Annotated in this window: 45 protein-coding genes (2 of these 45 only partly in view); 19 read left to right on the top strand and 26 right to left on the bottom strand. The window is 71.8% G+C overall.

The annotated features are described in order from the left end of the window. From AC5RVZ_RS11380 to AC5RVZ_RS11345, 8 genes are all read right to left on the bottom strand, one after another. A protein-coding gene (locus tag AC5RVZ_RS11380; RefSeq protein ID WP_494065865.1) for a hypothetical protein crosses the window boundary here: on the bottom strand, positions 1-1,563 show its 5' portion. 282 nt of this gene lie to the left of the window's left edge; only the first 1,563 of its 1,845 coding nucleotides appear in the window; its start codon is at positions 1,561-1,563; the stop codon falls past the left edge of the window. Then, positions 1,560-4,265: an alpha-mannosidase gene (locus AC5RVZ_RS11375; RefSeq protein WP_494065864.1), complete on the bottom strand. Its 2,706-nt coding sequence runs from the start codon at positions 4,263-4,265 to the stop codon at positions 1,560-1,562. Before AC5RVZ_RS11375 ends, AC5RVZ_RS11380 begins: the two co-directional genes overlap by 4 nt. Beyond that, on the bottom strand, positions 4,262-4,840 hold the full coding sequence (locus AC5RVZ_RS11370) for a D-sedoheptulose-7-phosphate isomerase (protein ID WP_494065863.1): 579 nt from the start codon (positions 4,838-4,840) through the stop codon (positions 4,262-4,264). The genes AC5RVZ_RS11375 and AC5RVZ_RS11370 overlap by 4 nt, the downstream gene beginning before the upstream one ends. Further along, positions 4,833-5,795, bottom strand: a complete 963-nt coding sequence (locus AC5RVZ_RS11365; protein ID WP_494065862.1) for an ROK family protein — start codon at positions 5,793-5,795, stop codon at positions 4,833-4,835. The genes AC5RVZ_RS11370 and AC5RVZ_RS11365 overlap by 8 nt, the downstream gene beginning before the upstream one ends. A gap of 119 nt (positions 5,796-5,914) precedes the next feature. Next, positions 5,915-6,796: an aminoglycoside phosphotransferase family protein gene (locus AC5RVZ_RS11360; protein ID WP_494065861.1), complete on the bottom strand. Its 882-nt coding sequence runs from the start codon at positions 6,794-6,796 to the stop codon at positions 5,915-5,917. 26 nt (positions 6,797-6,822) lie between these two features. Beyond that, on the bottom strand, positions 6,823-7,851 hold the full coding sequence (locus tag AC5RVZ_RS11355) for a LacI family DNA-binding transcriptional regulator (protein WP_494065860.1): 1,029 nt from the start codon (positions 7,849-7,851) through the stop codon (positions 6,823-6,825). Then, positions 7,848-9,695: an MBL fold metallo-hydrolase gene (locus AC5RVZ_RS11350; RefSeq protein ID WP_494065859.1), complete on the bottom strand. Its 1,848-nt coding sequence runs from the start codon at positions 9,693-9,695 to the stop codon at positions 7,848-7,850. Before AC5RVZ_RS11350 ends, AC5RVZ_RS11355 begins: the two co-directional genes overlap by 4 nt. Further along, positions 9,692-11,488 (bottom strand): alpha-galactosidase, encoded by a 1,797-nt coding sequence (locus AC5RVZ_RS11345; protein WP_494065858.1) that lies wholly within the window; start codon positions 11,486-11,488, stop codon positions 9,692-9,694. The genes AC5RVZ_RS11350 and AC5RVZ_RS11345 overlap by 4 nt, the downstream gene beginning before the upstream one ends. A gap of 30 nt (positions 11,489-11,518) precedes the next feature. Between AC5RVZ_RS11345 and AC5RVZ_RS11340 the strand changes: the two genes are divergently transcribed. Both AC5RVZ_RS11340 and AC5RVZ_RS11335 read left to right on the top strand, forming a co-directional pair. Beyond that, positions 11,519-13,141, top strand: a complete 1,623-nt coding sequence (locus AC5RVZ_RS11340) for a beta-N-acetylglucosaminidase domain-containing protein (RefSeq protein ID WP_494065857.1) — start codon at positions 11,519-11,521, stop codon at positions 13,139-13,141. Next, positions 13,138-14,496, top strand: coding sequence for a hypothetical protein (locus tag AC5RVZ_RS11335; RefSeq protein ID WP_494065856.1), 1,359 nt, complete (start codon positions 13,138-13,140; stop codon positions 14,494-14,496). The genes AC5RVZ_RS11340 and AC5RVZ_RS11335 overlap by 4 nt, the downstream gene beginning before the upstream one ends. Before the next feature lie 23 nt (positions 14,497-14,519). Here AC5RVZ_RS11335 and AC5RVZ_RS11330 read toward each other — a convergent pair whose 3' ends face one another. From AC5RVZ_RS11330 to AC5RVZ_RS11305, 6 genes are all read right to left on the bottom strand, one after another. After that, entirely contained in the window at positions 14,520-15,977 is a 1,458-nt protein-coding gene (locus AC5RVZ_RS11330) for an HNH endonuclease signature motif containing protein (RefSeq protein ID WP_494065855.1), read from the bottom strand. A 176-nt stretch (positions 15,978-16,153) separates the two neighbouring features. Continuing rightward, positions 16,154-16,621: a GNAT family N-acetyltransferase gene (locus AC5RVZ_RS11325; protein ID WP_494065854.1), complete on the bottom strand. Its 468-nt coding sequence runs from the start codon at positions 16,619-16,621 to the stop codon at positions 16,154-16,156. 145 nt (positions 16,622-16,766) lie between these two features. Next, positions 16,767-18,206, bottom strand: coding sequence for an alpha-amylase family protein (locus tag AC5RVZ_RS11320; RefSeq protein WP_494065853.1), 1,440 nt, complete (start codon positions 18,204-18,206; stop codon positions 16,767-16,769). A 22-nt stretch (positions 18,207-18,228) separates the two neighbouring features. After that, entirely contained in the window at positions 18,229-18,993 is a 765-nt protein-coding gene (locus AC5RVZ_RS11315; RefSeq protein ID WP_494065852.1) for a hypothetical protein, read from the bottom strand. Then, positions 18,990-19,853: a hypothetical protein gene (locus AC5RVZ_RS11310; protein WP_494065851.1), complete on the bottom strand. Its 864-nt coding sequence runs from the start codon at positions 19,851-19,853 to the stop codon at positions 18,990-18,992. The genes AC5RVZ_RS11315 and AC5RVZ_RS11310 overlap by 4 nt, the downstream gene beginning before the upstream one ends. A 9-nt stretch (positions 19,854-19,862) precedes the next feature. Next, the gene (locus tag AC5RVZ_RS11305) at positions 19,863-21,260 is read right to left on the bottom strand and encodes an FGGY family carbohydrate kinase (protein ID WP_494065850.1); all 1,398 of its coding nucleotides are present in this window, start codon (positions 21,258-21,260) and stop codon (positions 19,863-19,865) included. Between the two features lie 70 nt (positions 21,261-21,330). Here AC5RVZ_RS11305 and AC5RVZ_RS11300 point away from each other — a divergent pair, with 70 nt between their 5' ends. Genes AC5RVZ_RS11300 through AC5RVZ_RS11290 form a run of 3 tightly spaced genes read left to right on the top strand, consistent with a single transcriptional unit; the run spans position 21,331 to position 23,932 of the window. Beyond that, on the top strand, positions 21,331-22,083 hold the full coding sequence (locus AC5RVZ_RS11300; protein WP_494065849.1) for a DeoR/GlpR family DNA-binding transcription regulator: 753 nt from the start codon (positions 21,331-21,333) through the stop codon (positions 22,081-22,083). Beyond that, a complete protein-coding gene (gene otnK, locus AC5RVZ_RS11295) occupies positions 22,080-23,336 on the top strand; it encodes a 3-oxo-tetronate kinase (RefSeq protein WP_494065848.1) in 1,257 nt (418 codons plus the stop codon). The genes AC5RVZ_RS11300 and otnK overlap by 4 nt, the downstream gene beginning before the upstream one ends. Continuing rightward, positions 23,333-23,932, top strand: coding sequence for a class II aldolase/adducin family protein (locus AC5RVZ_RS11290; RefSeq protein ID WP_494065847.1), 600 nt, complete (start codon positions 23,333-23,335; stop codon positions 23,930-23,932). Before otnK ends, AC5RVZ_RS11290 begins: the two co-directional genes overlap by 4 nt. Before the next feature lie 81 nt (positions 23,933-24,013). Here AC5RVZ_RS11290 and AC5RVZ_RS11285 read toward each other — a convergent pair whose 3' ends face one another. Both AC5RVZ_RS11285 and AC5RVZ_RS11280 read right to left on the bottom strand, forming a co-directional pair. Next, the gene (locus tag AC5RVZ_RS11285; protein WP_494065846.1) at positions 24,014-24,190 is read right to left on the bottom strand and encodes a hypothetical protein; all 177 of its coding nucleotides are present in this window, start codon (positions 24,188-24,190) and stop codon (positions 24,014-24,016) included. A 107-nt stretch (positions 24,191-24,297) separates the two neighbouring features. Then, entirely contained in the window at positions 24,298-25,833 is a 1,536-nt protein-coding gene (locus tag AC5RVZ_RS11280) for an FAD-dependent oxidoreductase (protein WP_494065845.1), read from the bottom strand. 292 nt (positions 25,834-26,125) lie between these two features. Here AC5RVZ_RS11280 and AC5RVZ_RS11275 point away from each other — a divergent pair, with 292 nt between their 5' ends. The 6 genes from AC5RVZ_RS11275 to AC5RVZ_RS11250 all read left to right on the top strand — a co-directional run bounded on the left by AC5RVZ_RS11275 (position 26,126) and on the right by AC5RVZ_RS11250 (position 35,905). Beyond that, positions 26,126-27,130 carry a carbohydrate ABC transporter permease gene (locus AC5RVZ_RS11275; RefSeq protein WP_494065844.1) on the top strand — a complete coding sequence of 335 codons (1,005 nt, stop codon included), beginning with the start codon at positions 26,126-26,128 and terminating at the stop codon, positions 27,128-27,130. Then, on the top strand, positions 27,130-28,083 hold the full coding sequence (locus tag AC5RVZ_RS11270) for a carbohydrate ABC transporter permease (protein ID WP_494065843.1): 954 nt from the start codon (positions 27,130-27,132) through the stop codon (positions 28,081-28,083). Before AC5RVZ_RS11275 ends, AC5RVZ_RS11270 begins: the two co-directional genes overlap by 1 nt. Positions 28,084-28,257: 174 nt before the next feature. Next, positions 28,258-29,625, top strand: a complete 1,368-nt coding sequence (locus AC5RVZ_RS11265; RefSeq protein ID WP_494065842.1) for an ABC transporter substrate-binding protein — start codon at positions 28,258-28,260, stop codon at positions 29,623-29,625. A 135-nt stretch (positions 29,626-29,760) separates the two neighbouring features. Further along, positions 29,761-32,247 (top strand): glycoside hydrolase family 38 N-terminal domain-containing protein, encoded by a 2,487-nt coding sequence (locus AC5RVZ_RS11260; protein ID WP_494065841.1) that lies wholly within the window; start codon positions 29,761-29,763, stop codon positions 32,245-32,247. Between the two features lie 36 nt (positions 32,248-32,283). Then, positions 32,284-34,146: an ABC transporter ATP-binding protein gene (locus AC5RVZ_RS11255; RefSeq protein WP_494065840.1), complete on the top strand. Its 1,863-nt coding sequence runs from the start codon at positions 32,284-32,286 to the stop codon at positions 34,144-34,146. After that, positions 34,139-35,905, top strand: a complete 1,767-nt coding sequence (locus AC5RVZ_RS11250; protein ID WP_494065839.1) for an ABC transporter ATP-binding protein — start codon at positions 34,139-34,141, stop codon at positions 35,903-35,905. The genes AC5RVZ_RS11255 and AC5RVZ_RS11250 overlap by 8 nt, the downstream gene beginning before the upstream one ends. A 318-nt stretch (positions 35,906-36,223) precedes the next feature. Here the strand turns inward: AC5RVZ_RS11250 and AC5RVZ_RS11245 are convergent, their stop codons facing one another. Both AC5RVZ_RS11245 and AC5RVZ_RS11240 read right to left on the bottom strand, forming a co-directional pair. Further along, positions 36,224-37,495, bottom strand: coding sequence for a cytochrome P450 (locus AC5RVZ_RS11245; RefSeq protein ID WP_494065838.1), 1,272 nt, complete (start codon positions 37,493-37,495; stop codon positions 36,224-36,226). A gap of 3 nt (positions 37,496-37,498) precedes the next feature. Then, on the bottom strand, positions 37,499-38,380 hold the full coding sequence (locus AC5RVZ_RS11240; protein ID WP_494065837.1) for a manganese catalase: 882 nt from the start codon (positions 38,378-38,380) through the stop codon (positions 37,499-37,501). A gap of 406 nt (positions 38,381-38,786) precedes the next feature. Here AC5RVZ_RS11240 and AC5RVZ_RS11235 point away from each other — a divergent pair, with 406 nt between their 5' ends. Next, complete coding sequence (locus tag AC5RVZ_RS11235; protein ID WP_494065836.1) at positions 38,787-39,740, top strand: SDR family NAD(P)-dependent oxidoreductase; 954 nt, start codon at positions 38,787-38,789, stop codon at positions 39,738-39,740. Positions 39,741-39,810: 70 nt separating this feature from the next. Beyond that, positions 39,811-40,566: an MBL fold metallo-hydrolase gene (locus AC5RVZ_RS11230; RefSeq protein ID WP_494065835.1), complete on the top strand. Its 756-nt coding sequence runs from the start codon at positions 39,811-39,813 to the stop codon at positions 40,564-40,566. On the opposite strand, the gene helR is transcribed toward AC5RVZ_RS11230, so the two are convergent. From helR to AC5RVZ_RS11210, 4 genes are all read right to left on the bottom strand, one after another. Beyond that, a complete protein-coding gene (helR, locus tag AC5RVZ_RS11225; protein ID WP_494065834.1) occupies positions 40,567-42,702 on the bottom strand; it encodes an RNA polymerase recycling motor ATPase HelR in 2,136 nt (711 codons plus the stop codon). It abuts the gene before it with no gap. A 134-nt stretch (positions 42,703-42,836) separates the two neighbouring features. Then, positions 42,837-43,229, bottom strand: a complete 393-nt coding sequence (locus AC5RVZ_RS11220; RefSeq protein WP_494065833.1) for a pyridoxamine 5'-phosphate oxidase family protein — start codon at positions 43,227-43,229, stop codon at positions 42,837-42,839. 25 nt (positions 43,230-43,254) lie between these two features. Then, on the bottom strand, positions 43,255-44,004 hold the full coding sequence (locus AC5RVZ_RS11215) for a YidC/Oxa1 family membrane protein insertase (RefSeq protein ID WP_494065832.1): 750 nt from the start codon (positions 44,002-44,004) through the stop codon (positions 43,255-43,257). 84 nt (positions 44,005-44,088) lie between these two features. After that, a complete protein-coding gene (locus tag AC5RVZ_RS11210) occupies positions 44,089-44,373 on the bottom strand; it encodes a DUF6412 domain-containing protein (protein WP_494065831.1) in 285 nt (94 codons plus the stop codon). Positions 44,374-44,473: 100 nt separating this feature from the next. On the opposite strand from AC5RVZ_RS11210, the gene AC5RVZ_RS11205 reads away from it, so the two are divergent. The 5 genes from AC5RVZ_RS11205 (at position 44,474) to AC5RVZ_RS11185 (ending at position 50,361) form a co-directional block, all read left to right on the top strand. After that, entirely contained in the window at positions 44,474-46,609 is a 2,136-nt protein-coding gene (locus tag AC5RVZ_RS11205) for a RecQ family ATP-dependent DNA helicase (RefSeq protein ID WP_494065830.1), read from the top strand. Between the two features lie 133 nt (positions 46,610-46,742). Continuing rightward, entirely contained in the window at positions 46,743-47,687 is a 945-nt protein-coding gene (locus tag AC5RVZ_RS11200) for a sulfurtransferase (protein WP_494065829.1), read from the top strand. Between the two features lie 69 nt (positions 47,688-47,756). Beyond that, positions 47,757-48,758, top strand: coding sequence for a PLP-dependent cysteine synthase family protein (locus tag AC5RVZ_RS11195; RefSeq protein WP_494065828.1), 1,002 nt, complete (start codon positions 47,757-47,759; stop codon positions 48,756-48,758). Then, positions 48,755-49,912, top strand: coding sequence for a cystathionine gamma-synthase (locus tag AC5RVZ_RS11190; protein WP_494065827.1), 1,158 nt, complete (start codon positions 48,755-48,757; stop codon positions 49,910-49,912). The genes AC5RVZ_RS11195 and AC5RVZ_RS11190 overlap by 4 nt, the downstream gene beginning before the upstream one ends. Before the next feature lie 116 nt (positions 49,913-50,028). After that, entirely contained in the window at positions 50,029-50,361 is a 333-nt protein-coding gene (locus AC5RVZ_RS11185) for a DUF7882 family protein (RefSeq protein ID WP_494065826.1), read from the top strand. Between the two features lie 31 nt (positions 50,362-50,392). On the opposite strand, the gene AC5RVZ_RS11180 is transcribed toward AC5RVZ_RS11185, so the two are convergent. The 3 genes from AC5RVZ_RS11180 to AC5RVZ_RS11170 all read right to left on the bottom strand — a co-directional run bounded on the left by AC5RVZ_RS11180 (position 50,393) and on the right by AC5RVZ_RS11170 (position 53,497). Then, a complete protein-coding gene (locus tag AC5RVZ_RS11180) occupies positions 50,393-50,752 on the bottom strand; it encodes a DUF7882 family protein (protein ID WP_494065825.1) in 360 nt (119 codons plus the stop codon). A 33-nt stretch (positions 50,753-50,785) separates the two neighbouring features. After that, entirely contained in the window at positions 50,786-52,201 is a 1,416-nt protein-coding gene (locus tag AC5RVZ_RS11175; RefSeq protein WP_494065824.1) for an aspartate aminotransferase family protein, read from the bottom strand. Positions 52,202-52,309: 108 nt separating this feature from the next. Next, complete coding sequence (locus AC5RVZ_RS11170; protein WP_494065823.1) at positions 52,310-53,497, bottom strand: ROK family transcriptional regulator; 1,188 nt, start codon at positions 53,495-53,497, stop codon at positions 52,310-52,312. 220 nt (positions 53,498-53,717) lie between these two features. Between AC5RVZ_RS11170 and AC5RVZ_RS11165 the strand changes: the two genes are divergently transcribed. Next, positions 53,718-57,026, top strand: coding sequence for a rhamnogalacturonan lyase family protein (locus AC5RVZ_RS11165; protein WP_494065822.1), 3,309 nt, complete (start codon positions 53,718-53,720; stop codon positions 57,024-57,026). Between the two features lie 67 nt (positions 57,027-57,093). Here the strand turns inward: AC5RVZ_RS11165 and AC5RVZ_RS11160 are convergent, their stop codons facing one another. Continuing rightward, positions 57,094-57,671 carry the 3' portion of a LacI family DNA-binding transcriptional regulator gene (locus AC5RVZ_RS11160; RefSeq protein WP_494065821.1) on the bottom strand. 430 nt of this gene lie beyond the right edge of the window, so 578 of the gene's 1,008 nt are visible here — the last part of the coding sequence; its start codon lies off the right edge, out of view; it ends in the stop codon at positions 57,094-57,096.

Genomic DNA, 57,671 nt, shown 5'->3' with positions numbered 1-57,671 from the left:
CAGGTGCTGGTTGGATGCCGAAGCCTGGTCGGCGCCGCGGGTGCCGAAGTCGTAGACGCCGAGCATCGTGCCGGGCGCGAAGGTGACGTCGTAGGTGTAGCGGAACGTGAGCGCGAAGTCGGCGGCGCGCCGAGCGAGCTCGAGCCACTGGTCGTCTCCGGTCGCTCGGTGCAGCGCCATGTAGGCCATCACGGCGACGTAGCCGTCTTCACTCGTGACGGCGAGGTCGACGTCCTCGGGCGCGCCGTGCAGGTACTCGTCGAGGACGAAGGCGGCATAGTGGCGGCCGGCCCGGATCGCCGCATCCAGGTACCGCTCGTCCCACCCGGCGGCCTCGACGAGCGCGCCGACCCATGCCAGACCCGCCGACCCCTCCCACGACAGCACCTCGCCGGTGTCGGCATGATGGATGCTCCCGAGGCTGCCGTCCTCGCGCTGCCGGGCGACGACGACGTCGAGGCTCGACCGCGCGGCTCGGCGCCACGGCTCACGGTCCTCCAGTGCGAGGGCGCGCACCAGGAAGTGCGTCGCCTCGCCGAGGGTGCGGCTGTGCAGCCCCCGCCGGTGCGTCGTCCAGCTCTGCGTCCACCCGCTCCCGCGGTACCACACGCCCCACAGCGTGCCGCTGGGCGACAGCTCGGCGGTGCAGAAGTCGATGACATGGATCGCGGCATCGCGCAGCGCCGAGCCGCCCGTCCGCTCCGCGTGACGCAGCATCGCGTAGGCCCAGGGGATGCCCGAGACCCAGCCGACGTGCATCGCCTGGCGATCCACCGGGCGGCCGTCGCGGCCGGTGATCTCGCGGTCGAATCCGACCGTCTCGAGCAGGACGCCGGGATCGGGATCGTAGTGCCACCGCAACAGGCCGTCCGCCGCGAGCGCGGCGGCGGTGGGCACGTCGACCCAGGGGCGCAGCGCGGCCGACGCAGCGGATGCCGCGTGCAGCGCCCGCAGCACGCGCGCGTAGTCGTGCCGATCGGCGGAGAGCTCGTGCACCTGCACCACGAGCGCCGCGGAGTCGCCGGGCTCGAAGCGGTGACGCAGCACCTGCGCCGGGCGAGGCCGGGCATCGCCGTAGTAGGTGACCGGGAACTCGCGCGCCGGGAACGTCGCACTGAGCACGGCGGCGCCGTCGCGGTGGGCGAAGCCGAGCCCCGTGAGGCCCAGCTCGGTCTCGGCGGCAGCCGACAGCGCGACGCCCGCCGCGCCGGGTGCCGGCCACGCGAACACCACCGGGGTGGCGGCGCGGTCGGAGCGGAAGTGCCATTCATCGCTGACGAAGGCGTCGTGCTGGGCGGCCGTGCGCGCGCCGGCCTCGAAGCGCGGATACAGCCGCTCGTTGCCGGCGGGCCGATTCTCGCCGTAGAACAGCCCGGGGATCAGCCACCACGGGTCGCTCGCTCCCTCGATCCGCACCGTGACCCGCACGGCGGCTTCGGATGGCTCCGCCGCGCGACAGGCGATCGCGATGCGGTGCGTCCCACCCTGGGACACGACGTCGACGGCGAAGTCGTCGGGGTCGGCGTCGAGGACCGTCACCTCGAGTGACGCCGTCGCGCTCACGTCGGCTGTTCTCCGAGCGGCCATTCGAGCAGGTCGACCTCCACGACCTCGGCCTCCGGATCGAGCGGCACGCGGAAGGTGCGCACCTGGTGGGGGCGGAAGTCCCCCTCGATCGTGCGACCGACGAGCGGCAGGTCGATCCGGGCCGTCGCGGCCTCGCCCCGGGTCTCGACCGCGCGCACGATGAGGTCGGCCGGTGCGACGTCCGGGACATCCTCGCTGCCCTTCACCGCCGTGACCATGACAGCGCCCGCGCCGTCGTCGACGAAGCTGTCGCGCCGCGCCAGGTCGCCGGGATGGAACGACTCCAGCTGAGCGCGCACCGGGGCGCCGAGGACCGCTGCGCGGCGCGTCGGCTGCGCGGCGCGCCAGTCGCCGGCGTGCGGCACGAGTTCGAGGCCGAACCGCTGCACGCCCTGGTCCTGGAAGGCGTAGATGCCCTCGGGATCGAGCAGGCGCGGGTCGTGCCACGAGTACACGGGGCTGCGCACAGCCGTGACGCCGATGCTGGGAGCATCCAGGCCGGCGGAGCCGGCCGGGGAGACATCCCACCCGTGCTTGGCGGTGGCGATGACGGTGAGCCCGGCCGGGCGCCCGTCCACCGTACCCGTCAGGTCCACCCACGACTGCGCCGGCTCCTCGGCGCCGTCGACGGGACGGGCGATCGTGCCGTAGGGAATCTCGTACGTCGCGGAGGGGTCCGCGAGGCCGACGGGGAAGCGGAGCTTGAGCAGATGCGCCTTCTCCCGCCAGTCCACCGTGACCTCGACCCGCAGCGCGCCGGAGTCGTGGGCGAGGAGGTATTCCTCGACCAGCGTGCTGGCGCCCCAGGACCGCTCGACCCGGACGCGGGCGCGGAGCGGACCGGTCTCGCGGACGACGATGCGATCGAGCGTCATGGCGGCGCCCGGCCAGGCGTACGAGATGACGCGGTGGCCCCAGGTGTCGGTGGGGTCGTCGCACACGGCCGTCCGGGGCTGGCCGCGCGTGCCGGCGAGGGGATCCACGCCGCCGGCCTTGTCGAGCAGCGACACCAGGTCGCCCGTTGCCGGGTCGAGCTCGATCCGCAGATGGGGGTTGTCGATGACGGTGCCGTCCTCCGACACCGACAGACCGGTGTCGGCCGGCAGTGCAGGCCCGGGCAGCATCCGGTACAGCGCGTACCCGAGCGCCGGCACATCGGCGCGGAACGTGACGGCGCCGCGGCTCATGTCGCCGGTCGTGGCGGTGGACTGGGTGGCCTGCGAGAGGACGGGGGCTCCCTCGTGGTCGACGATCCGCACACCACGCGGCTGCGCGCCGTACTGCATGTCGACGTCGACCGACACCGGCCAGGGATGCGGGTTGAACACCACGACGGGCTGGGTGGCGGCATCCGTCGGGATGTCGATCCGGCGTGCGATGCGGTTGTGCGCGCGCGTGATGATGCGCTTGGCGATGGCGACGGCTTCACCGAGCTGGTCGCGGGCGTCGTCGTACGACGGCTCGATCGCCGACCCGGGGAGGATGTCGTGGAACTGGTTGAACAGGATCTGCTTCCATGCCCGCTCGAGGTCGTCGCGCGGATAGTCCGCACCGGTGAGGGCGACATCGACCGCTGCCCAGCGCTCCGCCGACAGCACGGCGTGCTGTGCACGCCGCTGCCAGGCCTTGATGCCCGAGTGGGACGAGTAGCAGCCGGGCGCGTGATGCTGCAGGTCGTCCCGGCGCACGGTGAGGCCGCCGAGGAAGCCCTCGCCGCGGGCGAGCATCTCGTCGAAGTACGCGCGCGGTGACGACATCGTCATCCTCCCGAAGCTGCCCATGCGGTCGTAGCGGTGGATCGACTCGATGTTGGCCTTCGTCGGCCCGCCGCCGTGGTTGCCGACGCCGTAGAACACCATCATCTCGCCCAGCGACCGGTCCAGCTGGGCGAGGGACTTCTCCGTCTGGCCCGACACATCTCCCGGGGGGCTGCAGTACTCGAAGGGAATGCGGTAGGCGAGTACCCGCGAGCCGTCCGGGGACTCCCAGTGGAACAGGGTGTCGTCGAGGTCGCCTTCGTGCGGCCCCGGGCGCAGGAAGCAGTACGAGTCCATGCGCTGGCCGCGCAGGATCTGCGGGAGGCCGGCGCTGTGGCCGAACGGGTCGACGTTCATGCCGACGGTGGCGATCCGGCCGAATCGGGCCTGCAGGTACCGCTGGCCGTACAGGCCCTGGCGTGCGAACGACTCGCCCATGGGCATGTTGCAGTCCGGCTCGACCCACCACCCGCCGACGTTGACCCACCGACCTTCGGCGACGCGATCCTGGATGCGAGAGAAGAGCTCCGGGTCCTGCTCCTCCACCCACGACAGCAGGACCACCTGGTCGCAGGTGAACACGAAGTCGGGGTACTCGTCCATGCGGTCCAGCGCGCTGGCGAAGGTGGCCCGTGCCTCCTGGTAGCCCTCCTGCCACGGCCACAGCCACACCGGGTCGAGGTGCGCGTTGCCGATCATGTGGAGGGTGCGGTCGGGCGTCGCCGCCGGCCGCGGCGTCGGCGCGAGATGACCGGGCTGCTCGCCGGACGGCGCGTTCGCGACCGGCGCACGGCGGTCCTGCTCCGTGACGGCCGGGTGATCGGGCGCGACGCCTCGCGGCTCCTCGACCAGATCGGCCATCGCGGCGTCGAGGTGCTCGGCGACGCCGGCGCGCTCGCTCGGGACGGTGGAATCGGTCATGCCGGCTCCTCTCCTGCGGCCCAGGCATCCAGGATCTCGGACAGCGCATGGAGCAGGAAGGTGTGCAGCTCCTGGATGCGAGGCGTCTGCGTCGACGGTGCGAGGAAGGCGTGGTCGGCGTGGGCGAGCGACGGCCCGCCGTCGCCGCCGGCGAAGAGCAGCGTCATGGCGCCCGCCGTTTTCGCTGCGACGAGACCCTTGACGACGTTGGCCGAGCGGCCGCTGGTGGTGAACGCCGCGACCACGTCGCCGGGCCGCGCGAGGGCCTCCACCTGCCGGGAGAACACGTCCTCGAACGCGTAGTCGTTCGCGATGCAGGTCGACACGGTGGCGTCGGTGGTGAGGGCGACGGCTGGCAGCGGCCGACGATCGCGCTTGTAGTGCCCGATCAGCTCGCCGGTGAAGTGCTGCGCGTCGGCCGCGCTGCCGCCGTTGCCGAACGTGTAGAGCGTCCCGCCGGCGGCGAACGCATCGACGAGCGCGCGGCCGACGGCGCGCACGTCGTCCAGCAGCGGCTGCGCGTCCTGCGCGGTGCGGATGTGGGCGTCGAGCTGGTCGTCGAGCCAGTCAGACACGGGCGGCCTCCACGAGGTCGAGGGCGAGGGCTCCGGCACCGACGACGCAGACCTCGTCGCCGAGCCCTGCCAGGGTGACGATCGCGCGCGCGGCCGGCGGCATCGCCGTCACGCGCACGATCTCGCGCACGGGATCGAGCAGCATGGCGCCGGAACGCGTGACGCCGCCGCCGAGGACGACGACGTGCGGCTCGAAGAGGTTCACGAGGTCCGTCACCGCCTGGCCGAGCAGCGCCGTGGTCTCGTCCCAGATCTCGGCGGCCAGGGCGTCGCCGGCAGCGGCGGCGGCGGAGACGTGCTCGGCGCGGACGGCGGGAAGCCCGCGCAGGGACGAGGGACGCGCGGTGGCGGCGAGGACCTCGTTCGCGCGGACGGCGATGTTCGTCCCCGATGCGTACGCCTCCAGGCATCCGCGCCGTCCGCATTCGCAGCGGCGGCCGCCGGGACGCACCATGAGGTGGCCGAACTCGCCGCCGTTGCCCGCGGCGCCGCGATGCAGCCGGCCGTCGATGATCGCGCCGCCGCCGACCCCCGTGGACAGCGTCAGGTAGAGCGCGATCGCGGCGCCTCGCGCCGCGCCGTACCGGTGCTCGCCGAGGACGGCCGCCGTGGCGTCGTTCTCGACGACGGCGGGCACGCCGAACGCCGCGGAGGCCATCGCGACGATCGGCACGTCGGTCCACCCCGGCAGGTGCAGGGGACCGGTGAGCACACCGGCGGTCGCATCCAGCGGGCCGCCGCAGCTGATCCCGACGGCACCAGCGTCGCCCAGGCCCGCCGCCGCGACGCTGCGGCGCCCCATGTCGAAGAGGTGGGCGATCACGGCGTCGGGGCCGCGATGCTTCTCGGTGGGCTCGATGAGACAGCCGTGGGTGCGTCCGTCAGGCGTGACCATCGCGACGGCGAGCTTCGTGCCGCCGATGTCCAGCGCGAGCACCGGGTGCTGCGTTGCCATACATTCCTCCGGCCCTGCGCGACGACCATCCGCGCCGATGTGACATCGTTCCCACATCGTAGCAAGGGGTCATCGGCGTCGCCACACCGCCGACGCGTGCGGAACGCCGGCCGCGCGCCTCAGCGGTCCGCGAAGAGCTGGTCCAGCACGTGGCGGGCGAACTCGGCCTGACCGGGCGGCTTGTTGGTGATCATGATGAGGCCCTTCCACAGCGCCCAGCCGCGGCCGCGCGCCCACGTCGCCTCGTCGACGGCGTAGTCCCGCCGATACTGCCGGCGCGCGGCCGCGGTCGGCGCCGTCCACCGGAAGACCGTGTCGCACGCGATGTCTCCCGCGCCGGAGCAGCCGAAGTCGATCACGCCCGTCAGCTCGCCGTCGCGCACGAGGAGGTTGTTGACCGACACGTCGCCGTGGAACCACCGCGGCGGGTGGTCGTCGACGGCGGCCAGCGCGTCGCGCCAGATGCCGGCGGCGAGGTCGCGCTCGCGCCCTTGGACGCGGTCGAGGATGTCGTGCACCTCGTCGTCCCAGTGGGCGACCGGGACACCGCGGAACGCGCTGTGCGGGCCCGGCTCCGGGGCGCCAGTCGCATCCACCTCGCCCAGCCGCATCAGAAAGTCCGCCAGGTCGGAGGCGAAGCGGGCCCAGTCCGCGATCTGCGTGACGGCGGCCGGTGTCCCCGGCATCCACTCGTACACCGACCACGGCGCGGGGAACCGGTCGGACGGCTCGCCGACGCCGGCCACGGTCGGGACCGGAAGCGGCAGCTGCGGCGCGAGGCGCGGCAGCCACGTCTGCTCCTTCCGCACCTGCGGCACGTAGTCCGGCGCGCTGGGAAGCCGCACGCTCAGCCCGTCTCCGAGCCGGAAGATGCGGTGGTCCTTGCCGCTGTGCGCGACGGGCCGGATGGGCAGGTGCCTCCAGTGCGGGAACTGCTCGGCGACGAGCTCGCCGACCAGCGTCTCGTCGATGCGGTCGGCGGAGATCGGCTCGGACGTCACCGACTCACCCTAGAGGTCGCGCCGGCTCAGCCCGGCGGGGCGGCGACGGAGCCGCGGTCGACGAACCGGGTGGGCAGGACGATCGTGCGCACCGGCGCCTCCGGCATGTCGATGCGTTCGAGCAGGGCCCGCATCGCGGTCGCGCCGAGAGCCCCGGCATCCTGTGATCTCGTGGACACCCCCGGCTGCACCATGCTCATCCACGGCGCGTCGTCGAAGCCGACGAGACTCACGTCGCCGGGGATGCGCAGGCCCAGGGCCGACGCGGCCCGCCAGGTGCCCTCGGTCAGGACGTTGTTCGCCGCGAAGACCGCCGTCGGGCGATCGGGTCGCGAAAGGATGCGGCGCGCCGCGGCCATCGCCTCGTCGGCATCCCAGCCCGCCTGCACGATGAGCGAGTCGTCGGCGCGGATCCTGCGTGCGGCGAGCGCGTCGAGGTAGCCGCGCTCGCGCTCCTCGCCCGTCGTCCACTCCGTCTCGTCGATGAGCAGCGCGATGCGCTCGTGACCGGCGGCGATCAGGCGCGCGGTCGTGTCGCGCGCCGCGGCGCGGTTGTCCACCACGACGGCGTCGGTGGCCTGCGTGTCGAAGCGCCGGTCGACCTCGATGAGGGGCACCCCGATGCGACGCAGGAACCCGTTCAGCTGGCCCGACACCGGCGTCGCGATGACCCCCGAGACGCGCGAGGCCACGAGCGCTTCGGCGGCCTCCAGTTCGTCGGAGTTGTCGCCCCGCAGGTCGACCAGGACGAGGGTGCGTCCGTGGGCGCGGGCCTCTTCGCCGATCCCCGACGCGAGCTCGGCGTAGAAGACGTTGCGAAGATCCGACACCAGGACGCCGACCGACCTGCTCGTGCGCTGCTTCAGGCTCCGCGCGGTCGCATCGACGACGTACCCGATCTCCTTCGCGGCCGCCCGCACCCGCTCGCGCACCTCGGGTGCGGCGTAGCCGTTCCCCGACAGGGCGCGGGATGCCGTCGACCGCGAGACGCCCGCCGCGTCGGCGACCTCGCGGATGGTGGGCCGGATCGGTGGCTGTGGGCGCTGCTCGGTCACGACCGCGACTCCGCGACGTCCAGCAGCGCCTCGGCGTGCTGACCGAGGCGCAGGTCGCCGATCGCCACGTCGATCGCAATCCGCTGTCTGCGCCCGGAGGACGCGGGTGTCACGGTCAGCTGCACAGAAGACTCCTCGCCGGGTCCGAGGTCGACCTCCAGCTCGGACTCGGACGAGCGCCAGCCTAGCGGCAGCACGGGGGTGACTCGGGCGCGCGCGGGCGAGGGAAGCGGGTTGCGGATCTCCACGGTGTAGTCCGCCGGTTCGCCGGCGACCGCGCTCCGCCGGTACGGCAGGAGCCGCGCCGCCTGACCGGCGGGCCCGATCGCGAGAGCCTCGCCCGGCAGCAGCCGCTCGTGCAGGTCGTCGACCGCGCGGCCGGCCTCGCCGAGATACGTCAGGTACTCCTCGTCCACCCATCGCGGATCCCAGTGACCGCTGGCCATCAGTCCCGGCCCGATCCTCCGGTACAGCTCCGCGCTCTTGACGTAGTCGCCGAGCCGGAAGAGGTTGCGGTACTGGTAGTTCAGGATGTCGCGCCGACCGTCGCGGCCGCCGAGTCCTTCCTGCTGGTCGCCGGTGAAGACGACCTTCACGCCGTCGACGGTGAGGCTGTACGCCACCGCGTACAGCGTGTGCCCCGGCTGCGCGTGCGCCGTGATCGTGTACTCGTTCCACGTGAACGGCTCTTCGAGGGGGATGATCCGGTCGGCGGGGATCGGGTCGTACCACTGGCAGGGAAGGTCCTCGCGCCACGGATCGGCGAGCGTGGGGGCGACGTTCTCGGGGATCCACAGCTGCGTCTTCTCGATCTCGCGCAGCAGCGGAAGCCCGGCCACGTGATCGTCGTGATAGTGGGTGGCCAGCGCGACCGAGATGCGGGTGACGCCGAAGAGCTCCCGCAGCGCCGGGAGGGATGCCAGCCACGGCCGGCGTGCGGCGCGCTCCTGGCCGAGGATCAGGCCGGTCGTCATGTCGTAGCCGTAGTCGATGATGAGCGCTTCGCGCGTCTCGGACAGCAGCACGTAGGAGCACGAGATCGACGTGCGGTTCAGCAGCAGGTGCGGCGTGACGGCGGTGAACGGGTCCTCGAGGCGGGCGCGCAGGTCCCACGGGTACGACCGTCGGGAGTCGACGTACTGCTGCATCGTCTGGGCGAGCAGCTCGAGCGCGTGATCGGGATCGCGCATCACGTCGCCGTGCGAGGGCGCGATGGCCGAGAGGTGGTAGCGGTGCAGCAGCAGGGCGCTGAGCACCGTCATCGCGGCGCCCTCGTTCTCGGTGTACGACCACTGCGTCGCCGCGAGCGACCACACCTTGCCCGGCGCGTACACCAGGTCGCCCGAGAAGGCGATGCGCTCGCCGTCGCGGTCGAGCAGGTAGGTGACCGAGCCCACGGTGTGGCCGGGAGTGGGCAGGACGAGCATGCGCACCCCGGCGCACTCGATGTGGCGATACTCCGGAACCGTCGCGTGCACCGGCACCGACGCCAGCAGCGAGAACCGGTCCTGCCGCAGGTTGTAGTCGTTGTCGAGCTGCCGGCTCTCCCACATCTCCTCGACGCGGGCGAACAGCTCGATCTCCACCGGCGGCACGTGGATCCGCGCACCGTGCTCGACGGCGAGCGGCAGGCCCTGCCCCTGGTCGCGGTGGTGATGCGTCATCAGCACATCCGTGATGCGCCGGATGCCGAGACCCGCCAGGTGCTCGAGGGCCAGTCCCGAGCCGAAGTCGATGGCGACGGCATCCCGCTCGCCTTCCCGAGCGTCGGGGTCGACGATGAGGTACACATGGCACGTGTCGGCGACGCGCCACACGCCGCGCGCGATCGCCGTGACCGTCATCCCAGGCTCTCCCGGTATCTCTCCCAGGTGCGGCCGATCGCGGCGAGGTGCTCGGCGTCGATCGGCTCGCCGTCCTTGACCTGCTCGATGTAGTACAGCGCCGGCACGCCGAGGCTGCCCTGCGTGTGGGCGTAGTCCAGCCACTCGTCGCGGTTGGGCATCGGCCACTGGTCGGTGTCGACCGGATGCCCTGGCAGCACCGCCGCGACGATCTCATGGCGGGCTCGCAGCTGGGCGGCGACCGACACCGGCCGCCCGGTCACGTCGTGCTCGAGCACGTCGTTGGTGCGGATCATGTCGGTGATGTCGCCGAACGACGGGTGCACGGTGTGGGTGATGACCAGCGCGTCGGGTTTGATGCGCTTGGCGGTGGCGTGGATCCGCGCGACGAGGCGGTGAAGCGCCGCGATGCCCCATACGCCGTCGCTGTCGGGAGCCGACCGCAGCATGGTTCCGCTGGGCGTGCGCTGCGTGAAGTCGACCTTGAAGCCGTCGGCGTCGAGTCCCTCCGGAGACAGCAGGCGTTCGATGATGCCGTCCAGGCGCGCGAGGTACGCGGGGCTGCCGGGGTCGGTGGCGATCGGCCGCCCCGAGGCATCCGTCACGCACTCCTCGGCGGGAAGGCCCGCCGGGTCCCAGGCCTTCCACCACAGCAGCACCCGGCGACCCTCGCGGTGTCGCTCGTCGATCCAGCCGCGGATGTCGGGCCACGCGTCGGTGTCGGGTTCGGCGGTGCCGTACGCGGCCTGCCATCGATCGTCGATGATCACGGTGCCGGGGTCGAGCGATGCCGCGGCGAGCGTCTCGAGGAACTCGTCGTAGATGGACTGGCGGCACAGGTCCGGAGCCCACAGCGTCCCCTTGCCGCCGGCGTCGGCGCGGGCCACCTGCGACCCCCAGCCGCAGAAGATCGGCTCGAGCCACCACGGCGTGATCCGAGGTGCGCCGTGGGGCGCGCAGCCCGTGCGCACCAGGTCCGCGCGGTAGTCGCGCAGCGCCTCGGCCGGCGACGCCACCGGGCGGATGACCACGGTCGGGGACCGCCAGAGGCCGTCGACCCTGACATGGCCTTCGTATCCGAGGCGGAGCAGGCCGCCGCCGTCGACCGGGTCGAAGCGCATGGTGGTGAAGCGGAGCTCATCGACCGGTGCGCGCAGCCAGGCGGCGAGCCACGGGCCGCCTCCGGGCGAGAAAGGATCTGTGGCCGGGTCCCGTCCGAAGGCGAGGGCGAGCGGCGGCGGCGAGAAGATGCCGTTGAGCCGGCCCGGGTCGGCGTCGCCGACGACCCCGAGGGACGCCGCCGACCACACCGGGCGGACGAACGCGACCGGCTCGGTGGGACTCGGGACGTACAGCGACTGCGCTTCGAAGCCCGACCGGAAGGTGCCGCTGGCACCGGTGGGGAGGATGCCGTCGCCGCCGAGGATCGTGACGTCGGTGAGATCGCCGGCGCCTCGCGCCTGCAGCGTGACCTCGAGCGCGTCGGCGGTGCAGCGCAGCTCCAGGACCCGTTCCTCCCACGCGCTCGAGTCGGTGCGGACGCTCACGACGATCGCGTCCGCCTCGACGCGGACCTCCGGCTCGGACAGGCGCATGCTCTCGTCGCGGGCGCCGCGGGTGTGGGCGCTGGACAGCGCGCAGACGCGCATCCATTCGGCGCCGTCACCGTCCGCGAGCTCGAAATACGGGGACTTCACCAGCCCGTTCTCGCCGGTCCGCCACGAGAGGGAGTAACCGGCTCCGCGGACCACACGCCGAGAAGAATCGCTCGTCATCGAGGGAGTGGAGCTCATGGCCGACAGTCTATGTGATAACGTTCCCATGTGCTCGAAGTGGAGACGAACGTCCGCGGTGCGCCCATCGTTCCGCTGCCTCGCCACGAGAGGACGTCGGCCGGCGGCGCGTGGTCGCTGGATCGACTCCCGATCGAGGAGGCGACCGTCGAGGACCTCGCGCCCGAGGGATACCGGCTGAACGTCGAGGACGGGCGCGCCCGCGTCGAGGCATCCGGTCCCCGCGGGTTCCGGCATGCTCGCGCCACCCTCGCGGAGCTGGCCGCGGCGAACGGCGGCGCGGTCGCGGCCGTGGCCGTCGACGACGCGCCGGTGCTCGGCCGTCGCGGCATCATCGAGGGGTTCTACGGAGAACCGTGGTCACACCAGGAGCGGCTCGCGGCACTCCGGCTGGCGGGGCGGGTGAAGCTGAACTCGTACGTGTACGCCCCGAAGGACGACCCCTGGCATCGCGAGCGGTGGCGGGAGCCGTATCCCGACGCCGACCTGGCGCGGCTCGTCGAGCTGGCGCACGTGGGCGCGGAGGAAGGCGTCGACGTGGTGGTGGCGATCCATCCCGCCGGGTCGATGGTCTTCTCCGACGAGGCCGAGCACGAGCTGCTTGCGGCGAAGGCGCGCCAGCTGCTGGATGCCGGGATCGCCGGCGTCGCCCTGCTGTTCGACGATGTCCCGATGGTGCTGAATCACGACGCGGACCGCGAGAGGTTCGGCGCCGACGCGGCGGCCCTCGGCGCCGCGCACGCTCTCACCGCGCGGCGATTCCTGGAGGACGTGCTCCAGCCTCGCCGGCCGGACGCCGAGCTGCTCGTCGTGCCCACCGACTATGCGGGCACCGAGGCCTCGGACTACCGCACGGCGTTCGCCGCCGGCCTGCCCGACGAGACGTATGTGTGGTGGACCGGCCGCGACATCGTGGTGGGGGAGATCTCGCGTGAAGACATCGACGCCGCGGCGGCCGTCTTCGGCGACCGGCTGCTGCTGTGGGACAACTTCCCGGTCAACGACTTCGACCGTGGGCGCGCCTTCCTCGGTCCCCTCGTCGGCCGGACCGGCGAGATCGAGGGGTCGGCGCTGCAGGGCGCGTGGTCGAACCCGATGGTCGAGTTCGCACCCGGGTGCTTCGGCATCGTGGCGTTCGCCGACTGGGCCTGGAATCCCGCCGGCTACGACCCCCGGCGTGCCGCGGCGGCAGCGCTGCGCCTCGTCGCCGGACCGGATGCCGCGGCACTCGCGCCGCTCGTCCGCACGCTGTCGTCGTGGCCGCCCGGGGCGCCCATGGATCCCGAACTGTCCGCGGCCGCCGACGCCGCGCTCGCCGGCGCGGGCACCGATGCGCTGCGGACCCTGCTGGAGCAGCTGCGGACGGTCGCGGACGTCTCGACGCAGCGCGAACCGGCCGGGTCCCTGCGGCCGTGGCTCGCGGCGGCAGGCGACATGGCCGCTGCGGGGCTCGCGGCGCTCGAGGGCCTCGTGGCGCTGGATGACCGGGCAGGCGATATCTCGCCCGCGGACATCGAGGCGGCGCTGGCTCGAGCCGAGGCGCACGACGCCAAGGTCGCCGTCGACGTGGTTCCCGACTTCGTACGAGCGGTGCTGCAGCGCATCAGCGAGCGGAGCAGCCGCGCGGACGCGCGGCGGCAGGGTGACCGGTGACCTTCACGGCGGGGACCGGCCGGGCGGTGATCACGCCGCCTCCCGGCATCCCGCTGTCGGGATTCGTCGGCCGGGGTCCGGCGACCGATGTGCACGACGATCTCTGGGTCACGGCCCTGGTCCTCGCCGACGATCCCCCGCCCGGCGGGGCGGGTGAGGAGCCCAGCACGCGCTTCGCCGTGGTGACGCTCGATCTGATCGGCCTGTACAGCGACGAACTGGTGGCGGGGCTGAAGGAGGCGATCGGCTCGGCCACCGGCATCCCTCCGGGCGCCGTGTTCCTCGCGTGCAGCCATACGCACTACGGTCCTGTCGCCGCCGAGCGCGGCGACATGCCCGGCGGCGACAGTCCGGAGGCCGCCGCCTACCGTCGTCAGCTCGCGAAGGCCGTGGGCGAGTGCGTCCGCGCCGCGGATGCCGCGCGTGTGCCGGTGACCGTCGCTGCGGGCTCCGAGACCGCGCGGGTCGGCGTGAATCGACGCCGCCCCCGATCCGACGGCTCGATCGATCTCGCGCCGAACCCGTCCGGGCACGTGGACCCAGAGCTGCAGGTCCTCCGCTTCGACGCGGTGCCGGCGGCGGTCGGCGGCGACGAGTCCGCGACTGTGGCGTCGCTGGTCTCGTACGCCTGCCATCCGTCCTCGCTCGAGCACTCCGTGCGCAGCATCAGCGCTGACTTCCCGGGCGTCCTCCGCGCCGAGCTCGAGCGCCGGATGAGCGGGCGCGCGCTGTTCCTGCAGGGCGCCGCCGGTGACATCGATCCGCCCGACAAGCGGCCCGACTGGTCGAGGCCCGAGGCGATCGGCGGAGCGCTTGCTGCTGCGGCGGCCCGCGCGTCGGATGCCGCGGTGCCGGTTCGCCCGACGCCGCTCGACGCGCGGCGGCTGACAGTGTCGCTTCCTCGCCGCGGCGCGGCATCCACTCCGGAGGCGGAGCGAGAGCTGGCGAAGCTCGTCGCGGCGCGGGATGCCGGAGACCCGGCCGACCCGACCCGGTGGTGGCTGGATCTCAAGGTCGCCGAGGCGCAACTCGTGGTGCGTGCGCTCGCCGCAGGCGGTGAGCCCACCATCGACGCCGACGTGTCTGCTCTTCGCATCGGAGAGATCGCGATCGCGTTCATCCCGGCCGAGCTCTTCAGCGAGCTCGGGGTGATGGTCAAGGAGCGGTCGCCGGCCGCCATGACCCTGATCGCCGGCTACACCGACGGGATGCTGTGGTACGTGCCGACGCGCGCGGCGTTCGACGAGGGCGGGTACGAGGTGGTCGACGCGTGTCGCGTCGCGGCCGGCGCAGGTGAGCTGCTCGTCGACCACGTCGTAACGCTGTTGCACGAGCTGTTCAAAGCCGAACAGTGACCTCGGTGTGAACCGAGCACGCCTCAGCTGCGGACGGGGAGTCGATCTCGTATGCGGGTGGGGGATGTGGTGGCGGGCCGCCATTGTCGTGAGGGGTCCCACCATCCTGGGCCGCGGACCTCGGGTATGCCGTCGGTCATGCGGACTCCCCAGCCGCCGGCGTCGATCGTGCGGTGGTGGAACCAGCACAGCAGCACGCCGTTGTCGGTGTGGGTCGGTCCGCCGCGGGCGTGCTCATGAACGTGGTGGATCTCGCACCACTGCGGTGGCACGTGGCAGCCGGGGATGACGCAGCCGCCGTCGCGGGAGATGATGGCTCGGCGTTGGTGGTGGTTGAACACCCGGTCCAGCGTGGTCAGCGACACGATCCGCCCGTTGCGTCCGTGCACGACGCGGTGGATGGCGCCGGTGCAGGCGATGTGCCGGGCGGCGGCGAGCGGGATGGGCTGGTCGTCGCCGGGCAGATGCGCGACGCCGCGGCCGGTGGCGAGGTCTTCTTCCCGCACCGCCACGACCAGAGTCGGCGCCGCGCCGCCGAGCGTCGGCAGAGTGCCCGAACCGGCGGCGGCGGTCAGCATCGTCGCGAGGGCGTCGTGCTGCTTCTGAGCCCGCGTGCGCGGGTCCGCCGCCTCATCCAACGGCTCGTCTGCGTCGCCGTCGCCGTCGCCCTCGCCGGGACCGGCGCCGTCGGCGCTGCTGAACCGGGGACCGGCGACGGAGGTCCGGTCCACCTTGGGATTGAGGATGCTGTCGAACCCGCGTTGCAGCTGCGCGGCGACTTCTGGCATCAGGTCGCCGCGGACCGGGACCAGTCCGTCATCACGGCGGCGGCCGATGGTGAATCCGCGTCTACGCAACGCCGTGGTGTCGTCGGGCTCGGTGCCGTCTTGGTCGAGGTAGGCCGCCCAGCCCGCGGCGTACGCGCGCAGCTGGTCGGCGGACGCGGGCGGCGCGGCATCCGCCCCCTCACCTCGTGCCGCGGCGGCCAGCTCGGTGTCGGCGGCGAGGAGTTCTTCTCGACCGGTCGCAACGCCGCGGAACGCACCGGCGACCGCAACGGTGCCGTCCACTCCCACCGCGCTGCCGGCGAGCGCCTGGCGCATGCCCGGAAAGGTGGCAGGCAGGATCTCACCGGTGGACAGTGTCGTCTGCTGCCGCACCGCCCCGGCGGCGACGATCACTTCCGCCGCCGTGCGGCTGGAGACCCGCGTGGCCCGTTGGATCAGCTCTGCCATGTTGCGGCATCCGTATCGGACCGTGATTCGATCGGGGTGCGGAACGGCGCCATCTCGATCGGACAGGTGCGCGACCGCCTCGACCATCATCGCTTCTGCGCTCCGCCGGATCGCGGCCGCAGCCGCCAGTATCTCCAGCACCTGATCCGACTCGATCGCCCGCACGCCCTCAGGCGAGTAGGAGGCCGCCGCAACCTCGGAGACCGCGTTGCGGAGCTTCGCCAGCGTGTCGGCCAGGTGCGTCATACCGTCATTCTGCCGATGGCCACCGACATCCAAAGCCCAGATCAACGCGTCAAAACTAGACTGTGGATAGCGCTACGAAGCACTACCTGTGGAGGAACCGACGCGTTCGCCGACGCCCATCGCGGAGCGCGAATGAGCGCCGCGGCTTTCTCCGCCTCGCCGGTGCGGCGGCCGCGTCAGAGGGGCTGCCACCACAGCAGCTCAGGGGAGTGGGCGAAGCCCGCCCGCTCGTACACCGGCACGGCGCGCGCACGCGAGTGCACCGTGACATGCTCGACGCCATCCGCCGCGGCGATCTCCAGCACGTGTTCGACGAGCCTCCGAGCGACGGCGCGCCCGCGGTGCTCGGGTTCGACGTACACGCTCTGGATGTCGGCGGAGGTGCGGATTCCATCGACGCCGGGCGTCGGCACACGGTCCTGCACGGCGAGCCAGGCCATGCCGACAGCCTCACCCGTCTCATCCGCAACGGCGACGAAGGCGCGGTGTGTCAGGCGGTGCGCGGCGAACCAGGCGGCGAGTCGGCGCTCGTACTCGGCGTGATCGACGAGCAGTGGCTTGCCGCCTTCACTCGTCGAGGCGCTGCGCATGCGAGCCAGCGCCGGGACGTCGTGCTCGTCGGCTTCGCGGAAGGTCACACCCATCACTCGACGCTATCGCGGGGACGAGCGCCGTCCCGCATCCGAGCGGCCGGTGCTCGCAACCGAGGAATGAGCGGAATCGAGGATGCCTCGCCGCGGATCCTTCCTCGGGACCGGCCATCTCCTCCGTTCTGACCGGCCGGCCGTCTCAGGACCCGAGCCGCACCGGGGCGCCGTCGAAGGTGATCTCGAAGTCCGGGTCGTCGAATCGCACCCGCAGCTCGGCCTCGTGTCCGCCGCCGCGGCGGCGCAGGACGAGGGACGCCGCGTCCGGGGCATTCCACGTGAAGGCACCGTCGAAGACGGGATGCCGTCGCAGCTCCGCCAGGGCCAGCTGGCCGCGCGTCACCTCCGTCTCGAGCGCCCGGGCGATCTCGTCCGGCGTGTAGACGTGGCGATTGACGTCGCGGCCCTGACCGGTGCGCCCGAAGAGCTCGCGGTCGTCCAGTCCGCCGAGGAGGCCCACGTAGTAGAACTGCGGTTCGCCGGGAAGGAAGACCTGGAGCGCCCGCGCGAGCAGCATCCGTCGGGTGTCGCCGCCCAGCACGCTGAAGAACGTGGCGTTGATCTGATGCGGCAGGGTCATCCACGCCGGAACCACCGACGCGAGCGACGAGTGTCCGCCCGTCGCCTCATGCGCGGCGCGGAACACCTCGGCCATCTCGTCATGCGACAGCAGTCCGGCACGGTCGCCCGAAGGACCGGCGTCGATCACGCCGATGCCGTCGTGCGTGTCGAGGACCGTCACCGCGTTGGCCGGCCGGATGCCGAGCCACTCGGCGATCCGCGCCGCCGAGCCGGTGCGCAACGCGTGCAGCAGCAGGGGCGGGAAGGCGAAGTCGTAGACGAGGTCGACGAGCGGCGCGATCGCCTGCTGCTGGGAATGGTGCGCGTGCACCTCGACGAGCACGCGCATCCCGCGTGCCCGGATCAGCTCTGCCGCCTGCGCCACGAACTCGAGCGTCCGCGAGGTCATGAAGGAGTCGGTGCCGGGCGTCTTGACGGCGTAGCCGACGGCATCCAGTCGCACCGTTCCGACCCCGCCGGCCGCCAGCGTGTCGGCGAGCCGTTCGAGGTAGCCGATCCCCGCCGGATGCGTGACGTCGATGTCGACCTGCGACGGCAGGAACGTCGTCCAGACGAGACGGCGGGTGCCGTCGGCCGCACGGTACGGCGTGAACGGAAGTCCCGGACGCGGGCGGTAGAACGCCGTGATGTCGCCCTCGGTCGCGCCGCCGGGGAAGACGCGGTCGAAGGTCAGGAACATGCCGTCGTGCGGCGAGCGACGACCACGCGCCAGCCAGTCCTCGAACTCGGCGGAGCGGTTGGAGACGTGGTTGACGATGAGATCGGCCGTCACCTCGCGCGACGCGGCGATGGCGCGCACATCGGCCCACCCGCCCAGCCGCGGATCCACCGCGGTGTGGTCGATCGGATCGAATCCGGTGTCGTCGCCGTCGAACGGCGTGAAGAACGGCAGCACGTGCACGCCCGAGAACACCGAGAGCTCGTCCGACAGCATCCGCCCGAGGCCGGGCAGGTTCCCCGCGAGGCGGTCGGCGTACGTCAGGAGCGAGACGCCGGTCATGCTCGACGCTTCCGGCCGGCGTTCACCGCGCGTCCCCGAGGGACTCGACGAACGCGGATGCCCCGGACTCGGGCGAGGTCAGCACCCGCGGGTCCTCGCCCGCGCCGGTGGCCATCGAGGCCTGCGCGAGCACGATGACGTCCACCTCGCCCGCGCGTGCGATGGCGTCGGCGATCAGTCGGTCGTGGCGCGCCTGGTCGCCGGCGGAGCGTGCGTCCGCGGCGCCTTCCACGACGAGCGCGCTCACCTCCACGTCGACCCCGCGTGCCGCATCCGCCCCTCGTGCGCCCGCGCCCGCTGCGGCCTCGCGTGCGGCGGCCTGCACGAGCCGGCTCGTGGGGCCGAGTGTCGCCGACAGCGTCGCGAGGACCAGGATGCGCCCGCGCTCGGATGCCGCGCGGCCGGCATCCCGTTCGGCCGGCCCGTCCGACCCGGCCGCCGCCCGCGTCCGGGCGGCCTCCCGCGCCCGCTGCTCCGCGGTCCGCGCCATCGCCGCGTCCACCCGCACGAGAGGGATGCCGACGGTCGCCGCGGCCTGCGTCGCCGCCTCGCCGATGGACGAGCATGTCACGAGCACGGCCTGCGCGCCGGCATCCCGCAGCGCGCTCACGTGCGCGTGCAGATCGCGCTCGACATCGGCGGTGATCCCGGATGCGACGGCGCGCGAGAGCAGTGAGGCATCCGCCGTGTGCACGATGTCGAGATCGCCGCGCCGGCCGGTGAGCAGCGCGTGGAACACCGGAACGAGCGCCGGCACCGTGTGCAGCACGCCGACGCGCACGGTCACGCCTCCCGCCAGGGGCGACCGTACTCGTCGACGATCTCGCTCAGCGCCCGGAGCCGGTCGACCGCTCGACCGCGGAGGTCCTCGCGGACACGATCGCTGCCGACGATGTCGCTCCACAGCGCACGTCCCGCGAGGAAGCCGCTCGCGCCCTCCGCGCAGGCGGCGCGGACGGCGGTGGCGAAGCGATCGCGTTCGACTCCCTGCGAGAGCACGACCCAGGGCCCGGTCATGCACGCGTCGAGCCGGGCGCTCGCGGCCCGCTGCTGCGCCTCTTCCCCGGCGCCGGCGAGCGGCACCTGCGCCTTGTACAGGTCGGGATGCAGGGGGGAGAGCTCGCGGGCGGCCTCGAGGATCGCCGCATCGGCGTCGAAGTCGCTCTCTTCGGGCGCGGCTCGAACGACCGGCTCGAGCACCGACAGCACGCCGTTCTCGCGCGCGACCTCGATGAAGCGGGCAGCGAGCGCCACGCGCTCGGCCCGGCGATCGTCGCGCCGCCAGATGAGGAGCAGCTTCAGCGCGTCGACGCCGGCCGGGAGGGCGGCCACGGCTTCCTCGTCGAGCGCGGTGTCCTCGACGGGGCCGCCGTCGGCCTGCTCCAGCGCGTCGACGGCGAGGATCCGTCCGGTGGAGTCGGGCAGCGCGGCACTCACCCGGTCGAACCCGAACTGCCGGTCGGCGAGGAACGCCGACGCGTAAGGCCCGAGCTCCGTGGCCACCGCGACCTTGAAGTCGATCAGGACGTCGTCAGCCGGTCGGCCGCGGCCGGCGAGGTCGAACATGTGGCGCAGGCTCTCGCGCTGGTCCATGGCCACCATGGCGAACGTGCCCGATGGGCGGGCGATGGCATCGAGGGTGGTCATCGTTCTCCTTCAGCGAGGACGGTGCGCAGGAACCGTCGGTAGACGTCGTCGAGGTCGGGAGCGTTCACCGGCGCGACGGGGTCGCGGGCGAGCGCGGAATCGGCGGATGCCTCGCCGCGGCGCACCGCGGCCAGCAGCGCCGCGCTCGCCGCGACCGGCCTCGGTCGTGCCCGCTGAGAACGTCTCGACGCCGGCTGCGGCGACCAGGGGGGCCCACGCCGGGATGCGCTCAGCGAGGGATCCGAGCACCGTGATGTCGGTGGCCGGGGATCCGGCCAGCGCATCGACGGCCTCCCGCATCCAGCGCGCCTGGAACACGAGCGACTGCAGCATGCCGCGGGCGCGGTCCGCGGGGTCCCCCGGATCCGCGCGCAGCACGACGCGCGCGTCCGGATCGGGCAGCGGGCACTGGCGTCCGGACGGGTAGGGGAGCACGATCATGTCGCTCGTGCGCCAGGCCTCCGGGCGTGCCTCGGCGAGGCGGGTGCCGACGTGATCCTCGAGGTGCTCGGCATCCCACCACTCGAGCATCGCCCCGCAGGCGCGACTGCCTCCGAGGATGGTGAGCGCGGTCCCGTCGACGGTGCGTCCGACCGAGAAGCCGTCGGCCACGGCGCTCGCCGTGTCGGCGGCATCCGTCACCCGGACGACCGCCTCAGCGGTGCCGAGCGAGTCGGCCACGGCGCCGGGTCGCCGCACACCGACGCCCCACGCGCCGACGGCGTGGTCGTGCCCCGCGATGAACACCGGGATGCCGCGATCCAGTCCGAACGCGAGCGCCTGGGACGCCGTCGAACCTGCGGGCTCGCCCGGCGTGCGCAGTGCGGGAAGCGCTCCCGCCCGCAGCCCCGCGCTCTCGAGCACCTCGTCATCCCACGCGTCGCCGCGCGACCCGGCCAGCATGGTGCGTGCCGCGAGCGTGTGATCGGTGGCCCGTTCGCCGGTCAGGGCGTGAGCGACGAGGTCGGCGGGGCCCGCCCAGTGCCGCAGGGCGGCGAAGACGGCCGGCTCCTCCGCGCGCAGAGCCGTCAACGCCACAGCGGCGGGCTTGGTCGTCGCGGGCACGCCGGTGCGGGGCGGGAGATCCGGATGCCGCGCCAGCAGGTCGTCGAGATGACGGCGGTCGACAGGTCGGTCCCAGCGAAGAAGGGGAGTGAGGGCACGACCGTCGGCTCCCAGTGCCACGCCGCTCTCGGCCATCGAGGCGATGCCGACCGCCGCCACGGGAGCGGCAGCGCCCTCGACGCACTCCCGAACGACGGACGCCGCGGCCGTGATGACCTCGTCGGCTCCCGCCGGCGTGGGGACGCGCGCGACGCGAAGCACGGACGCGGCGTCATCGGTCACGGCGACGAGGACGGCCTTCGTCGTCGTGCTGCCGATGTCCAGACCCAGGACGAGCGTCACGCACACAGTTTGTGACATTCTGAACAGATTTGGCAAACATGTCCGATAATCATCACGACGAGGGAGGCTCATGCGGTACACCGAGGCACCCGAGCGGCGCGCCCGGATCGAAGGGCTCGTGGCGGCCGACGGCTACATCTCGTCGGCTGACGTCGCCCAGCGCCTGGGCGTCTCGGAGATGACGGTGCGGCGCGACCTGCGGCTCCTCGAGGAGCAGGGGGTCGTCCGCCGCGTCGCCGGCGGGGCCACGATCGCCTCGGCCGGGGTGCCGTTCGAACGCCGCGACGCCGTCGGCGCCGTTCAGAAGCGCGCGATCGCCGCGCTCGCTGTGGAGGCGCTCGCCGGCGCCGAGGTCGTCGCGCTCGACGCCGGCACCACGGTCGCCGCCGCGGCGCGATTGCTCCGCGGCAGCACGATCGTGTCGCATTCGCTGCCCGTCATCGAGATGCTCTCGCGCGAACCCGGAGCCCGCCTCATCGCGGCAGGCGGCCACTACCAGCCCGACACCCGCAGCTTCGCCGGACCCCTTGCCGAGGAGACGCTGCGCGGCGTGCGCTGCGACGTCGCGCTGCTGTCGGCGACGGCCGTCGACGTCGACGGCCTGTGGGGCACCAACGTGCTCGACGCCGCCATCAAGCGCGTGCTCGCGCGGCAATCCGATCGTGTGCTCCTGCTGGCCGACGCAGACAAGCTCGATCGCGTGTCGACCGTGAGGATCGGCGCGCTCGACATCGTCGACACGCTCGTGACCGACGCGCGGGCCGACCGCGACATCCTCGAGCGCTTCGAACGCGCCGGCATAGAGGTGAGGATCGCGGCATGACCCTTCAGGTGGGCGTGATCGCCGATGACATCACCGGAGCCTGCGACGTCGCGGCGGGCGTCACGACCGCCGGCCTCTCGGCCCAGGTGCGCCTCGGCGTGCCCGACCCCGGCGACGCCCCGACCGGCGACTGCGTGATCGTGGCCCTCAGGTCGCGCACCGCGCCGGTCGAGCAGGCCGTGGAGCAGAGCGTCGCCGCCGCACGGGTGCTGAGGGGCTGGGGCGCGCGGCGGATCTTCCAGAAGTACTGCTCCACATTCGACTCCACCGACCGGGGCAACATCGGCCCGGTCGCCGACGCGCTGGTGGGTGCACTGGACGGAGTGACCGCCTCTGTCGGCACACCCGCCACTCCCGCCGTCGGCCGCACCATGCACCGCGGACACCTCTTCGTCGGAGACCGGCTGCTGTCGGAATCGTCGCTCGCCCACCACCCGCTGACGCCGATGCGCGACCCGGACCTGGTGCGCGTGCTCGGTCGGCAGACGCCGCATCCGGTGGGCTCCCTGCCGATCGAGGCGGCGCGCGCGGGTGCGGCCGCGGTCAGCTCGGGTGTGCGCGAGCTCCGAGCCGCCGGGGTCCGCCACGTGCTGCTGGACGCCGTGGAGGACCGGGACCTGGATGCCGCGGCTGCGGCTCTCGCAGACGCCGACGACGTGCTGCTCGGCGGGGCCGCCGGCTTCGCGGTGGCGCTCGCCCGCCGGCTGAGCTCGGGCGCTGCCGCCGCCGCCCCGCCGCCGCCCGGAGGACGCGCGCTCATCGTGTCGGGAAGCGGATCCGAGCGCACGCGCGCACAGGTGGCGGGCTTCGCCGGACCGCGGTGGGACCTCGACGTGATCGCCATCGCCGCGGATCCGGACGCCGTCGTGGCGCAGGCGGTTCATTTCGCGGCGACTGTCCGGGGCATCCCGCTGGTGTCCGCCACGGCCGACCCGGCGGCCGTCACCGCGGTGCAGGAGCGCCTCGGGCGTGAGCGCGCCGCCCACCTCGTCGAGCAGACGCTGGCGCGCATCGCCGTCGCCGCCGTCGAGGACCTCGGGGTGCGCCGGATCCTCGTCGCCGGCGGAGAGACCTCGGGTGCCGTCGCGGGCGCGCTCGGCGTCCGCGCTCTCCGCGTGCGCCGCGTCGCCGCGCCCGGCGTCGCATGGACCACCGCGACGGATGCCGCAGGCCGGGAGCTCGACCTGTGCTTCAAGTCCGGCAACTTCGGCGACGACGGCTTCTTCGCCGAGGCGTTCGAGGAGGAGAGATGACCCGGGAAGAGCTGGTGCAGGCATGCCGGGCCGTCGCGGCCGCAGGGCTCTCTCCCGGCAGCTCGGGCAACGCCAGCACACGGGACGACGACCGGATCCTCATCACACCGACCGGCTCGTCATTGCGACGGGTCACCGCGAACGAGATCTGCGAGCTCTCGCTCGAGGGCGGCGAGGCGTCGGGTCCTGCGCCCACCAAGGAGTGGGCGCTGCACGTGGCCGCGTACCGGGCGCGGCCGGATGCTCGCGCGGTGATCCACCTCCACTCCCGTGCGGCGACGGCGGTCTCGTGCCTGCCGTGCGCGCCCGGGAAGGACCCGCTTCCGACTTACACCCCGTACCGGATCCGCACGCTCGGCCGCGTGCGCCTGATCTACTACGCCCCGCCCGGCTCGGACGAGCTCGCCCGCCGCGTCGGCGAAGGAGCCGTCGACGCGCACGTGCTCCTGCTCGCCCAGCACGGCAGCGTCGTGTGCGCACCGGACCTCGCACGAGCCGTGGACCTCTGCGAGGAGCTGGAGGCCGCCGCGGAGCTCGCCCTGACCCTGCACGGTCGCCAGGCGCGGACCCTGGATCCCGCCACGGCCTGGGGGTGAGCGGGACGACCGCGGGCGGACGTCGCCCTCGACCGGCCTCATGGACCGAGGCGACGCCCGCCCGCGGGCGAGAAGCAGCCGCTACTGCTTGTCCTCGTCGTCGTCCCCGCTGTCGTCGGGCATCTCGTCGCTGCGCGGCCCGACCACGTCGCCGGTGATCGTGTGCTCGCGCTCCACGTCCTTGATGACGTCCGTCTTGAGGTCGCTGGCCGGGTTGCCGTCCTCGGGCGACAGCCGGGGAATCGGTGTGTCCGTCATGGTCGCTCCTTCCGACGATTCGACGATAGGAGCGCCGCGGCCGCCGTCCCACCGCTTGCGTGCCGGCGCCCGCGGGTGTATCCGCCCCGGCGGCGGCATCCGTTCGATCAGACCGCGAGCACCGCTCCGTCGTCCCGCAGGACGCTCTGCAGCGCGTCGACCGGGACCTCCTGCACCGCGACGCCCGAACGCGCCGCCATCGCGGCGGCGGCGCCGGCCGCCTGTCCGAGCATCTGGTACTGCGGCTCCATGCGGATCGATGAGAACGCGACGTGGGATGCCGACACGCAGACCGCGACGACGAGGTTCACGCACTCCTCCCGGCGGGGGACGAGCGCCCCGTAGCCGATGCCGTAGACCGGCACGGGCACCGACAGGTAGCCCTCGGTCACCACCATCGCGATCGGGGCGGGATGCTCGTACACCCACCGCCACGCCCGCTGCACCTCGCGGATGTCCAGATGGTACGAGCCCAGCGCCACGACATCGTCGGGCACGGCACCCGCGCGGAGCTGCTGCTCGGTCAGCACCACATCGGAGAGCATCCGTCGCGCCTCGCGCACATAGAGCTGATGCGGGAGGTGTCCCGTGTCGGCGAACTCGTCGGCCGGCAGCCCCCAGCCCTGCATCTCGCGCCGGATGCCCGCCGGCACGGCGGGATCGTTCGCGAGGAACCACAGGAAGTCCTCGGCGTGGTGGAGGTGATGCCGCCGGATCTGCTCGCGGCGTCCCGGATCGGCGTCCGGGTACTCCCACGCGCTGCCGTCCAGCACGCTGAGCGAGAAGGGACCGAGCGAGTTGCCGTCGGCCTTTCCGCCGGGCAGGTTCGGCTCGAGGCCGAGGTGGCGACCGGCCGGGTGCACGTCGCCGCGCCGCTGCGCAGCGGCGAACAGGCGCCGCCCGAGCTCCCAGTGCGCCTCGTCGTAGCCGTCACGCCGGCGGAACGGGACGCGGTCGGGCGCCCGCGACAGGCACACGCGATATCCGTACGACATGATGCCCCCGTCGCCCGACCCGACCTCCGCCAGCGGCTCCGGCCGGATCTGCGGCAGGAGCGGTCCCTCGACGAGCCCTGCCTCGTCGTCGCGGAACGGCGAGATCCACGGCGGCGTCGCATGCCGTCCCGGCATGACCTCACGGCGACCGGCGAACTCCTCTCCGTACAGGAGCCTCGACTCCCGCCCCACCGCGTACGAGACGCCCGCCGCCGCCAGAAGGTCGCCTTCGTAGCTCGCGTCGACGAAGACGTCCGCGCTCACGACGGATCCGTCCTCGAGCGTCACGTCGGCGATCCGATCGACGCCCATGCGCACCGAGGCCAGGCGAGCGTCCGTGACGATGCTCACACCGGCCTCGTCCAGCCAGCGGCGGAAGATCTCCTCGGCCACCCGGGGCTCCGGTCCCGCGTAGCGGCCCACCGGTACCCCGTAGTGCTCGGCGACCGCCGCGCGGAACTTCGCGGCCATGCCGCCGAGGGCGCGGACGTCGCCGACGTCGGTGTACCCCAGCCCGCCGCTGGTCATCCCGCCGACGTGCCGACCGGGCTCGACCAGGACGACCGTGGCGCCGCTGCGCGCCGCGGCGACCGCCGCGCACACACCCGCCGATGTCGCGGCGTACACCGCCACGTCCGCCGCGATCATGCGCGGCTTCCTGCGAGAAGCACAGAAGAAGCGCGTCGCGCAAGCCCTGTCCGCGGGACCTGGGGGACACCTAGGCTCGCGCCATGAGCGACTTGACGGTCGCAGGCACGAGCCTGCCCTCGTACTTCTCGGAGGCACCCGAGCGCGGGCCCGACACGAGCTCCGCGCTGTTGCGAGGAGCCGATCCCGCGCCGTATAGTCACCACCATGTGGTAACGATGCCACATCTCGATGTGGAGAGTGATATGACCTACACGATTCGCCCGAGGCTTTCCGCGAACGAGGCATCGAGATGAGCGTCACGTCTCAGCCCGACGCCTTCGTCGGCGCACTCGAGGAGCAGACGGAGGAGGCCCGCGGCGGTCGCCGCCGGAAGAAGGGCAGAGCGCCCCGGGTCAAGCAGCACTACAACAAGCGCGAAGCCCTCGCCGGCTACCTCTTCATCTCCCCGTGGATCATCGGCTTCCTGGTCTTCACCGCCGGAGCGATGATCTACAGCCTGTACATCTCATTCAGCAACTACAACCTCGCCACCAACACCGCGCGGCCGGTCGGCATCACGAACTACGCCAGCCTGTTCGAGGACCCGCGGGTGGCGGTGTCGCTGTCGAACACGCTCTTCTACGTCGTGATGGCCGTGCCGCTGGAGATCATCTTTGCGCTGGTCCTGGCCATGCTGCTGAACCGGGTGGGACGCGGAGCGGGGTTCTTCCGCACGGTGTACTACCTGCCCAAGATGACGCCCGCGGTGGCGACGGCGTCGGTGTTCTTCCTCCTGCTCAACGGCAACACCGGCGCGATCAACCAGTTCCTGCGGTTCTTCGGCCTCGAGGGTCCGCAGTGGCTCGTCGATCCCGCGTGGGTGAAGCCCAGCATCGTCATCATGACGCTGTGGACGGTCGCGGGCACCATGGTTATCTTCCTCGCGGCGCTGAAGAACGTGCCCGTCGAACTCTACGAGGTGGCATCCCTGGACGGCGCCGGCCCCATCCGGAAGTTCTTCTCGATCACGATGCCGATGATCTCGGGCGCGATGTTCTTCAACGTGATCGTCCTCTCGATCGCGGCCTTCCAGGTCTTCGACCAGGCGTACGTGCTGTTCTGGCGAGATCAGAGCAACGCCTCGCCGGAGGCATCCCTCTTCTACGCCATCTACCTGTTCCAGCAGGCGTTCCGGCAGTTCAACTTCGGATTCGCCGCGGCGATGGCCTGGCTGCTGTTCGTCATCATCATGATCATCACGGTGATCCAGGTGAAGTTCGGCAACCGCTTCGTCTACTACGAGGGAGACCGCTGATGGCCACATCGCTGCAGACCCCCGGCGTCTCGCGGCCGGCTCCCGAGGCGGCCGCGGCCATCGCCGCGACCGTGCCGAAGCGCTCGCGCTGGCGCCGCAGCATCGCCCAGCCGAAGACCTTCGCGGGGCGCATCGTCCTCACGATCGTCCTCATCTTCTTCGCTTTGCTGTTCCTGTACCCCTTCGCGTGGCTGCTCGCGGCGAGCTTCAAGCCGCGCGGCGAGGTCTTCGACAATGCCCTCATTCCGAAGACGTTCGTGCCCGAGAACTACCTCGAGGTGTGGAACCAGCTGCCGCTGATGAGCTGGATGTGGAACAGCATCGCCATCGCGTTCATCGCGGCGACGGCGGTGGCGGTGTCCAGTTCCATCGTGGCGTTCGGGTTCGCCTACTTCCGCTTCCCGCTGCGCAACACGCTGTTCGGCCTGGTCCTGGCCACGATGATGCTCCCCGGCGCGGTCACGATGATCCCGATCTATCTCATCTGGAAGGAGACGGGGTTCCTGGGCACCTGGGTGCCGCTGTGGGGCATGAACCTGTTCGGGTCCGCCTTCTACATCTTCCTGCAACGGCAGTTCTTCCTGGGGCTGCCCAAGGAGCTGTTCGAGGCCGCGCGTCTCGACGGCGCGAGCTACTGGGGTCTGTTCTGGCGGATCGCCATGCCGCTGTCGATCCCGTCGTTCGTCATCGTCTTCCTCTTCGAGTTCCAGGCGAGCTGGAACAACCTGCAGGCCGCCCTGATCTACCTGAACGCCGGTGACGTCGACGAGTTCACCGCGCCGCTGGGAATCGCCTACGCGATGACGAAATACAGCCCCACAGCGGGCGGGCACGGCGACTACCAGTACGTGATGGTGGCGTCGCTGCTGGTGACCCTGCCCATGCTCATCCTCTTCGCGTTCGGTCAGCGCTACTTCATCGAGGGCGTCGCCACCCAGGGGCGCAAGGGGTGAGGATGCTGGCGCCGAGGCGACGATTCCACAACGTACACATCACAAACCAATAAATACGCGGATAGCTCCGTTGCCCGGCCCGATAGGGATGGTTACCGTCATGTGGGAAGGTTCCCAGGGGAATCGTTCCACGCGGCGGCGGCGACGGAGCTGCCCCGATCGAAAGGGAAACAGATGCGCAAGCGCACTATCGGGATCGCCGCTCTGGCGGCGTCCGCCGTCCTGCTCGCGGGCTGCGGCGGCGGTGGGGGTGGCGGCGGCACCGGCGGCGGAGAGGCTGACTTCGACGCCGAGCCCACGGGGACGCTGTCGGCATGGGGCTTCGAGAACGCCGACGACGTCGGCCAGTCGCGCCTCGACTACGCCGAGGAGCAGCTCAGCGACGTCGAGATCGAGCTCGACGCCACCGCGTTCGACGCGCAGAAGTTCACCACCCGCATCGCCAGCGGCGACGTCCCCGACGTCGTGCAGATGGACCGCCGCTACGTCACGCAGTACGCCGCGCAGGACCTGATCATGCCGCTGGACGACTGCTTCGACGCGCAGGGCGTCAGCCCCGACGACTACTGGTACCCCTTCGTCGTGGACGACGTGCGGTACGAGGACGCGATCTGGGCCGTGCCGCAGTTCTACCAGCCGCCGGCGATCATCCTGAACAAGCGGGTGATGGACCAGGCGGGCGTCACCAACGAGGAGATCGACACCTCGAACCCCGAGGCGCTCCTGGGCGCGATCGCGAAGATGTACCAGGCATCCGGCGGTGTGCCCACACGCCTGGGCTTCGACCCGGTCTCGACCGGCCAGGCCCCGCTGTGGATCCTCGGCATGGGCGGACAGCTCACCGATGAGGACGGCACACCGACGCTCGACGACCCGAGCAACGTCGCCGGCATCGAGCTGCTCAAGCAGATCAACGACGCGCAGGGCGGATACGCCGCGGTGAAGAGCTTCACCGACTCGTTCGACACGTTCGGCGACAACAACCAGTACGTCACCGACCAGGTCGGCGCGCAGGTCAACGCCCAGTGGTACCCGAACGTGCTGTCGCCCTACGTCGACCAGATCCAGATCGAGGCTGTGCCGTTCAAGGACAGCGAGGGCAACCCGTTCTCGGTGTCCGGCGGCTCTGCGTTCGTGATCCCGGCAGGTGCCGAGAACCCGACGGCGGCGTGCGCCTGGATGGTCGCCCTCACCAGCGAGGACGCCTGGGCGGCGGCCGGTGAGGCCCGCGCTGCCACGCGCGCCGAGGACGGCGGCATCAACACCGGTCTGTTCACCGGCTCGCCCGGTCCCGACCAGTCCATCCGCGAGGAGTACGTCGTCGAAACGGGCAACGCCGGCTTCGACCAGACGATCTCGACGTACTACGACGTGCTGGAGTACGGCCAGTCCTTCGGCTCGTCGCCGGCAGGGCAAGACATCCAGAACGAACTGAACAACGCCATCACCGCGGCGCTGCTCGGCGACAAGACGCCCGAAGAGGCGCTCGCCGACGCGCAGCAGGCCGCGATGCGCGCGTATGAGAACGCCACGGCGGGCTGACGCCGGCCGCACTCGTCCAGGGGGGACCAGGGGCGGGTCGACTTCGGTCGGCCCGCCCCTGCCTCTTCCGCACCAGCACCGCTCATCGCCCTCGTCACCGCCTCACCGAAACGATCACGGACCACTCGCACCGTCATGTCCATCCGACAGATCCTGCTCATCGGCCACACCCACCACGACGTCGGCTACACGAACAGCCCGCGCCTGATCGACCACATGCACGGGCGCATCGTCGACCGCGTGCTCGAGATCGCCGAGGAGCTGCCGGCCGACGGGCCGGACGGCTTCCGATGGACCTTCGAGGTGGCCCGCCCGGTGCTGTCCTTCCTCAAGCGCGCCGCACCCTCCCAGGTCGAGCAGCTGGCGCGCCTGACGCGCAGCGGCGCCATCTCCGTGACGGGCGGCTACCTCAACATGACGCAGCTGCCGAGCGCCTTCGAATTCGATGCGGCGTACGAGCAGCTCGAGCGCCTCCGCGACGCCGGCATCGACATCCGCACGCAGCAGCACGGCGACGTGAACGGGCTGTCGTGGGGAACGGTGGAGCAGATGCGCGATGCCGGCATCGCCCGGCTCGTGATGGCGCTCAATCCCGACCACGGCCGACCGCCGTTCGTCCAGCCGAGCGGCTTCTGGTGGGAGGGGCCATCCGGCCGCCGTGTCTTCGTGTGGCTGTCGACGCACTACGGCTTCGGTGAGGAGTGGGGCATCGTCGACGGCGACGTGGAACGGGCCGAGGAGCGCATCGCGGCCTTCGTCGACGTGCTCGAGCGACGCGAGGACTATCCCTGGAGCACGGCGATCGTCCACGCCGGCAACGACAACCGATGGCCGACGGCGCGCTTCCTCGACGTGGTCCGCCACTGGAACGCGCGGCACCCCGAGCGGCCGATGCGCACCGCGACCATCGATCAGGCGCTCGACCGGCTCGAGGCCGAGGTGGGCTCGTTCGAGCTGCCGACCGTGCGTGGTGAATGGGCGGACTGGTGGTCGCACGGCCACGGCTCGACCGCGCGCGAGGTGGCGGTCTATCGCGAGGCGCGCAGCTTCGCGCGGGCCGCGCAGTCCACCCTGTCGCTGGTCGCGCTCGCCGGGGCGGGACGGATGCCGCACGCCGACGTGCTGGGCTACCGGCGCGGACCCGTTCGTCTGCGCTCGGACGCCGAGGTCGCCGAGACGCTCGAGCACATCGACGAGCAGCTCCTGCTCTACGGCGAGCACACGTGGGGCAGCTGGGAGACGTACTCCAAGCCTCACTCGACCTTCAGTCACTCCCATCACAACGCCAAGTCGGCCTTCGCGTACGACGCCTTCGACCACGCCCGCGACCTCGCGATCGAGGGGTGGTTCCGGTACGCCTACGCCGGCGGGGCCGGCTCCGAGGAGCCGGCGCAGCCTTCCGGACGCGACGCCACGCCGCCCGAGGGTGCGATCGTCGTGGTGAACCCGACCGAGGCGGCGCGACGGGAGATCGTCGACGTCGAGGTCGCCGGCACCCGCCGCGTCCGCGCACGGGCGGACGTGGAGCCCTTCGGGGTGACGATCCTGCCCGTGCCCGAGCCGGCAGCGGACGACGTCGCGGACGGGCCGGTCGAGGCCGGTCCGTACCGCGTGACCGTCGACCCGGCCCGCGGCGGCGTCGTCTCGCTCATCGACACCCGCGACGGGCGGGAGCTCGTGGACGGCTCGGCCGCGGGGCCGCTGGGCGCGGTGGTGGACGAGGTCGTCGAACCGGGCTCCGGGCACCCGATGATCACGCAGTCCCCGAAGCTCTTCCACCCCGATCATCCGGGCCCGGTCTTCGAGCGGGTGGTCGCGACAGGTGGCGCGCCTGCGCGGGTGCGGCGGGCGGGCGGCGTGACCGAGATCCGCTGGGAGGCGTCGGCACCTGGCATCCCGGGCGTCGTGGCGACGCTGGCGATCGCCGACGGAGGCGACGACATCGACCTGGACGTCCATGTCGGCAAGCCCGAGCGCTTCGCGCCCGAGAGCGTGTTCGTGAGCTTCCCGTTCGACGTCGCCGAGCCGGAGTTCCTCCTCGAGACGGCCGGCGCCGTCTTCGCCGCCGAGCGGGAGCAGCTTCCCGACACCAGCAAGGACTGGTACTCCATCCAGCACGCGATCGGTGTCGCAGGTGCGGACGGGGGCATCCTGTGGGGCTCGATGGACGCCCCGCTCGTCCAAGTGGGCGGCTTCCACACCGGCAGGTGGGCGGCGCACCTGGACGCCCCGGTCGGCCACGTCCACAGCTGGCTGATGAACAACCTGCACTTCACGAACTTCCAGGCTCGCCAGGAGATCACGCGGCGGTTCCGCTACCGCTTCCGCCCTGTCGCGGCTGTGACCCGGACGGACGTGCGGCGGTTCGGTCGGGACCTCCTCGAGCCGCTGCAGGCGCGTCACGCGGCGGTTCCGCCCGCAGCCCCGCCCGCGCCGCCCGTCGCCATCGATGCGCATCCGGCGCTCCTGGCCGAGCTGCGGCCCGTGGACGGTCGGGTGCGGGTCCGGCTCCGCAACATCTCCGACGACGACGTGACCGCCGAGATCCGTCAGGGCGATCACCGCGTGAGTGTGGCCGTGGCGGCCGCGCGCACGGCGGACGTCGTGCTGGATCGACGATGAACCGCACCGTCACCGACGACGAGGAGTGTTCCGGACGTGAGCTCGCTTCAAGCTCCCACTGACTCGCCGCTGCGACTGCTGCTGTGGCAGGCTGCACGGCAGCCGGCGACACTGGTGGGCGGCGTCGTCTTCGGCGTGCTGTGGATGCTGTGCCAGGTGATCTGGCCGTACCTGCTCGGCCGCGCCGTCGACGCGGGATTGGCCGAAGGGCTGAGCGGCGTCCTGCCGTGGTGCGCGGGGCTCGGCGTCGTCGCCGTCGCGCAGGCCCTGTTCGCGGTGCTGCGGCACCGGATGGCGGTGTCGAACTGGCTGCGGTCCTCCCTCGGGGTCTCCCGCATCGTCGGCTACCACAGCGCCGAGACGGGCGCGGCGATCGCGTCCGACAGCTCGGCGGGCGAGGTCGCCTCGACGGTCGCGAACGACGCCCTGCGGGTGGGCGAGATGTTCGACGTCACCGCCCGATTCTCCGGCGGCGTGGTCGCATACGTCGCGGTGGGCGTCATCACGATGTTCACGTCGCCGGCGCTCGGCCTCTTCGTGCTCCTGGGCATGCCGGTGCTCGTCGCCGTGCTGACGCTCTTCGTGCGCCCGCTCGCTCGGCGTCAGGCGGCGTGGCGCCGCGAGCAGGGGGCGCTCACCGAGCTCGCCGCCGACACCGTCGTGGGGCTCCGCGTGCTGCGCGGCATCGGCGGAGAGGAGCAGTTCGTCCAGCGGTACGCGCGCCGGTCCGCCGACCTCCGTCGCCGGGCGATCGACGTCGCGCGGCTGGGATCGTGGCTCGATGCCCTGCAGATCCTGCTCCCCGGCCTGTTCGTCGCCGCGGTGGTCTGGTTCGGCGCACGACTCGTGCTCGCCGGTGAGATCACGCCGGGGGAGCTGGTCACGTTCTACGGCTACTCGGTCTTCCTCATCGTGCCGCTGCGCACGACGGTCGAGGCCAGTCAGGCGTTCGCCCGGGGGTTCGTCGCGACCGGGCGGGTCCTGGACGTGCTGCGCGTGCAGCGGGCCGTCCGCGATCCCGAGCACCCGCAGCCTGCCCCGGCGGGGCGGGCGGAGATCGTCGACGTGGCATCCGGCGCCGTCATCGAGCCCGGTGTGTTCACCGCTCTCGTCGACGAGGATCCGGATGCCGCAGCCGAGGTCGCCACGCGCCTGGGACGCTTCGACGACCGCACCCACCTGACGGCGCCGGTGCTGTGGGGCGGCGTCGAGCTCACCCGCATGCCGGTCAGCGAGGTGCGCCGGCGCATCGTCGTCAGCGACGCCACCCCGCACCTGTTCACCGGACGGCTGCGCGACGGCCTCGACACGCAGAGCGTCCGGGCGCCTCACCGCGCGGGCTCGCCCACCGCCCGGCGCGCGAAGATCGACCAGGCTCTGGGCGTGGCGGCGGCCGGCGACGCGGTCGAGGCGCTCCCCGGGGGCCTCGAGGAGCACGTGCCCGAGCGCGCGAGCGTGCTCTCGGGCGGTCAGCGGCAGCGGCTGAGCCTCGCACGAGCCCTCCTGACCGACGCCGAGGTGCTCGTCCTCATCGAGCCGACGAGCGCGCTGGATGCCAACACCGAGGCCACCATCGCGGGTCGGCTCCATCGCGCCCGCGCCGGCCGCACCACCGTGCTGGTGACTTCGAGCCCGCTGCTGCTGGACCGCATGGACGTCATCCACGTGATGCGCGGCGGTCGGGTCGTGGGATCGGGCACCCATGCCGACCTGATGCGCCGCGACGACGCCGTCGGCGCGCGGTACCGCCGCATCGTCGCCCGGTCGACCAGCGACGCAGAGCCCATGGCAGGCGAGGAGATCGATGCCGCGTGGACCGGTTCGATCGACACCCTCTGGACGAAGGCGACGGAGACGGGTGCGATCCGGGCGGCGCGGAAGGAGGAGGGCGATGAGTGACAACGCGCTGCCGGTCGCCTCGGGCGAGCGCGTCCGCGAGGTCGCGCGCCAGCTGATCCGCCGTCACCGCGGCGAGCTCCTCGTGGTCATCTGCCTCCACGCCGTGGCAGCGCTGTCCGGCCTGGTGGGGCCGTGGGTGATCGGCCGCATGATCGACCTGCTGTCGACGGGTCGGGCCGACATGGGCACCGTCGACGTGATGTTCCTCCTGCTGGCCGGGGCGGTGGTCGCGCAGGCGCTCGTGACCCGCTTCGCCCAGCTCTGGTCGCTGCGGCTGGGCGAGTCGGTCTTCGCCCGGCTGCGTGAAGACTTCCTCGCCACGGTGACCTCGTTGCCGCTGGGGGTCGTCGAGCGCGCCGGCACCGGCGATCTGCTGTCGCGCACCACCAGCGATGTGGATGCCGTCGCCCAGACCGTCCGGTTCGGGGTGCCGCGCATTCTCGTCACCGGCATGACCGTGATCCTGACGCTCGGCGCGGCCTTCATCCTGAACCCGCTCGTCGCTTTCGGCATCCTGGCCGGCGTTCCCGTGATCGTGCTCAGCAGCCGCTGGTACCTCAAGCGCTCGGGACCGGGGTACCGCCGGCAGCTCGCGTCGTACGGGCGGCTGGTGGGCGTCATCAACGAGACGGTGGAAGGCGCACGCACCATCGACGCGCTCGACCTCGCTCCGCTGCAGCGGGTGAAGATCGACCGGGCGCTCGCCGCGCGCAACGCCGCCGAGCGCTACACCCTGGGCCTGCGCAGCGTCTGGTACCCCCTCACCACCGTGGGCTTCCTCCTCCCGGTCATCGCCGTCCTCCTCTGGGGTGCGTTCCTCATGGGACAGGGTCTGGCGACAGCCGGAGACGTCACCGCCATCGCCCTGTACGCCATGCAGCTCACCGGCCCGGTCGAGGAGCTCGTGAACTGGATGGACCGGCTGCAGGTGGGCACCACCGCCCTGTCGCGCATCGTCGGCGTCGCCGAGGTGCCCACCGACCGCCCCGACGCCGACGAGCACCCCGAGGGCGAGCAGCTCGAGGCTCGCGGCATCCGCTTCGCGTACCGCGAGGGCGTCGATGTGCTGCGGGACGTCGACCTCGTGCCGCGCGTGGGCGAACGCATCGCGATCGTCGGCCCGTCGGGCTCCGGCAAGTCCACGCTCGCGCGCCTGCTCACCGGCATCACGGCGCCGACGGCGGGACGCGTGACCGTCGGCGGCGCCGATGTCATGCGCATCCCGCTCGCGGTGCTGCGACAGCACGTGGCGCTGGTCACGCAGGAGCACCATGTCTTCGTCGGCACGCTCGCCGACAATCTGCGCCTGGCCGCGCCCGAGGCCCGCGACGGCGAGCTCGAGGAGGCGCTGCAGGTCGTCGGCGCCCTCCGCTGGGTGCGATCGATGCCGCAGGGGCTGGAGACCATGGTGGGCACTGGCGGCGTCGTGCTGACGCCCGCGCAGGCGCAGCAGGTCGCACTCGCCCGGCTGGTGCTCCTGGACCCGCACACCCTGGTCCTCGACGAGGCGACCTCGCTGCTGGACCCGCGCGCCGCCCGTGGCCTCGAGCAGTCGCTGGACCGCGTGCTGGAGGGCCGCACCGTCATCGCGATCGCCCACCGCCTGCACACCGCCCGCGACGCCGACCGCATCGTGGTGATGCGCGACGGCCGCATCGTGGAGTCCGGTTCGCACGACGAGCTCGTCGGCATGGGCGGCGAGTACGCGGCCCTGTGGGCCTCGTGGCAGGCCGAGTCCGCCGAGGAGCCCGCGGGCTGACCCGCAGGGGCGGCCGGGCGGTCACCGTGCCTGCTCGTGGATTCGGAGATGCGCCGCGGATTCGGACCGCGCCGCGTGAGGCATCCGTATCCGGGCGCACGATCCGAATCCGGGATGCCGCGCGCCGGCCTCAGCCGAACGCGCTCAGGCTGTCCACCGACGGCGCCGCGGCCTCGTTGCCGTCGACGAGCCGGCCTGGGCTGCTTCCGCTCGACCCTGCCTCACATGCGGAATCGTCGCCGCATGGCTGTCGGCGAGGAACCTTCGCGGCGTGGGCCCCGACGGAGGGGACGCTGAAGACGGGGACTGACGGCGAGTTCACCGAGGCTCGATCAGCAGTCCCTTCTTTCCGGGGCTGGCGGGCAGGCGGCGCAGGTCCACCCGCAGATCCTGGTGAGGAACCGACCAGTCCGACCGCGCGAGGGATCGCGTCGCGAGCGCCAGCAGGTCCACCGTGGCCGGTTCTCCCGGGCACCGGTGGCCGACGGCCATCGATCCGGATCCTTGCGGGATGAGGTCCGCTGAGGTGCCCTCCACGAAGCGCAGGGGATCGAAGACCTCGGGGCGCGACCACCGCCCGGGATCGCGCATCGTGGCGAACATGTCGACATAGACCCAGTCGCCCGGCTGGAATCCGATGCCCTTCCAGGATGTCGCGATGGTCGCTCGCCCGCCGATGCCGGGGAAGAAGGGAGCGGTCCGCCGCACCTCCTGCGTGAAGGCGGTGAGCACGGTGTCATCGTGCGACAGGCGCTCGCGCCATGCCGGGTGCAGGTGCAGGGCGAGTCCGGCGAAGGCGATGAACCGCGACACCGCGACGGTGGGCCGCAGGAGGTTGAGCAGCTCGACGGCGGCGGTGGGGGTGTCCAGTACCCGACCGTCCTCCCGGTACGACAGCAGTCGCGCGACCGGGGTGTCCGCGGCGATCGCGTCGGGATCGCGGCGGAGCTCCTCGATCGTCCGACGCGCCCAGCGCTCGGTCCGCTGGCGCAGGGACCGGCCCGTGACGTTGCGCGCGCCGAACGAACCGGCGCCGTCGATCATCATGACGAACTCGTGCGCGCGGCGCCCCACCTGTTCGGGCGCGAAGGGGACGCCGGTCCACTCCAGCGCGGCCTTGGTCAGTACACGGGCAGAACCGGTGAGCAGCGACACCGATCCCTGCCGGCGCCACTGCTCCCACTGCGCCTCCCATCCGCGCGCGAACGCCGCCGCGAGCCGCGCGCGCCCGTGCGCTTCCAGCGCGGACAGGAAGATCGACCGGCGATGCCGGTGCTGATCGCCGTCGAGCGTCTGCACGCTGCCTTCATCCTGCAGCGAGTGCAGGACCGTGTGCGGCATCCCGCCGACGCGGGTGAAGCGGTCCTCCGCGTAGAAGAACTCCGCCGCGTCGCCGCCGCGCAGGAACGTGATGCGCCGGCCGAGCAGCCGGGTCCGGAAGGCATCCGTCTCCAACTCACGGAACCGGCGAGCGCCGTAGGCATAGCCTTCGAGGAGGAACCTCAGGGACTGGTCTCCCGGCACGATGGGGAGCGTGCCCCCCGTCGCGCCGGGAGCGGTGCTGTCAGCCGTGGCGAGGGTCGGCGGCATCCGTCATTCCTTCTTCAGCTTGTCCTGCATCGCGCCGGCGGCCTTCTCCATGATGTTCGGCAGCTCGGTCGTGCCGTAGAACCGCGAATCGGGGTGCGTGGGGGGAGGCATCGGCACCCCGGCCTGCGGCTCGGGGACGTACGAGAACTCGCCGTGGCCGTCCGGGGTGGGGCCGGCCGCCCAACGTCCCTCCGCGGCGGCTGCGCCGTCCGAGAAGTTGATGTACTGGTACGACACGTCCCGGTCCTCCTTGGCCAGTGGGAAGTTGCTCGGCACGGGGAGTGCCTCGACGCCCTCCTCCATGAGCTCCGCCGCCGCCGCGAGCCACTGATTCTGATGCATGGTGTCGCGTGCCAGCAGGAAGGCGAGCAGGTCGCGCACGCCGTGGTCGTCGGTCATGTGGTACAGCCGTGCCACCTGCAGCCGGCCCTGCATCTCGGCGTTCGCATTCGCCTGGAAGTCGGCCAGCAGGTTGCCGCTGCTGGTGATGTACGACCCCATCCAGGGGTTCCCCATGCTGTCGACGGCCCGTGCGCCGGCCCCGGCGACGATCGCGTGCTGCACGTCGGTCCCGCCGACGACGGCCGCGACGGTGGGATCGTCCTGCACGGCGTCACCGGTCACGCCGAGGGGGGCCTTCTCGAGCAGCTGCGCGATCATGACCGCGAGCATCTCGACGTGCCCCATCTCCTCCGCACCGATGCCGAAGACGAGGTCGCGATACTTGCCGGGGATGTGCATGTTCCATGCCTGGAACTGGTACTGCATCGCGACGGTGATCTCGCCGTACTGGCCGCCGAGCACCTCCTGGAGCTTGCGTGCGTAGACGGCGTCCGGCTTGTCGGGCGTCGCCTTGTGCTGCAGTTCTTGTCGGTGGAAGTACATGGTTCCTCCTGGGGGTCGTGTGTGGTCTGCACTCCCGCGCCACTCAACGCGCTTCGTCCGGCGGGCGACAGGGGGCTTGTCAACCCGTGCCCCGGCCTGTAGAAAACGCACCCGGCGGAGCAGCCCCCCGGCGGCGTTTCTCTCTCGTCGAGTACGTGCGGTCTCGCCGGAGCACGCCCCGGCGGCGTTTCTCTCTCGTCGAGTACGTGCGGTCTCGCCGAGCACATACGCCGTTTGCGTCGACGACATGCGTCTTCGGCGAGACCGTGCGGTCTCGACGGGGCACCGGGGAAGCGGGGATAGAGGGACAGCGGGGACAGAGGGACAGCGGACGGGGCACTAACGCGCGGATGCCCCGCGTGCAAGGCCCTCGGCCGCACGCGGCGGGCTGTCGACAATGGCTCGCATGCGCAACAGGCGGATGGACGGCAAGACCGTCGTGATCGTCGGAGCCTCCAGCGGGATCGGCCGCGGCGCCGCCCTGCGGCTCGGGCAGCTCGGGGCGAACGTCGTGGCCTTCGCCCGGCGCGGCGACGTGCTGGACGACCTGGTCGCGGAGATCCAGGCGGTCGGCGGAGCCGCCGTGGGGGTCGCCGGCGACATCAGCTCCGCGTCCGACATCGCCCGCCTCGCCGAGACGGCGGTGCAGTCCTTCGGCCGCATCGACGTGTGGGTGAACGACGTGGGAGTCGGGTCGGTCGGGTCGTTCTGGGCGATTCCGCTCCCCGAGCACGTGCGCGTGGCGGAGGTGAACTTCATCGGCTTCCTCCACGGCGCGCACGCCGCGGTGCGCCTGTTCCTGCAGCAAGGCCGGGGAACGCTCATCAACCTGGCCTCGGTCGAGAGCGAGGTGCCGCTGGCGTTCCACTCCTCCTATGCCGCGACGAAGGCGGCCGTGCTCAGCCTCACGCACACGCTGCACCAGGAGCTTCGCCTCGCCGGGCGGTCGAAGGACATCAAGGTGTGCGCGATCCTGCCGTGGGCCATCGACACGCCCTGGTGGGCGCACGCCGGCAACCACTCCGGGCATGCTCCGCGCATGCTGGGCATGGAGGGCCCCGACCACGTGGTGGATGCCATCGTGACGGCATGCGTGCGGCCGCGGCTGCTGCGGGCCGTCGGATGGAAGGCCAAGGGCGCGCGGATCGCGCACCGCCTCACTCCCCGGCTGGCCGTGCGGCTGTCGGCCGAGATCGCCCGCCTCGAGATGCGAAGGGGGATGCCGACGCCCGATACGGACGGGGCGCTGCACCATCCCATCGCCGCCGGAGCGAGCGTCGAGGGCGGTGTCCGGGAGCGGATGCGGCGCGAGGACGAGCGCGCCCGCGAGGACTCGGCGCGCACGCCGGCCACCCGCTGACCGCTACCACCGCGGTGATGGTGCTTCAACCCCCTCCGCCTGGGTACGGCGCAGGCACCAGGCTCGGTCCATGACCGATCGACGACAGAGTGTTGCGACTGTCGCCGAAGGCGTCGTGCGCATCCACCGGGCCGGCGTGAACTGCTACCTCCTCACCACCGGGGGTCTGACGCTCGTCGACGCCGGCCTGCCCGGCATGTGGCCCCTTCTGCTGCAGGCGCTGGGCACGGTGGGAGCGACTCCCGCAGACCTGGATGCCGTCGTCCTGACACACGGACACTTCGATCACGTCGGGCTCTCGGACCGGCTGCACAAGCAGCACGGCGTGCGGTCCCGCATCCACGAGGCCGACGTACCCGTCGCGCGGCATCCGTACCGGTACGACCACCAGCTGCCGCGGTGGCCGTACCCCTTCAAGCACCCCGGTGGCGTGCCGATCCTCGTCGCCATGACAGCTGCCGGGGCGCTGACCGTCAAGGGAACGGATGCGCAGGGCGACGTGCGGCACGGGACGCCGCTGGATGTGCCCGGCAGCCCGGTGCCCGTCTCGTCGCCCGGGCACACGCACGGGCACTGCGGGTTCTTCCTTCCCGATCGAGGGGTGCTGTTCAGCGGCGATGCGCTGGTCACCCTCGACCCGTACACCGGACGCCGCGGCCCCCGCATGGTGGCCCGCGCGGCGACCGCCGACGTCGAGAGCAACATCCTCAGCCTCGATCGCCTGGCGGACACCGACGCCGGCGTGGTGCTCCCCGGGCACGGCGAGCCGTACGTGGCGGGGGCGCGAAGGGCTGTCCAGCAGGCCCGGCGCGAGCCCGTGGCCTGATCAGTCCTCGAGGATGACGAGGCGCTGCGTCGCACGCGTCATCGCGACGTAGCGGTCCACCGCCCCCTCGACGCCCTCCCCGAACGACCGAGGATCGACCAGCACGACCAGGTCGAACTCCAAGCCCTTGGCGAGCTCGGGGGACAGGGACCGCACGCGCTCGCGCTCGGCGAAGCCGGGATCGCCGATCACGCAGACCGTCCCCTCCTCGTGGGCGCGCAGCCATTCCTCGATGATCGCGTCACGCTCCGACAGTGGCGCGCGAAGCACCGGTACGCCGGTGCTCCGGACCGACGTGGGCACATTGGCGTCCGGGATCGCGGCGCGGATGACCGGTTCCGCCTCCGTCATCACCTCACTGGGCGTCCGGTAGTTCACGCCGAGGGTCGCCAGCGAGACCGTCGTGAAGCCGACCCTCGCGAGGCGCTCGCTCCACGACTCGTGGAACCCGTGGCGTGCCTGCGCGCGGTCGCCGACGATCGTGAAGCTCCGCGACGGGCACCGGCTCAGCAGCATCCGCCACTGCGCGTCCGTCAGCTCCTGCGCCTCGTCGACGATGATGTGAGCGAAGGGGCCCGCGAGGAGGTCGGGATCCGCGCTCGGCAGGGCGTGCTCGTCCACGAGGCTGTTGCGGAGGTCTTCGCCGTCCAGCCACTGCATGAGCTCGTCACCGGCCTCCTTCAGCCGGTCGATCACCTGGGCCATGTACTCCCGCTCGGCATCGAGCCGCGCTTCGCGCTCGCGGTTGCGGCGTGATGCCGACGGGTCGCCCAGACGCCGACGGGCGGCGTCGAGCAGGGGGAGGTCCGAGATCGTCCAGGCCGAGGCATCCCTCCGCTGCAGCGACCGGATCTCGTCGCCGCTCAGCCAGGGCGCGCATCGGCGAAGGTACGCCGGCGTCGACCACAGGTCGGCGATGAGGACGGATGCCTCCACCAGCGGCCATGCCCGGTTGAAGGCGCGCACGAGACCCTCGGTCCGCGTCAGCGCTCGCCGCAGCTGGTGCGGCGGCACCTCGCCGGCAGCCTGATCGGTGAGGATCTCCAGCAGCGTCTCCCATACCTGATCGCGCGCCTCGTTGTGCGGCGTGCCGGGTTCGGGTGACGCGAACGCCTCGGCCCAGTCCTGAGGATCGAGCCAGAGGTCGAGCCATGGAGTCTCCACCGCCATGCCGGCCGTCGGCGCCTCCTCATACAGGGCGACGGCCGGTTCGATGGCGTCGACCATGCGCGCATCGGCCTTGAGGCGCGCGACCGCCGGGTCGGGCTCGGGCAGGGCGGCCCGGCCCTCGGCGACGAGGTCGCTCAGGGTGCAGGTCTGCACGGTCTCCTCGCCGAGGCTCGGCAGGACGTCCTCGACGTAGGAGAGGTACGCCCGGCTCGGCCCCACGAAGAGCGCGCCGCCGCGACCTTCTCCCAGGCGCGGATCGGAGTACAGCAGATACGCCGCTCGGTGAAGCGCCACGACCGTCTTGCCGGTTCCCGGACCGCCGTCGACGACCAGCGCGCCTCTCGAGTCCGCGCGGATGATGGCGTCCTGGTCGGCCTGGATCGTGCTCAGCACATCGCGCATGCGCGGCGACCTGCTCGAGCCGAGACTGGCGATGAGAGCCGACTCGTCGTCGAGCGCGACCGAGCCCGCCGGGACATCCGCCGAGAAGACCTCGTCCCAGTAGTCCCGCACGCGTCCGCTGCTCCACCGGTAGCGCCGCCGGCTGACCAGACCCATGGGGTCGGCGTACGTGGCGGCGAAGTACGGCTTCGCCGCCGGTGTGCGCCAGTCCACGAGCAGCCGCCGGCCGTCGGCATCGGACAATCCGAAGCGCCCGATGTAGAGCGGCTCGGCCTCGCCCGCAGCGACGATGCGTCCCAGGCACAGATCGAGCCCGTAGCGGCGCAGGGCGCGCAGCCGCGCGGACAGCCGGTGGATCTCGAGATCACGGTCGAGGGCGGCCTGGCCGCGACCGCCGGGCAGCGCGCGCGTCGCCGCGAGTCGTTCGGTGAGGTCTGCGATGGTCTGCTCGAGGGTGCGGGCGATCCGCGAGAAGTGCTGCTCGTCGTGGGCGATGAGCCCGGGCGAGGCCTTCGAGCGAAGGCGGTCGGGCAAGTCGAAAACGCTGGTGGTGAGGGAATTCACGGCATGGGCTCCAAGGTCCCGACGCGACGGTGCACGGTCGCGACCGATCAGTATGCGCCGTCGGGGGGCCCTTGCCGCAAGGCCCCCCTCGCCCGATATCCTGGATGCGGCGGGAAGGTTCGCGCGCCGGACGCTCAGACGAGCAGACCTGCGGACGCCATCACGGTCGTCGGGTCGATCCTGATCACGACGCGCCGGGGATTCACCCGGGGCGGCCGGTACCGGCGCGCATACAGTTCCTCGGCGAGCCGCACCGCCTGGGCGTCCCGCTCGATCGTCGCGTGCCCGGCGATGCTGAGCCACCGCGCGCCCGCCACCTGGGCGACCGTCGCGCGTGGGTCGCGTTCGACGTTGCGCACCTTCTGGGTGCCGTCGGAGGTGATGATGCGCACCGCACCGTTGTGGACGGTGTACCCCACCGCGACGACATGGATGCCCCCGTCGCGGCCGATCGTCGACAGGGTCGCGAGGTGGTAGTCCGACACGAACTCGAGACCCGCCTCGGTCAGGGATGACAGCGTGCGCATCGACCCATTCTGTCGGGAGCGCGGGTCAGGCCGGGGTCGCCGGCGGGTACCGGCGCCGCAGGATGAGGCGCTGCACGAGCGTCCACACGACCGTCGTCGTGAGGTACAGCACCGCGGCGAGGGGCACGAACACGGCGACCACGGCCGTCGTGAAAGGCAGCGCCCCGGCGATGCCGACCATCGCCGTGCCGCCCGGTGCGGCATCGATCGTCCCCGATGCCGGCCGAAAAGCCCGGCGCGTCAGCTCGGCGACCACCACGATGAGCGCGATCGCAGCGCCGAACACGACCGCGGTGGACCACGTCGCCGTGCCCGCGCCGATCGCTGCGACGAGGCTGGTTCCGAGCGGGGCGCCGAACAGCTGTTCGCTCAGCAGCTCGTTGGCGTGCCCGGCGATGACCGGATGCAGGAAGAGCGCGTACACGAGCCCGAGAACCGGTGCCTGCACCAGCATCGGGACGCAGCCGGCGAACGGCGATGTCTTCTCGTCGGCGTACAGCTTCGCCATCTCCCGCTGCAGCCGCTCGGGATTCCTGCGGTGCCGCTGCTGCAGCTCCCGCAGGCGCGGCGCGATCCGGCTGCGCGTCTGCTCGGCCCGCGCTTGCGCGACCCCGAGGGGGATGATGGCCGCCCGCACCAGCAGCGTCACCAGGACGATGGATGCCGCGGCGGCGGCGCTGCCCGCGACCGGGGCGAGCAGCTGCGAGAGGGCGAGCAGTGCGGTGTAGGCCGCGTCGAGGAGAGCGGCGATCGGAGGGAAGGTGGACAGGTCCATGCACGGGTCCGTTCGGTGAAGTGTCGTCGGCGGCGTCTGGCCGCGAGGGCACTCGGGAACGGCCCGCGAACGGGCGATCAGAGGCTACGCGGCCGGGACCGCGAAACCTGGGGCACGTGGACGCGCGTGGCCCGCGGCATCCGGGTGGCTCTGCGAGAGGACTGTCGACACGTCGATGGCCCGCCGCGGATGCGGAGCCGCGCGTTCGGGTCCCAGCCGGATGTCGAGGACGACGGCCACGAGCGCCGTGAGCGCCAACGCCGCGATCGTCACGCCGGCGAAGGCCAGCATCCCGGGCTCCGGCACGGCTGCGGTGAGGCCGAGCACCTCGAGGAGCACACGCAGCACGACGCCGATCGACTCGAGCATCCCCTGTCACCGCCTCCCCTGGATGCCGCTCACGCTAGCACGGCGGGATGCGGCGTCCGAGGGCGCCCCGGATGTCGGCGCCGTCAGGCAGGCTGGAGGCATGACCGCCACGACCACCACCCGAGACGATGCCGTCGCGGCGCTGCGCGAGCTCGTCGGGCGCGACGACGCGGACTTCCACGAGGGGCAGTTCGAGGCGATCGAGGCGCTGGTCGAGGGGCGCCGCCGGGCGCTCGTCGTGCAGCGCACGGGGTGGGGCAAGTCCGCCGTCTACTTCGTCGCGACGCTGCTCCTTCGGCGCCGCGGCGCCGGCCCCACGGTGCTGGTCTCGCCCCTCCTGGCCCTCATGCGGGATCAGATCGCCGCCGCCCGCCGCGCCGGCGTCCGCGCTGTCGCGATCAACTCGACCAATGCGCACGAGTGGCGCGACGTGCGCGAGCAGCTCGACCGGAACGAGGTCGACGTGCTGCTGGTCTCACCCGAGCGACTCAACAACCCGTCCTTCCGCGACGACCAGCTGCCGGTGCTGATCCCGCGCATCGGGCTGCTCGTCGTCGACGAGGCGCACTGCATCAGCGACTGGGGTCACGACTTCCGCCCCGACTACCGTCGCCTCCGCGAGCTCATCGCTCGGATGCCGGCGGGCGTGCCGGTCCTGGCCACCACGGCGACGGCTAACAGCCGGGTCGTCGCGGACGTCGCCGAGCAGTTGAGCGCCGACGCTGTTGCCGACCCGGCTTCCGAGCCCGGCGGCGGGCGCGATGTGCTCACCATCCGGGGGCCGCTCGCGCGCACCTCGCTGCGCCTCGGTGTGTTGCAGCTGCCGACCGCGCCCAGCAGGCTGGCGTGGCTGGTCGGCCACCTGCGCGATCTCCCCGGTTCCGGCATCATCTACACGCTCACCGTGTCGGCCGCGACCGACATCGCACGGCTGCTGCGCGATCAGGGCTACGACGTGCGGGCCTACACCGGGCAGACGGATGCCGATGAGCGCGAGGAGTCCGAGCAGCTCCTCAAGGACAACCGCGTGAAGGCGCTCGTGGCGACCAGTGCGCTCGGCATGGGGTTCGACAAGCCCGACCTCGGCTTCGTCGTCCATGTCGGCGCGCCGTCATCGCCGGTGTCGTACTACCAGCAGGTCGGGCGCGCCGGTCGCGCGACGGCGTCGGCGGACGTGCTGCTCCTGCCCGGAGTGGAGGACCGCGACATCTGGCACTACTTCGCCACTGCGTCCATGCCCGACCGGGAGCGCGCCGAACGCGTCCTGGCGGCCCTCTCCGGATCCGGCTCGCCCATGTCGACGCCCGCCCTCGAGGCGGTCGTCGACATCCGGCGAAATCCCCTCGAGCTGCTGCTGAAGGTGCTCGATGTCGACGGTGCGGTCGCACGCGTCCAAGGCGGGTGGATCGCCACCGGTGCGCCATGGCGCTACGACGAGGAGCGGTACCGACGGATCGCGGCCGAACGCGTCGCCGAGCAGGAGCACATGCTCGAGTACGAGCGCACCTCCACGTGCCGCATGGAGTTCCTCCAGCGAGCCCTCGACGATGACACCGCGGCACCATGCGGTCGCTGCGACAACTGCGCCGGCGCCTGGTATCCGACCGGCGTCCCCGCGGACGTGGCGGAGGCAGCCGCTGCGGCCCTGGACAGCGTCGGCGTCCCCATCGAGCCGCGGCGCATGTGGCCCACCGGAGCCGACAGACTCGGCATCCCGGTGAAGGGGCGCATCGCCGTCGATGAGCAGGCGAGCGAGGGTCGCGCGCTCGCACGTCTCACCGACCTCGGGTGGGGCGGCCCGCTGCGCGAGCTGTTCGCCGCAGGCGCGGCCGATGCCCCCATGCCGCCGGACATGACGGCGGCCTGTGTGCGGGTGCTGGCGGAGTGGACATGGGAGCGCCGGCCGGAGGCCGTCGTCGCGATGCCGTCCCGGTCGAAACCGCAGCTGGTCGCATCGCTGGCGCGCGGGCTCGCCGAGATCGGCCGGCTGCCGTTCCTCGGAGAGCTGGAGCCGGTCGAAGGCGGGCCGTCCGGACAGCCGGGCGGCAACAGCGCCTTCCGCCTCGCAGGCGTGTGGAACCGATTCTCCGCGCTGCACCTCGCCGTGCCGGCCGGCCCGGTCCTTCTGGTCGACGACCTCGTCGACAGCCGCTGGACGATCACGGTGGCGGCGCGGGCGCTGCGCGCCGCCGGCGCGACGGCGGTGCTGCCCTTCGCGCTGGCGCTGCGCGGCTGACCTCCGACGCGCGGTCGCCCGGCCGCGACCTCCGCCGCGTCATGTGACCTCGTGTGTCGGCGCGTTTCGTCGTGTCGCCTCGTATGACGTCCTGCCCTTCTCCGCAGCGACATCGCGGCGTGACCATGACCCCATGTCCTCTCCGCTGATCTCGCCGCAGGAGCTCGCCGACCTCATCCGGGCGAAGCGATCGCCGCGGCTGCTCGACGTGCGCTGGCGTCTCGATCAGCCCGAGGGGCGCCCGGCGTACCTGGACGGTCATCTGCCGGGCGCGGTGTACGTCGATCTTGACCGCGAACTGGCCGAACGAGACGATCCCCGCCGCGGCCGGCACCCCCTGCCCACGCGGGAGCGGCTGCAGGATGCCGCGCGGCGGTGGGGGATCAGCGACGGCGATGTGGTCGTGGCCTATGACGACGTGCAGTCGGTGGCGGCCGCCCGCGCCTGGTGGCTGCTGACCCGCTCCGGCGTCGCGGATGTCCGCGTCCTCGACGGGGGCCTGCGCGCGTGGGTCGCCGAGCGGCTTCCGCTCGAGACGGAGGATGTGCTGCCTCGCCCCGGGAACGTCGTCCTCGACCAGCTCCAGGGCGGGGTCGTCGACATCGACGCGGCCGAGGAGTGGCCCGACCACGGTGTGCTGCTCGACGTGCGCGCACCCGAGCGGTACCGCGGCGAGTCCGATCCCGTCGATCCCGTCGCCGGTCACATCCCGGGCGCGGTCAACCTGCCCACGACGCTGCACGTGGCCGCCGGTCGCTTCCGACCCGCGGAGGAGATCCGCGCGAGGTTCGCGGCCGCCGGCGCCGCGGACGGTGTGCCGGTCGCGGCCTACTGCGGGTCGGGGATCGCCGCGACGCACACCGCGCTCGCGGCAGCGCTCGCGGGCCTCGAGGTCGCCGTGTACCCCGGGTCATGGAGCGAGTGGTCGCGCACGCGCGGGCGGCTGATCCGGCCCCGCGCCGTCGCTGGACGTCATCCCGCTCTGAGCGGACGCCGACGCGGCGCGACGGCATCTCGACTTCCTCGCCGGGATGCCTCTAGACTGGCCCGCGTGTTGACCTGTCGCTGTTGTCGCTGAGTGCCTCCGGCACGCCTCCGCGACCCCGACATCTCCCGCGCACAGCGCGGCAACACCTCAGGACCTCCCGTGCGTTACGCCCACAGCGTCGCCGACCTCGTCGGCAACACCCCTCTCGTCCAGCTCTCCCGTGTCACCGACGGCATCGCCGCCACCGTGCTCGCGAAAGTGGAGTACTTCAATCCCGGCGGGTCGGCCAAAGACCGCATCGCTCGCCGCATCATCGACGCCGCCGAGCAGCAGGGCCTGCTTAAGCCCGGCGGCACCATCGTCGAACCCACCAGCGGCAACACCGGCGTCGGCCTCGCGCTGGTGGCGCTGCAGCGCGGCTACCGCATGATCTTCGTCGTGCCGGACAAGTTCGCCGGTGAGAAGGTCGCCGTCCTCAAGGCGTACGGCGCCGAGGTCGTGGTCACCGACACCAGCGTGCCGCCCGAGGACCCGCGCTCGTACTACAGCGTGTCCGACCGCCTGGCACGGGAGATCCCCGGGGCGTTCAAGCCCGATCAGTTCGCCAACCAGAACGGGCCCCGCAGCCACTACGAGACCACCGGTCCGGAGATCTGGCGCGACACCGACGGTCGGGTCACCCACTTCGTGGCGGGCATCGGCACGGGCGGCACCATCACCGGCACGGGCCGGTACCTGCGCGAGGCATCCGGAGGAGCGGTCCGGATCGTCGGCGCGGACCCCGAGGGATCCATCTACTCCGGCGGCCCCGTGCACGGCTACCTGGTCGAGGGCGTCGGCGAGGACTTCTGGCCCGAGACGTACGACCCCGGCGTCGTCGACGAGATCCACCGGATCTCGGATGCCGACGCTTTCGCGATGACCCGTCGGCTGGCCCGCGAGGAGGGCCTTCTCGTCGGCGGGTCGAGCGGCATGGCGGTGGCCGCGGCCCTGCGCACGGCGCGGCATCTCCCCGCCGAGGCCGTCGTCGTCGTGCTCCTTCCCGACCACGGGCGCGGGTACCTGAGCAAGATCCACGACGACGACTGGATGCGGGCCCACGGCTTCGAGGTTCCCCGACCCGCAGCATCCGCCCTTCCGACTCAAGGAGACTTCGCATGAGCTCGTCCACCGATCGCGGCTTCGAGACCCGCGCCGTGCACGCCGGGCAGGCGTTCGACCCCGCCACGGGCGCCGTCATCCCGCCCGTGCACTTCTCGACCACCTACGCGCAGGACGGCATCGGGGGGCTCCGCGGCGGCTTCGAGTACGGGCGCAGCGGCAACCCCACGCGCGCGGCGCTCGAGACCCAGCTGGCGGCGCTCGAGGGCGGCGCGCATGCGCTGTCGTTCGCATCCGGACTTGCCGCCGAGGACGCACTGCTGCGTGCGGCGCTGAGCCCGGGCGACGAGGTGCTGCTCGGCAACGACGTCTACGGCGGCACCTACCGCCTGATCGCGCGCGTGCTCGGCGACTGGGGCGTGGGCGTGCGCGTGGTCGACATGAGCGATCTCGCCGCGGTGCGCGCGGCGCTCGAGGAGCGACCGGCGCGCGTGCTGTGGGTGGAGACGCCGAGCAATCCGCTGCTGCGGATCGCCGACATCGCCGGGCTCGCCGCTCTCGGCCACGACGCCGGCGCGCTGGTCGTCGTCGACAACACGTTCGCCTCGCCAGCCCTGCAGCAGCCGCTCGCTCACGGCGCCGATGTCGTGGTGCACTCGACGACCAAGTACCTCGGCGGGCACTCCGACGTGGTCGGCGGCGCTCTGGTGCTGAACGACGACGCGCTGTACGAGAAGGCGAAGTTCCTGCAGTTCGCCGTGGGCGCCGTCTCGGGCCCGCTGGACGCGTGGCTGACCACGCGCGGCATCAAGACCCTCGCACTGCGCATGCAGCGGCACAGCGAGAACGCGCAGCGGATCGCGCAGTTCCTCGTGGCGCATCCGGCTGTGCAGCGCGTGTACTACCCCGGGCTGCCGACGCATCCCGGGCACGAGCTCGCGGCGCGCCAGATGAGCGGGTTCGGCGGCATCGTCTCGGTCGCGCTCGCGGATGCCCCGGCCGCGCGTCGCTTCGCGGAGTCGACGCGGCTGTTCCAGCTGGCCGAGTCGCTCGGCGGTGTGGAGTCGCTCATGAACTATCCCGATGAGATGACGCACGCGTCGGTGAGGGGGACGGAGCTCGCGGTGCCGGCCGAGGTCGTGCGCCTCTCAGTGGGGATCGAAACCGCCGACGACCTGATCGCCGACCTCGACGAGGCGCTCGCCTCGCTCTGAGCGTGGATGCCGCCTCTCGGCTGAGGCGGGCGGACGATGCGCCGGCCGTCGCGACGCGCCCGGGCGCCCTGCTTCGTGGGGCGTTCGCGCCGTAGCGGCGGCGATATGCTCCTCCCATGGGCCGGTTCATCTACGACACCTCGGGGAACTCGATCGACATCGACGATCGCACGCTCGCGCACCTGAGGATCGTGATGATGAACAAGCTGCGTCGCTCCGAGCCGTTCATGTTCGACGTCGAGGTCGGCGACGGCAGCGGTCGTCGCAGCTTCTGGATCCATCCCGCCGTGCCGCTGCAGTTCCACTTCTTCGGAAGCCGTCAGCCGCGGATCAACCGCCTGTGGATCGAAGAGCTCATGCTCGCCGCGAGCGGGCCGGCCGGGCTGAGCGTCATTCCTGAGCCGATGGAGGACCAGCGCCCCGAGACCGACGAGAACGCGTCCGCCTGACGGACGTCCACCGCCGCCGCCGTCGCCAGGTCTACGGGATCACCGCTCCGGTGGCCTCGGCATCCGACGCGACGGTCGAGACCGGACCGGTCTGCGTCTGCTCGGACACGAGCATGATGCCGCCCGTCGAACTCGCGGAGTTCGCCAGCTCCTCGATCCAGGAGCGGCTCAGCGGCGGAGCCTCCGGCTCTTCGAAGACGAAGCGCAGCGGAATCGACGGATGCAGCCAGATGGTGCTGCGGCCGGCTGGCTGATCGTCGGGGTGGCGCCAGGACACCGTGAAACTCTCGCCCCGGCGCAGCTTCGTGGCGATCACAACCTTCAGGTGTGCGAGGGTGCGGTCGTCGATGTGTATCGGCATCGCCGAGCCGCCGTAATAGATCGTGCCCACGGGGCTCACCATAGCCTCCCGGGGTGCCGCGCGTCAGAGGCGCGTCCATGCCTCCGTCAGGACGCCGCGAAGGATCTGCTCGATCTCGTCGAACTCCGCCGGCCCGATGGTCAGCGGCGGGGCGAGCTGGATCACCGGGTCTCCGCGGTCGTCGGCTCGGCAGTAGAGTCCGGCGTCGAACAGGGCCTTCGACAGGAAGCCCCGCAGCAGCCGCTCGGACTCGTCGTCGTCGAAGGTCTCCTTCGTGGCCTTGTCCTTCACGAGCTCGATGCCGAAGAAGTAGCCATCGCCACGCACGTCGCCGACGATGGGCAGGTCGGTGAGCTTCTCGAGCGTCGACCGGAAGACGGGGGAGTACTCCCGCACCCGCTCGTTGAGGCCCTCCTCCTCGAAGATGTCGAGGTTCTCCATCGCCACCGCCGCCGAGACGGGATGACCGCCGAACGTGTACCCGTGGTAGAAGGCGCGGTCGCCGTGTGCGAACGGCTCGTAGATGCGGTCGCTCACGATGGTCGCGCCGATCGGGGAGTAGCCGCTGGTCATCGCCTTCGCGCACGTGATCATGTCGGGCACGTACCCGTAGGCGTCGCACGCGAACATGTGGCCGACGCGGCCGAAGGCGCAGATCACCTCATCCGAGACCAGCAGGACGTCGTACCGGTCGCAGATCTCCCGCACGCGCTGGAAGTACCCCGGAGGCGGCGGGAAGCAGCCTCCCGAGTTCTGCACCGGCTCGAGGAACACGGCGGCGACCGTGTCGGGGCCCTCGAAGAGGATCATCTCCTCGATGCGGTCGGCAGCCCACACGCCGAAGGCCTCGAGGTCGTCGGCAGGCGCCCCCATGTCGGCAGCGCGGTAGAAGTTCGTGTTGGGCACGCGGAAGCCGCCCGGCGTGACGGGCTCGAACATGGCCTTCATGGCCGGGATGCCGGTGATGGCGAGGGCGCCCTGCGGGGTGCCGTGGTAGGCGATCGACCGCGAGATGACCTTGTGCTTGGTGGGCTTGCCCTGGATCTTCCAGTAGTACTTCGCCAGCTTGAACGCGGTCTCGACCGCCTCACCGCCGCCGGTGGAGAAGAAGACCTTGTTCAGGTCGCCGGGCGCATAGTCCGCCAGCCGGTCGGCGAGCTCGATCGCCGCCGGATGCGCATACGACCAGATGGGGAAGAACGCCAGCTCCTCGGCCTGCTTGGCCGCGACCTCGGCGAGGCGCTTGCGGCCGTGACCCGCGGCGACCACGAACAGGCCCGCGAGCCCGTCGATGTAGCGCTTGCCCCGGGAGTCCCAGATGTGATGTCCCTCGCCCTTGACGATGATGGGCACGCCCGGTCCATCGGTCATCACGGACTGGCGGGCGAAGTGCATCCAGAGGTGGTCCTTCGCCATCTGCTGCAGCTCGGCGTCGCTGCGGGACGGGCGTCGGGTAACGGATTGCGCGGTGGTGGACATGAGAGGCCTTCCGTCGAGACTCCTCTCGACGATACTCGCGGGCTGAAAGCGGGGCCATGACGGTTCGTCCGGTTCCTGCGTCGGATGCGGCGGACCGTCCGCGGTCCGTCAGGACCTGTCGGCGGCGCGGCCGGCGCCTGCGGGGTCTCGCAGCAGATCGGCGAAGGCGACCTCGGCTGCTCCGATGAGGAGCCGATCCTCGGCCAGCGAGGCCACGCGGATGTCCAGCCCCTCCATGTTCGCCGGCATCGCCTGCGCACCGACGGCCGCGACGAGCTCGTCCCGGTCCTGCGAGGCCAGTGTCGCCAGGAAGCCGCCGAGGACCACCACCGAGGGGTTCAGCACGTTGACGGCGTTCGCGAGCGCTGTCGCGAGGATTCGCCGCTGACGCGACACCTCCGCCTGGACTGCGGCATCCCGGCGCCCCGCGAGCGCGTCCGCGAGCGTCGGCTCGTCCGCCGTCGCGAGCCCGACTGCCTCCAGAAGGCGCGCGCGGCTCACCTCGTCCTCGAGCACGCCGCCGTCGGCGCGACGGTCGGTCTCGGCCGCGATGCCGGGACGGTTCTGGCCGAACTCTCCCGCGTATCCGCCGGCACCGGACACCGGCATCCCGTGCACGATGAGCCCGCCGCCGATGCCGCTCGCGCCGCCGTTGAGATAGACGACGTCATCGACGCCGCACGCGGCGCCGTACAGGTGCTCGGCGAGAGCGCCCAGGGTCGCGTCATTGCCGACGACCGTGGGAAGCCCCGTCGCCTGTGCCACGAGGTCCGACAGCGGCACGTTCAGCCAGTGCAGATGCGGCGCGTTGCGCACGCGCCCGTCGGAGGCTCGGACGAGGCCCGGCACGGCGAGGCCGACGGCGACGATGCGGGACTGCGCCAGCGGCCCCTCCCGCCACGCCGCGACACGGTCGGCGACCAGCCGCGCCGTCTCTTCGGGGGTCAGCAGATGATCGACGTCCAGCCGTTCGCGAGCCGGGATGCCGCGGCCCAGGCCCACCGCCGCGATCTCGAGCGCGTCGACCTCGGGGTTCACGGCGATCGCCATGACGTCGTCCCGGACGGCGACGACGGGCGAGGGCCTGCCGACGCGCCCTGCCGCGTCGGGTGCGCGTTCCTCGACGAGGCCCAGACTGACCAGCTCCGACACGAGATCGCCGACCGTCGAGCGGTTCAGCCCGGTGTTCTCGGTGAGCGCCGCGCGGGAGAGGGGACCGCCCAGGCGCACCAGTCGCAGCAGCCGGGCGAGGTTGCGCTGGCGCACGCCCTCCGTGGCGACGGATGCTTCTGTCACCCGACTCACTGTAAGGCCGTGGTGTCGCCGTTCAGCGCCTCGTCGAGGTGGCATCGACACCTGCGATGGTGCTCGGACGCACGCCGTTGTTGCCGTGGAATGCGGGCTCGGGGGTTGTGCGATCGCGATCCGTTGACGAGGATGGAGCGGGAAAGCGGTTGCCCAGTGTCGGTCGGCGCACTGGGAGCCGGATCCCCCATCACTCGAAGGAGAGTGCGAAGTGCGAACGACATGGCGGAGACTGCTCCCGCTGACCGTGGCGCTGAGCGTCGTCCTGCCGATGGCCGGTGTCGCTCCGGCCATGGCGGCCGGGCCGGTGCCCGCGGCGGCGGAGAACCCCGGAGATCTGCGTCCGATGGAGTATCTGACGCGCGGCCTGGTGGCGGCGCAGACGGCGGGCGGCGTGTTCCTCAGCTGGCGCTTCCTCGGCGATGAGCCGGACGGCCTCGCGTGGAACGTGTACCGCAAGGACGGCGATGCCGGCTTCACGAAGATCGCGACCATCGAGCCGCGCGACGTGCAGCCCGAGAGCGACTACGACACGAACCCCGGCGTCGTCAAGGAGGACGTCACGCCCTCCAACTACACCGATCCCGACGGCACGGTCGCCAGCGTGTACGAGGTGGCGCCCGTGGTCGACGGCGTCGAAGGCGCCCGGCAGGGCATGAGCGTGCCGATGCTGTCGAGCCTCGCCGGACAGGCGGGCCAGGCCGATCGCGGCGCGGTGCACTACATCCCGCTCAAGCCGGCACCGGCTCCGGTGCCCCTGGCTCACTTCACCTATCGCGGCCACCGGTTCGGCCCCGGGACCAGTCTGAACCCCGCCGACATGGTGGTCCCGGGCACGGGCGGCCAGCACTGGTACGTCGTCGACATGAACCTGCTCCGGGCGTTCCGCGAGCCGCACGATGCCAAGACGCCGGTGACCGCGGAACAGCTGAACGGCTGGGTGGAGCAGCTCAACGCGTACAACGGCGAGAGCTGGCAGCCCAGCGCCGCCCTCGGCGCGGACGGCATCATCGGCGATGCGCTGTACGCCGAACTGGAGGCGAAGTTCATCCAGTACGTCGAGCAGCTCGACAGCGGCACGCGACTGCCGTACGCCAAGACGGATGCCGGCGCCATTCACACCTCGCAGAGCGCGCCGTACTCCACGCACGACATGACCGTCGGCGACTTCGACGGCGACGGCGAGTACGAGATCGTCGTCAAGTGGCGCAGCACCCAGCAGGACCCGATGTACTCCGAGCCGATCTTCGGCGGCAGCAACACCACGACCGCTCCGGAGTACGTGGACGTCTACAAGCAGGACGGAACCCTGCTCTTCCGCGTCGACATGGGATACAACGTCCGAGCGGCCAACGACCACGAGACGACGCTGTTCGCCGAGGACTTCGACGGCGACGGCACGTCCGAGCTCATGCTGAAGACCGCGCTGGGCACCCGCATCGGCAACTGGGACGAGGCATCCCAATCGGTGGTCTACCCCGACTCCGGTGTCGTCGGGGGCGAGGACGGGCTCAACGCCACGACCGACAGGTTCAAGGAGTACTTCTCCACAGGCGACGAGCAGGCGCTCGACACCTACTGGTCGCTCCTGAACAGCTTCACCATCTCCTACCGCAGCCCGACCGTCGGCGGCGGCAACGACGGGCCGAACGACCCCGCGCTCAAGCGCTGGATCAAGACGTACCACGTCGGTCCGATCGGTCCCGCCAAGGATGACCAGGAGTTCTTCTCGGCCTTCGAATGGGATGCCGAAGCCGGCAAGGGCGTGCTCGTGGACAGCGAGCGGTACCCGCACACCTACCAGGGCAGCGTCGACGGTGAGAACTGGGCGATGACGCCGGCCACCCAGCGCGGCAACTACTCGTACCTGGCCTTCCCCGGTCCGGGAGCGGGCACCTCGGCGAGCGACTACAAAGCCCAGATCATGGCCGAGTCCGAGGCGTACTGGCTCGAGAACCCGTGGAAGGCCGCCTCGTACGGCGACGCCCAGGGCAACCGGGCGAACCGCTACGTCGGAGTCGTGGCGGCGCTGGACGGCGTGAACAAGTACGCCGTGTCGCAGCGCGGCTACTATCACCGCACGACGCTCGCCGCGTTCAACATCGTCGACGGCGAGGTCAATCTGCAGGCGACGTTCGACTCCGCCGATCCGGAGTACTGGTCGCTCGGCGGCGAGGCGTACGACTACCAGAACCGCGGGAACCACGACACCAAGTCCGCCGACCTCGACGGCGACGGCTGGGACGAGGTCGTGATGAAGGCCATGGTGCTGGGCCTGAACGCCGACAGGACGAAGATCCTGCCGAAGGTGCTCAACGGCGACGTCATGCCGACGATCGAGGGCCTGAACGGGGTGCCGCCGGTCGCCGGCCAGTTCCAGTTCGCCACGGATGAGGTGCGCAACAACCCGCTGAACGTCTGGGCGCCGCTGCGTCACGGCGACCGGGGCGCGCTGCTGCCGGTCGACAAGGACGACAACATCCGGGAATGGTCGGGCATGGAGGAGCACCTCCTCGACGACATGAGGACCGGGCACCATCTCGGGTGGATCCCCGGCCCCGCCGGCTACGACCCCATGAAGGGGAAGCGGCTCGACGAGAACGGCGAGGTCGTGCACGAGAACTCGCTCATCTTCGGGGTGTACGCCGGAAGCGACGACGAGGGCAGCGTGGCGGGGAACTTCTCGAACCGCTGGCCCGGCGCCCAGGCCGGCTCCGCCGGTGCGACCAGGGAGGTGCGCAGCATGGTCACCGGTGAGATCCTCACCACCACCGCGACCTCGCGGGGCATCGCACAGGGACAGAACGCGATCTGGTTCGGCGGCGGGCTCACGCACATGGGCGTCAACGGAGCGACGATCAACAGCATCGACGACCTCACGTTCGCCGCCACTGCCTACCTCGCGACCGGACTGACCTCGACCGGGAACAAGAGCACGCCGACGCTCAAGGCCGACATGTTCGGCGACTGGCGCGAGGAGCTGATCCTCCGTGCCAGCGGCAACCGCCTGGGCATCGTCACGACGCTGGCACCGACCGAGTACGGCATCCGTACGCTGATGCACGACCCGATGTACCGCAACGGCGTCGCCAACAAGAACAACGGCTACGACCAGGTCGGGTTTGCCGGCTTCTACCTCGGCGACGAGGCGGAGCTGCCGTCGCAGCGGACGGACATCGCGGTGCCGACGATCCACGCCTCGGAGGTCGAGGTGTCCGTGCCGCGGACGGAGCTCGTCTCCGCCCAGAAGCTGCCGGTCACGGTCGAAGTGACGGCGCCGCTTCCCGTCGAGGGCGCGACGGTGCAGCTGCTGCTGGACGGCGAGCCCGTCGGCGAGCCGGTCGCACTGGACCGCAGAGGCATCGCGAAGGCCCACGTGGGTCCGCTCGAGCCAGGGACGCACCAGCTGACGGCGGAGTTCGCGGGCATCCCACGGCAGGGAGCCGGTGCGGACGGAGTCGCTCCTTCGGTGAGCGAGCCGGTGAGCCTCACCGTGCGCAAGGTCGGGCGCGACAGGTGACGACGCGGCGGGGCGGGTCGGCTTCGCCGGCCCGCCCCGCCGCCATGCGCCCGGCGGGCGGCGCGAGTCAGGCCGCGAGCGGTGCGGTGCTGCCCCGCACGACGAGATGGGTCGCGAGATCCATGCGCAGCGTCTCGACGGTCGCACCATCGGCCAGTCGCAGCGCGAGGCGCGTCGCCTCCTCGCCCATGCGCCGCAGCGGCTGATGCACCGTCGTCAACTGCGGGCTCATCCAGCGTGCGAGCGCGATGTCGTCATAGCCGACCACCGACAGGTCGTCGGGCACGCGCAGCCCCATCGCCGATCCCGCGGCGATCGCGCCGAGCGCCTGCAGGTCGCTGCCGGCGAAGATGGCGGTCGGCGGATCGGGGAGGGCGAGCAGGTCGCGGGCGTGCCGTTCCCCGCCGCCGGGGTGGAAGTCCCCGAACCGGATGAGCTCCGCGTCGATCGGCAGGCCGGCCGCATTCATCGCCGATCGGTAGCCGTCCACGCGGGCGAGCGAGCACATCATGTCCTCGGGACCCGTGATCGCCGCGATGCGCCGGTGGCCCAGTTCGATGAGGTGCCGCGTCGCCATGAGGCCGCCCGACCAGTTCGCCGATCCGACCGAGGGGACGTCCGGGGACGGGTCGCCGGCCGGGTCGA

It is taken from the genome of Arthrobacter sp. Cza30, from assembly GCF_059090765.1.
The sequence above is the reverse complement of the archived record's forward strand: the minus strand, read 5'-3'. Positions and strand labels throughout refer to the sequence as shown.

Excerpts from the sequence above, each read along its gene's own strand:
- AC5RVZ_RS11290 (WP_494065847.1), top strand. The coding sequence starts at position 23,333 with ATGACCCGGGAAGAGCTGGTGCAGGCATGCCGGGCCGTCGCGGCCGCA.
- otnK (WP_494065848.1), top strand. The coding sequence starts at position 22,080 with ATGACCCTTCAGGTGGGCGTGATCGCCGATGACATCACCGGAGCCTGC.
- AC5RVZ_RS11325 (WP_494065854.1), bottom strand. The coding sequence starts at position 16,621 with ATGGGTGTGACCTTCCGCGAAGCCGACGAGCACGACGTCCCGGCGCTG.
- AC5RVZ_RS11245 (WP_494065838.1), bottom strand. The coding sequence starts at position 37,495 with ATGCCGCCGACCCTCGCCACGGCTGACAGCACCGCTCCCGGCGCGACG.
- AC5RVZ_RS11230 (WP_494065835.1), top strand. The coding sequence starts at position 39,811 with ATGACCGATCGACGACAGAGTGTTGCGACTGTCGCCGAAGGCGTCGTG.
- AC5RVZ_RS11270 (WP_494065843.1), top strand. The coding sequence starts at position 27,130 with ATGGCCACATCGCTGCAGACCCCCGGCGTCTCGCGGCCGGCTCCCGAG.
- AC5RVZ_RS11205 (WP_494065830.1), top strand. The coding sequence starts at position 44,474 with ATGACCGCCACGACCACCACCCGAGACGATGCCGTCGCGGCGCTGCGC.
- AC5RVZ_RS11190 (WP_494065827.1), top strand. The coding sequence starts at position 48,755 with ATGAGCTCGTCCACCGATCGCGGCTTCGAGACCCGCGCCGTGCACGCC.
- AC5RVZ_RS11375 (WP_494065864.1), bottom strand. The coding sequence starts at position 4,265 with ATGACCGATTCCACCGTCCCGAGCGAGCGCGCCGGCGTCGCCGAGCAC.
- AC5RVZ_RS11250 (WP_494065839.1), top strand. The coding sequence starts at position 34,139 with ATGAGTGACAACGCGCTGCCGGTCGCCTCGGGCGAGCGCGTCCGCGAG.
- AC5RVZ_RS11220 (WP_494065833.1), bottom strand. The coding sequence starts at position 43,229 with ATGCGCACGCTGTCATCCCTGACCGAGGCGGGTCTCGAGTTCGTGTCG.
- AC5RVZ_RS11285 (WP_494065846.1), bottom strand. The coding sequence starts at position 24,190 with ATGACGGACACACCGATTCCCCGGCTGTCGCCCGAGGACGGCAACCCG.
- AC5RVZ_RS11345 (WP_494065858.1), bottom strand. The coding sequence starts at position 11,488 with ATGAGCTCCACTCCCTCGATGACGAGCGATTCTTCTCGGCGTGTGGTC.
- AC5RVZ_RS11300 (WP_494065849.1), top strand. The coding sequence starts at position 21,331 with ATGCGGTACACCGAGGCACCCGAGCGGCGCGCCCGGATCGAAGGGCTC.
- AC5RVZ_RS11265 (WP_494065842.1), top strand. The coding sequence starts at position 28,258 with ATGCGCAAGCGCACTATCGGGATCGCCGCTCTGGCGGCGTCCGCCGTC.
- AC5RVZ_RS11175 (WP_494065824.1), bottom strand. The coding sequence starts at position 52,201 with ATGTCCACCACCGCGCAATCCGTTACCCGACGCCCGTCCCGCAGCGAC.
- AC5RVZ_RS11210 (WP_494065831.1), bottom strand. The coding sequence starts at position 44,373 with ATGCTCGAGTCGATCGGCGTCGTGCTGCGTGTGCTCCTCGAGGTGCTC.
- AC5RVZ_RS11320 (WP_494065853.1), bottom strand. The coding sequence starts at position 18,206 with ATGACCGGCGTCTCGCTCCTGACGTACGCCGACCGCCTCGCGGGGAAC.
- AC5RVZ_RS11330 (WP_494065855.1), bottom strand. The coding sequence starts at position 15,977 with ATGACGCACCTGGCCGACACGCTGGCGAAGCTCCGCAACGCGGTCTCC.
- AC5RVZ_RS11235 (WP_494065836.1), top strand. The coding sequence starts at position 38,787 with ATGCGCAACAGGCGGATGGACGGCAAGACCGTCGTGATCGTCGGAGCC.
- AC5RVZ_RS11365 (WP_494065862.1), bottom strand. The coding sequence starts at position 5,795 with ATGGCAACGCAGCACCCGGTGCTCGCGCTGGACATCGGCGGCACGAAG.
- AC5RVZ_RS11310 (WP_494065851.1), bottom strand. The coding sequence starts at position 19,853 with ATGACCACCCTCGATGCCATCGCCCGCCCATCGGGCACGTTCGCCATG.
- AC5RVZ_RS11350 (WP_494065859.1), bottom strand. The coding sequence starts at position 9,695 with ATGACGGTCACGGCGATCGCGCGCGGCGTGTGGCGCGTCGCCGACACG.
- AC5RVZ_RS11215 (WP_494065832.1), bottom strand. The coding sequence starts at position 44,004 with ATGGACCTGTCCACCTTCCCTCCGATCGCCGCTCTCCTCGACGCGGCC.
- AC5RVZ_RS11280 (WP_494065845.1), bottom strand. The coding sequence starts at position 25,833 with ATGATCGCGGCGGACGTGGCGGTGTACGCCGCGACATCGGCGGGTGTG.
- AC5RVZ_RS11185 (WP_494065826.1), top strand. The coding sequence starts at position 50,029 with ATGGGCCGGTTCATCTACGACACCTCGGGGAACTCGATCGACATCGAC.
- AC5RVZ_RS11260 (WP_494065841.1), top strand. The coding sequence starts at position 29,761 with ATGTCCATCCGACAGATCCTGCTCATCGGCCACACCCACCACGACGTC.
- AC5RVZ_RS11240 (WP_494065837.1), bottom strand. The coding sequence starts at position 38,380 with ATGTACTTCCACCGACAAGAACTGCAGCACAAGGCGACGCCCGACAAG.
- AC5RVZ_RS11200 (WP_494065829.1), top strand. The coding sequence starts at position 46,743 with ATGTCCTCTCCGCTGATCTCGCCGCAGGAGCTCGCCGACCTCATCCGG.
- AC5RVZ_RS11275 (WP_494065844.1), top strand. The coding sequence starts at position 26,126 with ATGAGCGTCACGTCTCAGCCCGACGCCTTCGTCGGCGCACTCGAGGAG.